General features: G+C 52.3%; 58 protein-coding genes, 1 tRNA gene and 1 pseudogene (2 of these 60 only partly in view). 33 read left to right on the top strand and 27 right to left on the bottom strand.

Annotated features, from left to right (window positions below; genetic code table 11):
* The 3 genes from DU000_RS03570 to lexA all read right to left on the bottom strand — a co-directional run.
* Positions 1-673, bottom strand: partial view of a threonine ammonia-lyase gene (locus DU000_RS03570; protein WP_114401941.1) — the 5' portion only. It extends 533 nt beyond the left edge of the window; 673 of the gene's 1,206 nt are visible here — the first part of the coding sequence; its start codon is at positions 671-673; its stop codon lies beyond the left edge, outside the window.
* 256 nt (positions 674-929) lie between these two features.
* On the bottom strand, positions 930-1,916 hold the full coding sequence (locus DU000_RS03565; RefSeq protein ID WP_147266959.1) for a hypothetical protein: 987 nt from the start codon (positions 1,914-1,916) through the stop codon (positions 930-932).
* Positions 1,917-1,926: 10 nt separating this feature from the next.
* A complete protein-coding gene (gene lexA / locus DU000_RS03560) occupies positions 1,927-2,703 on the bottom strand; it encodes a transcriptional repressor LexA (RefSeq protein WP_114401939.1) in 777 nt (258 codons plus the stop codon).
* Positions 2,704-2,862: 159 nt separating this feature from the next.
* Here lexA and DU000_RS03555 point away from each other — a divergent pair, with 159 nt between their 5' ends.
* Positions 2,863-3,741 carry an alpha/beta fold hydrolase gene (locus DU000_RS03555; protein WP_114401938.1) on the top strand — a complete coding sequence of 293 codons (879 nt, stop codon included), beginning with the start codon at positions 2,863-2,865 and terminating at the stop codon, positions 3,739-3,741.
* Between the two features lie 69 nt (positions 3,742-3,810).
* The gene (locus tag DU000_RS03550) at positions 3,811-4,680 is read left to right on the top strand and encodes a 3',5'-nucleoside bisphosphate phosphatase (protein WP_240001778.1); all 870 of its coding nucleotides are present in this window, start codon (positions 3,811-3,813) and stop codon (positions 4,678-4,680) included.
* 1 nt (position 4,681) lies between these two features.
* Here DU000_RS03550 and DU000_RS03545 read toward each other — a convergent pair whose 3' ends face one another.
* Entirely contained in the window at positions 4,682-5,083 is a 402-nt protein-coding gene (locus DU000_RS03545; protein WP_114401936.1) for a GlcG/HbpS family heme-binding protein, read from the bottom strand.
* A 165-nt stretch (positions 5,084-5,248) separates the two neighbouring features.
* Here DU000_RS03545 and DU000_RS03540 point away from each other — a divergent pair, with 165 nt between their 5' ends.
* Together DU000_RS03540 and DU000_RS03535 are read left to right on the top strand one after the other, a co-directional pair.
* Entirely contained in the window at positions 5,249-6,208 is a 960-nt protein-coding gene (locus DU000_RS03540; RefSeq protein ID WP_114401935.1) for a carbonic anhydrase, read from the top strand.
* A gap of 151 nt (positions 6,209-6,359) precedes the next feature.
* Positions 6,360-6,770: a flagellar basal body-associated FliL family protein gene (locus DU000_RS03535; RefSeq protein WP_158529619.1), complete on the top strand. Its 411-nt coding sequence runs from the start codon at positions 6,360-6,362 to the stop codon at positions 6,768-6,770.
* A 29-nt stretch (positions 6,771-6,799) separates the two neighbouring features.
* Here the strand turns inward: DU000_RS03535 and DU000_RS03530 are convergent, their stop codons facing one another.
* Entirely contained in the window at positions 6,800-7,540 is a 741-nt protein-coding gene (locus tag DU000_RS03530; RefSeq protein WP_114401933.1) for a hypothetical protein, read from the bottom strand.
* 129 nt (positions 7,541-7,669) lie between these two features.
* Between DU000_RS03530 and DU000_RS03525 the strand changes: the two genes are divergently transcribed.
* The 10 genes from DU000_RS03525 to DU000_RS03480 all read left to right on the top strand — a co-directional run bounded on the left by DU000_RS03525 (position 7,670) and on the right by DU000_RS03480 (position 16,923).
* Positions 7,670-10,069: a Tex family protein gene (locus tag DU000_RS03525; protein WP_240001777.1), complete on the top strand. Its 2,400-nt coding sequence runs from the start codon at positions 7,670-7,672 to the stop codon at positions 10,067-10,069.
* Between the two features lie 387 nt (positions 10,070-10,456).
* A complete protein-coding gene (locus DU000_RS03520; RefSeq protein ID WP_114401932.1) occupies positions 10,457-11,563 on the top strand; it encodes an AAA family ATPase in 1,107 nt (368 codons plus the stop codon).
* A gap of 2 nt (positions 11,564-11,565) precedes the next feature.
* On the top strand, positions 11,566-12,318 hold the full coding sequence (locus DU000_RS03515) for a hypothetical protein (RefSeq protein ID WP_114401931.1): 753 nt from the start codon (positions 11,566-11,568) through the stop codon (positions 12,316-12,318).
* A gap of 371 nt (positions 12,319-12,689) precedes the next feature.
* Positions 12,690-13,076, top strand: coding sequence for a hypothetical protein (locus DU000_RS03510; protein ID WP_114401930.1), 387 nt, complete (start codon positions 12,690-12,692; stop codon positions 13,074-13,076).
* A gap of 289 nt (positions 13,077-13,365) precedes the next feature.
* Positions 13,366-13,734, top strand: coding sequence for a hypothetical protein (locus DU000_RS12565; protein ID WP_147266958.1), 369 nt, complete (start codon positions 13,366-13,368; stop codon positions 13,732-13,734).
* Positions 13,735-13,960: 226 nt separating this feature from the next.
* On the top strand, positions 13,961-14,326 hold the full coding sequence (locus tag DU000_RS03500) for a hypothetical protein (protein WP_147266957.1): 366 nt from the start codon (positions 13,961-13,963) through the stop codon (positions 14,324-14,326).
* A 205-nt stretch (positions 14,327-14,531) separates the two neighbouring features.
* Positions 14,532-15,236, top strand: a complete 705-nt coding sequence (locus DU000_RS03495) for a tetratricopeptide repeat protein (RefSeq protein ID WP_114401927.1) — start codon at positions 14,532-14,534, stop codon at positions 15,234-15,236.
* Between the two features lie 11 nt (positions 15,237-15,247).
* The gene (locus DU000_RS03490; protein ID WP_114401926.1) at positions 15,248-15,763 is read left to right on the top strand and encodes a hypothetical protein; all 516 of its coding nucleotides are present in this window, start codon (positions 15,248-15,250) and stop codon (positions 15,761-15,763) included.
* Between the two features lie 9 nt (positions 15,764-15,772).
* A complete protein-coding gene (locus DU000_RS03485) occupies positions 15,773-16,399 on the top strand; it encodes a LysE family translocator (RefSeq protein WP_114401925.1) in 627 nt (208 codons plus the stop codon).
* 47 nt (positions 16,400-16,446) lie between these two features.
* Positions 16,447-16,923 (top strand): DM13 domain-containing protein, encoded by a 477-nt coding sequence (locus DU000_RS03480; RefSeq protein WP_114401924.1) that lies wholly within the window; start codon positions 16,447-16,449, stop codon positions 16,921-16,923.
* Between the two features lie 70 nt (positions 16,924-16,993).
* Here the strand turns inward: DU000_RS03480 and DU000_RS03475 are convergent, their stop codons facing one another.
* Entirely contained in the window at positions 16,994-17,839 is an 846-nt protein-coding gene (locus DU000_RS03475) for an outer membrane protein assembly factor BamD (protein ID WP_114402098.1), read from the bottom strand.
* Positions 17,840-17,904: 65 nt separating this feature from the next.
* Between DU000_RS03475 and DU000_RS03470 the strand changes: the two genes are divergently transcribed.
* The 4 genes from DU000_RS03470 (at position 17,905) to phhA (ending at position 21,205) form a co-directional block, all read left to right on the top strand.
* Positions 17,905-19,014 carry an RluA family pseudouridine synthase gene (locus tag DU000_RS03470; RefSeq protein WP_240001776.1) on the top strand — a complete coding sequence of 370 codons (1,110 nt, stop codon included), beginning with the start codon at positions 17,905-17,907 and terminating at the stop codon, positions 19,012-19,014.
* Positions 19,008-19,889, top strand: a complete 882-nt coding sequence (gene pgeF, locus DU000_RS03465) for a peptidoglycan editing factor PgeF (RefSeq protein WP_205074004.1) — start codon at positions 19,008-19,010, stop codon at positions 19,887-19,889. The genes DU000_RS03470 and pgeF overlap by 7 nt, the downstream gene beginning before the upstream one ends.
* Before the next feature lie 87 nt (positions 19,890-19,976).
* On the top strand, positions 19,977-20,216 hold the full coding sequence (locus DU000_RS03460; RefSeq protein ID WP_147266956.1) for a hypothetical protein: 240 nt from the start codon (positions 19,977-19,979) through the stop codon (positions 20,214-20,216).
* Between the two features lie 56 nt (positions 20,217-20,272).
* Positions 20,273-21,205, top strand: a complete 933-nt coding sequence (phhA, locus tag DU000_RS03455) for a phenylalanine 4-monooxygenase (protein ID WP_114401922.1) — start codon at positions 20,273-20,275, stop codon at positions 21,203-21,205.
* On the opposite strand, the gene DU000_RS03450 is transcribed toward phhA, so the two are convergent.
* Together DU000_RS03450 and DU000_RS03445 are read right to left on the bottom strand one after the other, a co-directional pair.
* Positions 21,172-21,450, bottom strand: a complete 279-nt coding sequence (locus DU000_RS03450) for a hypothetical protein (RefSeq protein ID WP_114401921.1) — start codon at positions 21,448-21,450, stop codon at positions 21,172-21,174. The two genes, phhA and DU000_RS03450, sit on opposite strands and share 34 nt — an antisense overlap.
* A gap of 8 nt (positions 21,451-21,458) precedes the next feature.
* Positions 21,459-22,649: an ABC transporter ATP-binding protein gene (locus DU000_RS03445; RefSeq protein ID WP_114401920.1), complete on the bottom strand. Its 1,191-nt coding sequence runs from the start codon at positions 22,647-22,649 to the stop codon at positions 21,459-21,461.
* A 181-nt stretch (positions 22,650-22,830) separates the two neighbouring features.
* On the opposite strand from DU000_RS03445, the gene DU000_RS03440 reads away from it, so the two are divergent.
* The 3 genes from DU000_RS03440 to DU000_RS03430 all read left to right on the top strand — a co-directional run bounded on the left by DU000_RS03440 (position 22,831) and on the right by DU000_RS03430 (position 25,626).
* A complete protein-coding gene (locus DU000_RS03440) occupies positions 22,831-24,480 on the top strand; it encodes an ABC transporter permease (protein WP_114401919.1) in 1,650 nt (549 codons plus the stop codon).
* A gap of 18 nt (positions 24,481-24,498) precedes the next feature.
* Positions 24,499-25,203, top strand: a complete 705-nt coding sequence (locus tag DU000_RS03435; RefSeq protein ID WP_114401918.1) for a fumarylacetoacetate hydrolase family protein — start codon at positions 24,499-24,501, stop codon at positions 25,201-25,203.
* Positions 25,204-25,287: 84 nt separating this feature from the next.
* A complete protein-coding gene (locus DU000_RS03430) occupies positions 25,288-25,626 on the top strand; it encodes a P-II family nitrogen regulator (RefSeq protein WP_114401917.1) in 339 nt (112 codons plus the stop codon).
* A 70-nt stretch (positions 25,627-25,696) separates the two neighbouring features.
* On the opposite strand, the gene DU000_RS03425 is transcribed toward DU000_RS03430, so the two are convergent.
* Complete coding sequence (locus tag DU000_RS03425) at positions 25,697-26,347, bottom strand: Smr/MutS family protein (protein WP_158529618.1); 651 nt, start codon at positions 26,345-26,347, stop codon at positions 25,697-25,699.
* Between the two features lies 1 nt (position 26,348).
* Complete coding sequence (gene trxB / locus DU000_RS03420) at positions 26,349-27,311, bottom strand: thioredoxin-disulfide reductase (RefSeq protein ID WP_114401915.1); 963 nt, start codon at positions 27,309-27,311, stop codon at positions 26,349-26,351.
* Positions 27,312-27,538: 227 nt separating this feature from the next.
* Between trxB and DU000_RS03415 the strand changes: the two genes are divergently transcribed.
* Genes DU000_RS03415 through lolA form a run of 3 tightly spaced genes read left to right on the top strand, consistent with a single transcriptional unit; the run spans position 27,539 to position 31,263 of the window.
* Positions 27,539-28,213: a Crp/Fnr family transcriptional regulator gene (locus DU000_RS03415; protein ID WP_114401914.1), complete on the top strand. Its 675-nt coding sequence runs from the start codon at positions 27,539-27,541 to the stop codon at positions 28,211-28,213.
* Positions 28,214-28,267: 54 nt separating this feature from the next.
* Positions 28,268-30,619 carry a DNA translocase FtsK gene (locus DU000_RS03410; RefSeq protein ID WP_114401913.1) on the top strand — a complete coding sequence of 784 codons (2,352 nt, stop codon included), beginning with the start codon at positions 28,268-28,270 and terminating at the stop codon, positions 30,617-30,619.
* On the top strand, positions 30,619-31,263 hold the full coding sequence (lolA, locus tag DU000_RS03405) for an outer membrane lipoprotein periplasmic chaperone LolA (protein WP_114401912.1): 645 nt from the start codon (positions 30,619-30,621) through the stop codon (positions 31,261-31,263). Before DU000_RS03410 ends, lolA begins: the two co-directional genes overlap by 1 nt.
* Before the next feature lie 21 nt (positions 31,264-31,284).
* On the opposite strand, the gene DU000_RS03400 is transcribed toward lolA, so the two are convergent.
* Positions 31,285-32,067 carry a 2OG-Fe dioxygenase family protein gene (locus tag DU000_RS03400; RefSeq protein WP_114401911.1) on the bottom strand — a complete coding sequence of 261 codons (783 nt, stop codon included), beginning with the start codon at positions 32,065-32,067 and terminating at the stop codon, positions 31,285-31,287.
* Positions 32,068-32,228: 161 nt separating this feature from the next.
* On the opposite strand from DU000_RS03400, the gene DU000_RS03395 reads away from it, so the two are divergent.
* Positions 32,229-35,798 (top strand): coiled-coil domain-containing protein, encoded by a 3,570-nt coding sequence (locus DU000_RS03395; RefSeq protein WP_114401910.1) that lies wholly within the window; start codon positions 32,229-32,231, stop codon positions 35,796-35,798.
* Positions 35,799-35,850: 52 nt separating this feature from the next.
* Here DU000_RS03395 and chrA read toward each other — a convergent pair whose 3' ends face one another.
* Entirely contained in the window at positions 35,851-37,221 is a 1,371-nt protein-coding gene (gene chrA / locus DU000_RS03390; protein ID WP_205074003.1) for a chromate efflux transporter, read from the bottom strand.
* Positions 37,222-37,462: 241 nt separating this feature from the next.
* Here chrA and DU000_RS03385 point away from each other — a divergent pair, with 241 nt between their 5' ends.
* The 3 genes from DU000_RS03385 to DU000_RS03375 are packed head-to-tail and all read left to right on the top strand — an operon-like array spanning position 37,463 to position 40,046.
* Positions 37,463-38,254, top strand: a complete 792-nt coding sequence (locus tag DU000_RS03385; protein WP_114401909.1) for a (Fe-S)-binding protein — start codon at positions 37,463-37,465, stop codon at positions 38,252-38,254.
* A 2-nt stretch (positions 38,255-38,256) separates the two neighbouring features.
* A complete protein-coding gene (locus tag DU000_RS03380; RefSeq protein ID WP_114401908.1) occupies positions 38,257-39,672 on the top strand; it encodes a LutB/LldF family L-lactate oxidation iron-sulfur protein in 1,416 nt (471 codons plus the stop codon).
* 14 nt (positions 39,673-39,686) lie between these two features.
* On the top strand, positions 39,687-40,046 hold the full coding sequence (locus DU000_RS03375; RefSeq protein WP_158529617.1) for a tautomerase family protein: 360 nt from the start codon (positions 39,687-39,689) through the stop codon (positions 40,044-40,046).
* A gap of 71 nt (positions 40,047-40,117) precedes the next feature.
* On the opposite strand, the gene DU000_RS03370 is transcribed toward DU000_RS03375, so the two are convergent.
* The 7 genes from DU000_RS03370 to DU000_RS03340 all read right to left on the bottom strand — a co-directional run bounded on the left by DU000_RS03370 (position 40,118) and on the right by DU000_RS03340 (position 45,732).
* A complete protein-coding gene (locus DU000_RS03370; RefSeq protein WP_114401906.1) occupies positions 40,118-40,747 on the bottom strand; it encodes an AbiU2 domain-containing protein in 630 nt (209 codons plus the stop codon).
* Between the two features lies 1 nt (position 40,748).
* On the bottom strand, positions 40,749-41,807 hold the full coding sequence (locus DU000_RS03365; protein WP_114401905.1) for a quinone-dependent dihydroorotate dehydrogenase: 1,059 nt from the start codon (positions 41,805-41,807) through the stop codon (positions 40,749-40,751).
* 82 nt (positions 41,808-41,889) lie between these two features.
* Positions 41,890-42,627 (bottom strand): arginyltransferase, encoded by a 738-nt coding sequence (locus tag DU000_RS03360; protein ID WP_114401904.1) that lies wholly within the window; start codon positions 42,625-42,627, stop codon positions 41,890-41,892.
* Entirely contained in the window at positions 42,624-43,361 is a 738-nt protein-coding gene (gene aat / locus DU000_RS03355) for a leucyl/phenylalanyl-tRNA--protein transferase (RefSeq protein ID WP_114401903.1), read from the bottom strand. Before aat ends, DU000_RS03360 begins: the two co-directional genes overlap by 4 nt.
* Before the next feature lie 23 nt (positions 43,362-43,384).
* Positions 43,385-43,969: an NUDIX hydrolase gene (locus DU000_RS03350; protein WP_114401902.1), complete on the bottom strand. Its 585-nt coding sequence runs from the start codon at positions 43,967-43,969 to the stop codon at positions 43,385-43,387.
* Between the two features lie 259 nt (positions 43,970-44,228).
* On the bottom strand, positions 44,229-44,753 hold the full coding sequence (locus DU000_RS03345) for a YbhB/YbcL family Raf kinase inhibitor-like protein (RefSeq protein ID WP_240001790.1): 525 nt from the start codon (positions 44,751-44,753) through the stop codon (positions 44,229-44,231).
* A 166-nt stretch (positions 44,754-44,919) separates the two neighbouring features.
* Positions 44,920-45,732 carry an AraC family transcriptional regulator gene (locus DU000_RS03340; protein WP_158529616.1) on the bottom strand — a complete coding sequence of 271 codons (813 nt, stop codon included), beginning with the start codon at positions 45,730-45,732 and terminating at the stop codon, positions 44,920-44,922.
* Positions 45,733-45,822: 90 nt separating this feature from the next.
* On the opposite strand from DU000_RS03340, the gene DU000_RS03335 reads away from it, so the two are divergent.
* From DU000_RS03335 to DU000_RS12930, 5 genes are all read left to right on the top strand, one after another.
* Entirely contained in the window at positions 45,823-47,136 is a 1,314-nt protein-coding gene (locus DU000_RS03335; RefSeq protein WP_114401899.1) for a replication-associated recombination protein A, read from the top strand.
* A 27-nt stretch (positions 47,137-47,163) separates the two neighbouring features.
* Positions 47,164-49,320, top strand: a complete 2,157-nt coding sequence (locus DU000_RS03330) for a hypothetical protein (RefSeq protein WP_114401898.1) — start codon at positions 47,164-47,166, stop codon at positions 49,318-49,320.
* 139 nt (positions 49,321-49,459) lie between these two features.
* Positions 49,460-50,752 (top strand): serine--tRNA ligase, encoded by a 1,293-nt coding sequence (serS, locus tag DU000_RS03325; protein WP_114402094.1) that lies wholly within the window; start codon positions 49,460-49,462, stop codon positions 50,750-50,752.
* A gap of 143 nt (positions 50,753-50,895) precedes the next feature.
* Positions 50,896-50,972: transfer RNA gene (locus DU000_RS03320), tRNA-Met, on the top strand.
* Positions 50,973-51,180: 208 nt separating this feature from the next.
* Positions 51,181-51,399 (top strand): hypothetical protein, encoded by a 219-nt coding sequence (locus tag DU000_RS12930; protein ID WP_240001775.1) that lies wholly within the window; start codon positions 51,181-51,183, stop codon positions 51,397-51,399.
* Between the two features lie 39 nt (positions 51,400-51,438).
* On the opposite strand, the pseudogene DU000_RS12925 reads toward DU000_RS12930, so the two are convergent.
* From DU000_RS12925 to DU000_RS03275, 8 genes and pseudogenes are all read right to left on the bottom strand, one after another.
* Positions 51,439-52,506, bottom strand: a pseudogene (locus DU000_RS12925) (recombinase family protein); the annotation flags it as partial.
* A 285-nt stretch (positions 52,507-52,791) separates the two neighbouring features.
* Entirely contained in the window at positions 52,792-53,481 is a 690-nt protein-coding gene (locus DU000_RS12920) for a DUF1566 domain-containing protein (RefSeq protein WP_240001774.1), read from the bottom strand.
* Positions 53,478-53,741: a hypothetical protein gene (locus DU000_RS03305; protein WP_114401897.1), complete on the bottom strand. Its 264-nt coding sequence runs from the start codon at positions 53,739-53,741 to the stop codon at positions 53,478-53,480. Before DU000_RS03305 ends, DU000_RS12920 begins: the two co-directional genes overlap by 4 nt.
* Positions 53,738-54,013, bottom strand: a complete 276-nt coding sequence (locus tag DU000_RS03300; protein WP_114401896.1) for a hypothetical protein — start codon at positions 54,011-54,013, stop codon at positions 53,738-53,740. The genes DU000_RS03305 and DU000_RS03300 overlap by 4 nt, the downstream gene beginning before the upstream one ends.
* A complete protein-coding gene (locus DU000_RS03295) occupies positions 54,010-54,429 on the bottom strand; it encodes a hypothetical protein (protein WP_114401895.1) in 420 nt (139 codons plus the stop codon). The genes DU000_RS03300 and DU000_RS03295 overlap by 4 nt, the downstream gene beginning before the upstream one ends.
* Positions 54,430-54,529: 100 nt before the next feature.
* A complete protein-coding gene (locus DU000_RS03290; RefSeq protein WP_114401894.1) occupies positions 54,530-55,234 on the bottom strand; it encodes a hypothetical protein in 705 nt (234 codons plus the stop codon).
* Positions 55,231-55,539, bottom strand: coding sequence for a hypothetical protein (locus DU000_RS03285; protein WP_147266955.1), 309 nt, complete (start codon positions 55,537-55,539; stop codon positions 55,231-55,233). The genes DU000_RS03290 and DU000_RS03285 overlap by 4 nt, the downstream gene beginning before the upstream one ends.
* A gap of 147 nt (positions 55,540-55,686) precedes the next feature.
* Positions 55,687-56,084 carry the 3' portion of a hypothetical protein gene (locus tag DU000_RS03275; RefSeq protein ID WP_114401891.1) on the bottom strand. The gene runs 70 nt beyond the window's last position, so only the last 398 of its 468 coding nucleotides appear in the window; the start codon falls outside the window, past its right edge; it ends in the stop codon at positions 55,687-55,689.

The raw sequence follows: 56,084 nt of genomic DNA, 5'->3' as shown, positions 1-56,084 counted from the left end.
CAATCGTGGTGCGCCCACCTGGGTGCTGTGTCCCTTTAATGGCATTCACCATGTGCGGAAATTGCTCGGTTTGCACGCCATAGACTTGAATACCTGGTTTGATTTGTTTGGCCGCGCATGCTGAGCCTGCGATCAGTCCGCCGCCACCAATCGCAATGACCAAAGCATCGAGACTCGGGACGTCTTCGAGCATTTCCAACCCAACCGTACCCTGGCCACAAATAATATCCAAATCGTCATAGGGGTGAACCCATGTGAGCCCACGTTCCTCTGCCAAGGTGATGGCTTTACGACGCGCTTCATCAAAGGTATCCCCAGCCAGCACTATTTCCGCCCCAAAATGTTCTGTGCGCTGCACTTTAACGGCGGGGGTGTAGCTGGGCATCACGATGACCGCATGAATTCCTAATCGCTGTGCATGGTATGCCACCCCTTGCGCGTGGTTGCCAGCAGAGACGGCAATCACGCCAGCGTCGCGCTGGACCGGGCTTAACCGCGACAATTTCGTGTAGGCACCCCGTTCTTTGAACGAGGCCGTGAATTGCAAATTTTCGAATTTAAGAAAGAGCTGGCAACCGGTCAGCTCAGACAGTGTTTGCGAGTAAACGAACGGCGTGCGCAGAATCTGCCCTTGTAATTGACGACTGGCATATTTGAAACTACTGAGTTCCATTCTCTCTCCTTTGCATGCCCAGATAACGCAGATTGCTTGCCTGATAGCGTTAAAGCGTAACCGATTCGTCAGCAATGAATCCACTAAATTTCAAGGCAGAGCCCATAAGAATCCCTATGCGATTGGGATTTATTTCAATCGCACAGTGAAATCTTATAAAGCAAAAAGCATAGCTAAGTTAGCTGGGGTCATACGTTTTTGGCATCGCTGCCAATCTCGCCTGACTGGGAGTGAGATTGCGTACTGACCCTTAGCGTCAAGCTGCAACGCGCCAAGTGCGACTTAGATGAGGAATGCGACCCAAAGGTAAAGCGCGTGTAGGGGCAATGGGTAGCGGTTGGTGGTGTCGAATACGTGTTTGTTGAGGCAGGCATAACCTCGTTTGTCGCTGATTTTGATTGATACGGCGTTGGCTGCTCATAGCATTGAATGGGCCTAGAGCTAGCGCAGCAGCGCTGGTCGGCGTGCAGGCGGGCAGCGGAATCAAGATGGGGGCAAGCTGAACGAGGCTCCGTCTTTTAATGCATTGCCAAATCAATACAGGCCCTTCATCAGCGTCAGTGAGCGTGAGGGTTGTACGAATTGCTGCTGGCGAAGCGTGGGAAGCGGCCTGTTGCGGACGGACACAAAAAAAGAGAGTCTGTGGTTGCGCTTGGTCCAGCCAATATTTCATCTGCGCCAGGGTGTCTGCACCATGAGAAGGCGGCAGAACACAAATGACGACGGTTCTTTGGGTGGGATGCGCGTCATTTTTCTGAATCCCTAACCGCCAACTTTTGTGTTGTGCCGGCTGGCTGCTGCTGATCAGATGCAGACAGGAAAGCCAAGTTTGCGTCCCACCTGGGAGGGCTGAGGCCTCAACCTGCCCAATTCGCTCAACCTGCTCAATCCAACTCGGTGGTGCCACCAGATAAATGGCGGTTAATGCATGCTGCTGGTGATAGGTTTCCAGGATTGGCGCCAGAAATGACAAAAGACAAGCGGGATGTTGGTAAACCGAGTCGCTCAAAATTTCATTGACGACCCCAAGCGGCCAGCCGAACGGCCCTTGCCCCGGCAACTGGGCGTGCAGATGTTGGTAGGCTTGATTGGCGCGAGCTTGCTGTGCGAGCGCTGCCACCCCGGCATCTTGCAGGGGCTTGCTGGTGACGGCGCGTGGGGTGGTGCGCAGGGTGGTACTTAAGGCTGGGGAGAGCCGTGTTGCGAGGCTAGTGTGGCGCAGGGGGAGGGGGGCGACGCACATGGTGGCTCCTTTATTGCAACCCATCAGGGCGGATCAAGCCGACAGCTATCCCTTCGATTGCAAAGTTGCCTTCTCGCAAGTCAACCATGATGGGCTCGTAGTCAGGATTCTCGGCAATCAATTCAACCACATGACCTTGCTGATGTAGGCGTTTCACCGTGACTTCTTCGCCAACCCGGGCAACCACAATTTGCCCATTACGGGCATCCGCAGCGCGCTGCACTGCTAGCAAGTCACCGTCCAGAATACCGATATCACGCATACTCATTCCCCTGACTTTCAGCAGGTAATCCGCTTTGCCATTGAACATGGCCGGGTCAACTTGATAGGTGCGTTCTACGTGTTCTTGCGCCAGGATCGGGCTGCCAGCGGCAACCCGACCGACCAGCGGTAAATTCAGCATGGCCCCAAATTTATCCGCCAAGGCTTGGGCTTGCTCTTGCAGTTCAGCGACTAATTTCGCTTGGTAAGCCGCCGCGTATTTGGTTTCGACTTGTTGACTGATTTCTTCGCGCAGGCTGCTTTGCCATTGCGCTGCGTGCGGCACATCACTGTCACCCAGCGCCTTGAGGCCGGCTGGGGTCACTTTAATCGCACGCGATGCGCCAGGGGTGAGCTCTAGCAAGGCTTTGCGCGCCAGTGCTTGCAAGTGCATTTCAGCCGCGTTGGCCGAGCGAAAACCAAAATGTGCGGCAATCTCTGCGCGTGTCGGGGGCACGCCTTGTTGCTGTTGTTGTTGCAGGATAAAACTCAGAATTTCTGCTTGCCGGGAGGTAATGCCACGCATGATGACTCCTGATAAATGATGCAAACACTGTTTTTAACAACATGTATTTTTATACAGTAATTTTATTTTGGCAAGTCTTTTTTGTCGTCGGTTGGTTTCTTGGGAATCTGGCTCAGGGCGTGACCAGCAGAGATCGCCCGGTTCTTCTACAATCACACGATGCTTACGAGTACTTCAACCTTTCTATCCATCCGTGGGTTGCGCTACCACGTTCGCCAGTGGGGGCGTGTTGGCGCGCCGCAAGTGTTTATGCTGCATGGCTGGATGGATATGTCGGCCACCTTTCAGTTCGTTGTCGAGGCGCTGCGCCAAGATTGGCACGTGCTAGCGCCTGACTGGCGCGGGTTTGGTCAAACCGACTGCGCCCCAGCCTATTGGTTTCCTGATTATTTGGCTGATCTTGATGCCTTGCTGGCGCATTACCAGCCAGATACCCCTGTGCGCCTGGTTGGGCACAGCATGGGCGGAAATGTGGCCATGTTCTATGCAGGTATTCGCCCGGAGCGAGTGGCGCGGGTGGCAACGTTAGAAGGAATTGGATTGCCCAGCATTAGCCCACAACGTGCGCCCGCCCGCTATGCGCGATGGCTCACCCAACAACGCGAGCCGCTACCAAAGATGGGGCAATATGCTTCGCTGGCGATGGCGGCGGCGCGGCTACAACAGCAAAATCCGCGTTTGACGGCTGCGCAGGCCAACTTTTTGGCGACCGAATGGGCGCAATCGATTCAGGTTGCACAGACACCCATGTGGTCGTGGCAAGCTGACCCTAAGCATAAATGGGTGAATCCGATTCTGTTTCGTTTAGATGAAATGCTCGCTTGCTGGCAGCAAATCAGCGCGCCGGTGCTTTGGGTCACGGGTGAGAACTCAGATTTTCTGGCCGATGTCAAACGCAGCGGCGATTATGATTTACGCTGGCAAGCATTGAGCAATGTCACCCAGGTAATGCTGGAAAATGCTGGTCACCTGTTGCAGCGCGATCAGCCAGCGCAACTGGCCAAGCATATCGAGTCGTTTTTTGAGCCAACCCGTTAAGGAATGGTGGATCACAGCCGATGGACTGTTATAGCCGTGTTTCTCGAGTTCCAGAGCAGGAGTGCAATTGTGAGCAAAGCCCGTATTGAATGGCAGCATCTTGAGGAGTTAGGGGTCGATTTGCATTGCCATTCCAATGTGTCTGATGGCGTGCTAGCGCCAGCAGATGTCGTCAGCCGTGCCGCAGCGCGTGGCGTTCACACCCTTGCGCTCACCGATCATGATGAGCTAGCCGGGCTCGCCGCCGCCCAGTCTCAGGCAGAGTCATTGGGTCTTAACTTTATTGCTGGGGTCGAAATTTCCGTTACCTGGGCACATGAAACGATTCATATCGTGGGGTTGCAGGTGGACCCTGACTCGCCCGAATTACAAGCTGGCTTGGCGCATACGCGTGGTGGGCGACAACGCCGTGCAGAGGAAATGGCGCTGGATTTGGCGCGGGTTGGCATCGACGACGCCTATGCCGGGGCACTTAAATATGTGGGCAACCCAGACCTGATCAGCCGGGCGCATTTTGGGCGGTATTTAGTTGAAATCGGCATTGCCGAGAGCACCCAAGCAGTCTTTGAGCGTTACTTGACCCCCGGCAAACCAGGCTATATTCCACACACTTGGGCCAGTTTACGTGACGCAGTGCAGTGGATTCAGGCCGCAGGAGGGCTGGCTGTGATTGCCCACCCTGCGCGTTATCGGCTATCGCCCACCTTACGCTGGGCTTTATATGAAGAATTTAAAGCCTTGGGCGGGGTTGGGTTAGAAGTCGTGACGGGCAGTCATCATCCTGGCGAGTATCCCATCTACGCCCAACACGCCCGCGACTTTGGGTTTTTCGCCTCACGTGGGTCCGATTTTCACGGGCCAACCGAAGGCTGCGCCGAGTTCGGGAGCCTCGCTGCAGGGCCAGCTGGGCTCACTCCCATTTGGCATGCTTTTCACTAGCTCACGCTGCGCCGAGGGCGGCTAGGCCAGCCTGCGCAATCGCAACATCCTGGTCTGGTTTCACGCCCGAAACGCCAATCGCGCCGATACAGAGCCCGTCTTGAATGATCGGCAAGCCGCCTGTCAACATGCCTTGCAGGGCGGGCACTGACAGAAACGCTGTGCGCCCCTGATTAATCATCTCCTCATAAACCTGGCTGGCTTTGCCGCTGAGTGCGGCAGTTTTGGCTTTTTCTGGGGCGATATGGGCCGAGATCGCCGGTGCCCGATCCATACGCTGCAGCGCCAACAAGTGCCCGCCTGGGTCACAAATAGCGACAGTAACAGCCCATTGCTGCGATTGCGCATAGGCGAGGGCGGCATTAATGACAGTAGTTTGTTGCGCGTGATTAAGGGTCGTCATGATCTTTCCTGTGTAAAAAGCAAATGCAGTCTGAGCCATTTCTGTCACTTTGCCAAGAGCAAGAGTACTGACTACAGGACACGCTGACCAGGGGGTAACGATTAAGAAGCGCCTCGCGATTGCCGATATAGCCATTGACGAAGATTTTTATAGGGTGAGAGTGCCATGCGGATAATGTGGTGGCTGGCTGTGTCCTGGTGTTGCGGGCTGGTGACGATAGTCTGGGCTGCGCCAGAGAGCCGCGCTGGGGCGAATGAGCAAAATCGGTTGATAGAAAATCGACCGGATGTGATGGAGCGTATTCGCCAAGCGGTTGAAAACATGGGGAAACAGAAAAGCCCGCCTGCGCCCGGCAAAACCAGCAACCAGGCGGCAAAGCGCCCCGACAATACCAAGAACGCAGCCACCAACCCAGTGCCGGCCACCAAACCAGCTTGGGGCTACGCCGCCCACAACGGCCCAGCACTGTGGGCGAGCTTGCACAAGGATTATCGGCTGTGCCAGGAAGGCCAGCGCCAGAGTCCAATTGCGATCCAGGATAGCGAATCGCTGTCCTTACCCGGCATGGAAGCGTTGGCATTTGAGTATTATTTTGCCGGTGGCCTGGTGACGCAACATGAAACCGGGCTGCGGGTCATTCTGCCTAGCAGCGACGGTGAGGCCCCGCAATTCCATGCGCGTGGGCAGCGCTATCGCTTGCAAGAGATTCAGTTCCATGCGCCGGGCGAATTTGAAATCAACGGCAACGTTTCCCCATTACAGATGTATCTGGTCCATCAAAACGCGATGGGGGAGTCGGCTATGGTGGTTGTGCCCTTCATTGTCGGCGCCGATCACCCGGTGATCGAGGTGATTTGGGCACACTTGCCCCTCGCCACAACCGATCAAGTGAGCTTACCGCCGGGCGCATTGGCATTGCAAGACTTGTTGCCAAGTGACCGCCGTTACTATCAGTTTTTAGGGTCGCTCACGCAACCGCCCTGTCGCGAAGGGGTGCTGTGGCATGTGTTCAAGCAGCCGTTGTCGATAAGTCAGTCGCAACTGTCGGTCTTGATGCGATTAATCCCGAACAATGCCCGCCCCTTACAGCCGCTCAATGGCCGGGTGATTAAAATGACGCCCTAATTTTGACGGTTCATCAGCCCGCACGGTGATCACAATGGCAACTGGTCCGGTAAAAAAACAAGAACCCTCGCTCAGCTCGACAAAGCCAGCGGCGGCCCGTGCTGCAGCCAACTCGACGCCCGCCCAAAGCAAAACCCCAGCGTGGATTTACTTGTTACTTGCAGTCGTATTGCTATCCCCTGCATTAATCGGCGGGTTTTGGTGGGTCCGCGAAAATCCTGTGTCGATACCAGAGCTAAAGCCTAACCTGCCTCCCGCGCCCGGATTTTTGGATGTAGGGCTATTGAAGCGAGAGATTATTACCGGCGATATCGTTCAGGTGAATATCGTTATTCGCACAGAGACCAAGGCTGACGCCGAGTTGCTGAAACACCATTTGAACGATTTGAGGCGTGCTGCAATTGATATCGTTGGCCGGCAATATGGTAAAGAGATTGCAGAATATGAAGGTAAGCGGGATTTAAGTAGAACCCTGAAAATCGGTTTTCAGGAAGTGATCGACCGCGATCGAGCCGATCTTATCAAGGGCGTTGTATTTACAGACTTTTTGATTATTCAATAACGCAGCCCACACGCATACTGGCAGTCAAACTAGCGCGCAGCGGATTGTCCTTTTTTTGCGCGCTTGGCCGCCATTTCATCCGCATGGCGCTTGGCTTCTTCAAGTTTCTTGGCATAGGCTTCACGATTTGCGGCACGTTCCAAAAAGGCTTTTTCAGCGGCTTGCTGGGCTTGTTCTTTTGCAGTCACTCTGGCCTTAATCTCGGCTTGCTTAACTTGCCCGCGCTGCGCGGCGAGGTTGGCTTCAATCTCACGCACCGCCTCGGCAGCTTCTTGCGCTTGCAACCGTTCGCGGTAAGCTTGTGCTTGTCGTTGTCGCTCTGCGGCTTCGGCGGCAGCCCGTTCTAAGCTTTCTGCCTGCTTAGCCGCAATGCGTGCTGCATCTTCCTGAAAGCGGGCTTCACGCAACACGCGCCTCGCCTCGGTATCCACCGCAAATAAGGCCCGCTCTGCATTCACTTCATCCTGCCGCAAGTCATTCAGGCAGTTATTGGCATAAAACTTTTCGTAGCATTCTGCACGCCGCTGGGCGGCGGCTTGCTCTACCCGCAAGCGCTCAGCGGCAACGGCTTGGCGGGCGGTGCTAGCCACGCTTGTATCGGCCAAACTGGCTAGGGGATATTGCGTGGCGATATCCGTGCGCACCACCCCAAGCTGGCTACAACCGGCCAGTAAAACAACGCCAGCCAGGCACCACAGCCTGCGGCCCCCGTAAAACGGGATGAGCGCCACAAGCGGTTTGCGAATTAAATAATCAGTTGAGAAAGGCATGCAAGTATTGTAACTGAGTGAATAGCCGCCGCATGCCCTGCCAAACCAGAGAAAACTCAGCTCAACGATACTGACTGGGGGCGAGTTATGGCACAATCCGCCGCCTTGAGTTTAAGTCAAAGAAAATCAATGATGAATTCTGTTGCTACTGCTACGCCAACCTCGCTAACGCCAATTGAACCCACCTTGCTGACGGAAGCCGAAACCCAACAAAAGATCGCCCTGGCCTTGGCCGGGGAACTGAACGTGCGCTTGGCCCAAGTGGTGGCCACGATTGAATTACTGAATGAAGGCGCAACGGTTCCGTTTATTGCCCGCTACCGTAAAGAAGCCACGGGTGGCTTGGACGATACGCAGTTGCGTAACCTGGATGAGCGCTTGATTTACCTGCGTGAGCTGGAAGAGCGCCGTACCGCCATCTTGAAATCGATTGGCGAACAGCAAAAACTCACAACGGCCCTGCAAAACGAGATTCTGGCGGCCGATACCAAACAACGGCTGGAGGATTTGTATTTACCGTACAAACCCAAACGTCGCACTCGGGCCCAAATTGCGCGTGAAGCCGGGCTGGAACCCTTGGCACTGGCGCTCTGGCAAGACCCCACCCAAGACCCGCAAGCCTTGGCGGCCAACTATTTCAATGCTGAAGCGAATATCAACGATGCCAAAGCTGCTTTGGATGGTGCCCGCGATATTCTGGCCGAATTGTTTTCTGAAAATGCTGAACTGCTGGGTAAGCTGCGCGGCTATTTGTGGAGTAACGGCTGGGTATCCGCCCAGGCCGTGGACGGCAAACAGGAAGAGGGCGAGAAGTTCCGTGACTACTTTGAGTTTGCCGAAACCATTAAAACCATTCCTTCCCATCGTGCCTTGGCCTTGTTCCGGGGCCGTAATTTGGGGGTGTTGACCTTCAAGCTAGACTTGGAAGAAGCCTTAGCAATCCAAGTGCCGCATCCTTGTGTCGGCATCATCGGCGAGCACATGAATATCGCCCAGCGTAACCGCCCGGCGGATAAGTTTTTGCAAGACTGCTGCGTGTGGGCCTGGCGCGTCAAAATTCATCCCTCACTCGAAACCGAATTGCTCACGCAGTTGCGCGAAGCGGCGGAAAACGAGGCCATCAAAGTCTTTGGCCGCAATTTAAAAGACTTGCTCCTGGCTGCGCCCGCTGGTCCCAAAGCTGTGCTGGGCCTAGACCCCGGCATTCGTACGGGGGTGAAGTTGGCCGTGGTGGATCGCACCGGCAAGCTACTGGATACGGGCGTCATTTATCCGCATGAGCCACGGAATGATTGGGAAGGCTCGCAAATGAAACTGGCCGCGCTGATTGCCAAACATCAGGTGGATTTGGTGGCAATTGGCAACGGCACTGCCTCGCGTGAAACCGATAAATTAGTGGGCGAGTTGCTCAAGCGCTTCCCCGATATGCGGGTGCAAAAAGTCGTGGTGAGCGAAGCGGGCGCATCCGTGTATTCCGCATCTGAGCAGGCTGCCAAAGAGTTTCCTGAACTGGATGTGAGCTTACGTGGCGCGGTCTCCATTGCCCGCCGCCTGCAAGACCCACTGGCCGAGCTGGTGAAAATTGATCCCAAGTCGATTGGCGTCGGCCAATACCAGCACGATGTAAATCAGCGTGAGCTAGCGCGGCAATTGGATGCGGTGGTGGAAGATTGCGTGAACGCGGTCGGCGTAGATGTGAATACGGCATCAGCGTCGCTGTTGGCGCGGGTCTCTGGCTTGAACGGTATTTTGGCCAAAAACATTGTGGACTATCGTGACCAGAATGGCGCGTTTGATAGCCGCGCCGCGTTGAAATCGGTCCCGCGCTTGGGCGACAAAACCTTTGAACAAGCCGCTGGTTTCTTGCGCGTAAACAATGGCACGAATCCGCTGGATTGTTCGTCTGTCCACCCAGAAGCCTACCCTGTGGTCGAGCGCATTCTGGCCAAGCTGCAAAAAGGTATTCGCGACATCATGGGCCAAAGCACCGTGCTGCATAGCTTGTCACCCAATGAATTTACCGATGAAAAATTTGGTTTGCCCACGGTCAAAGATATTTTGAATGAGCTGGAAAAACCCGGCCGCGATCCGCGCCCCGAGTTTAAAACCGCGCAGTTCAAAGAAGGGGTCGAAGAAATCAAAGACCTGAAAGTGGGCATGATTCTCGAAGGCGTCGTGACCAACGTGGCCAACTTTGGCGCGTTTGTCGATATCGGGGTTCACCAAGATGGCTTGGTGCATATCTCCGCCTTGTCCACCAAGTTTGTGAAAGACGCGCACGAAGTCGTGAAAGCCGGTGAGCTGGTGAAAGTGAAAGTGCTGGAAGTGGATGTCAAACGCCAGCGCATTGCCCTCACCATGCGCTTGGATGACGTGCCCGGTGCAGAGCGCTCAATGAGTGGTGCTGGCGGTGCGGGTAGTGGTCGCGATAGCCGCTCAGGCTCACGCAGTAGCAGTGGCGGGCGAGACCGCGAGCAAGGTGGTGGCATGGGGGCAATGGCCGCTGCCTTTGCCAAATTAAAAAAATAAAAACCGCAGATCGCGAATTTCTGATTATTTAAATGCCGATGATTCATCGGCATTTTTATGTCGGCTACACCTGTATCTTTTTTGTTGACGATGAGTGCTGCCGAAGTCTTACAGGCACTAGCCTAGTGATTAAATATCATGCTACAGTCATTCGATGCTGTTCGAGTGGGGTAACCGGGGCAGTCGCCTAGGTGTCCTGTTTCTTGTCATGAGTTCCATTTGTTCAAGCGCAGCCAATAAAATCAAAAGGTTATAATTTTCAATTGTTTCGCACACCGATTAGCCAACTAAATATGCACTTGTAAAGGTACATCTTGCGCGTTAGTAGTCTAGAGGTTCGTTTGTAGATACTTCGGGTTTGAGCGGCGGTCCAATAAGGAATTCTATATGTACATTAAGAGCTTTGAAGTCATCGGCCTGTTCGGACGAGACACCCCTCTCAGAGTTGAGTTCAATCGCGACTTGAACATTGTCACCGGCAGAAATGGCGCAGGAAAGACAAGTGTACTAAAGCTTGCGTGGTACATCATGAGTGGCAACATCCTTCAGGCACTAAAAGAAGTGAACTTCAAAAAGGCCACACTCGAGACTTCTGATTACAGCTGTACAGTCTATCGATTGTCTTCAATGACGTGCCGCATCGATTGGAGAGACTCACAAGGAATGTCGACTTTCGAGGATTTGGAGGATGATGAAGGCGATGTTGTTTCTAACGCCGAGGATCAGGCAAACCATAAGCTGATCGCTATCGGCTCATCAGTCTTTCTTCCGACCTTTCGCCGCATTGAAGGCGGCTTCACATTGAGTGATCGGAGCAACGTGCTGTTACGTGCGAAGAATGACATTGAGGAGTCACTTGTGGCTCTCTCCAAGCGGCTTACTAATGCGAATCATGTATTTGTCGCAGCATTGAGTACTGTCGATGTCGTTAATCTTCTGGTTCAGCAATACACCGATCTTTCAGAGGAGTACAACAAGCTCCAGCAAAGAACGTCGCAGGATGTGATTATGAAGATCAAGACCTATAAGCGCGAGGCTGGAGATGCCGACAAGCTTGATAATGCAAATCAGCTGTTAGATGACATTCGAACAGAGATCGAAGGGATGGAAGCTTCTCGAGAGGAAATCATGCGTCCTCAGGAAGTCATCAAAGATTTGGTAATGCGATTGTTCCGTCATTCAGGTATCAAGCTTAGTCGCAATCTTAGTTTTGGTGATGCTGCCAATGCCGTCAACTCTGACGCACTCTCGGCTGGTGAAAAGCAAATGTTGAGTTTCATCGCTTACAACGCCTTTTACCGGGACGCCGTGTTTCTCATAGATGAACCTGAGCTTAGTCTTCATGTCGATTGGCAACGCCAGCTGTTTTCGATCTTGATGAGCCAGCACACGAGCAACCAGTTCGTCATTGCCACGCATTCACCCTTTATCTATAGCAAGTATCCAGACAAGGAACTTTTGATTGATCCGTCTCGCGGCGACGAGGATGTGTAGTCGTGCCATCCGCACAAACTGCAAAGGCTCAGCCCACGGTAGATGAGCTCATCGCTGTTCTTAAGCGTACAGCGTTACCCACAGTCGTTTGTGAAGGTGACGACGATCTAATTGTCTACCGCCGCCTTGAAGATCAATTGAGACACCTCGGGGTGTCTGTACTTTCCGCGGGGGGGCGTGAGAATGTGCTTCAGATTTTTAATCGACGTAGCGAAATCCCAAGCTCAGTGCGGCTCGCCTTTATCGCTGATCGTGATACGTGGATCAATACTGCAGTGCCTGCTGCCTATGTCTCGCCGCTGCTGTGCCTAACTTCTGGGTATTCGATTGAGAACGACGTCATTGCTGACGGAAAACTAGAGAGCCTCTTGGTCGGTGCCGAGGTGTCAACCTACAAAGAACAACTGGAACTCTTTCTAGAGTGGTATGCTTTGGCCCTTAGTCGGCACCTAACTAACCCTTCAGACCCAATCGCATATCATCCTAAGTATGTTCTGAATTCGAAAGAACGACCCTCGCTCATGGCGCTTCGATTTGGAGAAACATACCCAACCATCATGAGGGAGACTCTCTCTACCAAGTACGGAACGCTTGTTAGAGGAAAATCCCTGTTGTTGCTTTTGTTGCACAACCTCAACACCCGCGACGGTCTGCCGAGGTATACAGACAAGGCTCTGCTAGAGATCGTTGCTGCTAATCCTGGCGAACTATTGACTAAGATCACCAATGCAGTTGCATCAGTTTTTGCGCCTTGAGACATTGCAGAGGCGCGATACCTAACCCTTCCGTCATGAAGACCGCACATCGCCCCTTCAGCAATAAGAACCTAACGTAACCAACACTAAGGAGTTGCTTAGTCGCTCAGGCTGCTCAGCTGAGTTTGAGCTTAGCTGCCCGTTGCGGGAAGTTTTGTTTTAACACTCGGTAGTTATCATCCCGCAAATCTTTAATGCCGAGTGCATCGTAGGCTTGCACAATCACGACCAGCGCATCTTCTGTGCTGGGGAATCTAATTCTGCGCTAGACTCCACGCCCATCGGCCGTTACCTTTTAATTGAGCGGACCTGTTCAAAAGGCCGTATAGTCTATTTATTTCAACCTCAGACAGATAGAACAGGGTGTAACCATGGATAAGCGAGTGAGGATATTCTTTATTGTTTGTCTTATTGCGTTTATAAGTTCTTTCATCATCCAGACAGTATTTCAGAAAATTGTTGCAGGTAATATGTCGACTTGGGGTGGAAATCCGGGCTGGCAAAGGGAAATTGCGTTTTGGAATGTTGGCTGTGCAATTGTATCTATCGCTGCGCTGCGCCTAAAGACAACAAAAGATTCGATCTTGATCGTTTTAGGTTTCACCGTTCTTTTCTTGCTTCTAGGCACAAACCATGCGTTTGCTCTATTTGTTGATTCTGTTAATAAATTTCATTGGCCGCCCTTTATTGCAAATGCCGTTGGTGCGTTCTTTGGGTTGAAGACACTTATCCTATTTCAACTCAAAAAGTTGAAATGATGAAAAAATCTCTACTGCTCCAAAAACCCTGTAACTCGGCTGCTGAGCGGGACGGCCACAAGCATATGCTTATGCTGCCTTATGTTTCGCTTCGGCCATATCTGACTTCCCCCTTAGTCAACCCCGTGCAATTCTTATGCCCCTAAACACTTGGCTTATTTTCGTCGCGGCTGTCTTTGTACTCACGGTCACCCCAGGGCCGTCGGTTCTCATGGCCGTTTCCACATCCGTTAACCGGGGGTTCCCCCAAGCGCTACTTCTCTTACGTATGATTGTAGGTGTGCGCTATATGAGCTTATTATTTTTCACAGCCGTTAGCATGTCTGCCGTAGCTGCACCCATTCCGTTAGAGGCGCAATCACTAATATCAAAAGTACATGTTGCGGCAAGGAAAAAAGATATAGACACATTGAAAAAACTTATGGCCACTGAGTTTGTCTGGAGTTTTGGTGGTGATGGTGACGCAGAGCAGGCCATTCAAGCATGGAAAGCTGATACGTCTATTTTAAAAAAACTCTATCGTGTTACTGGCCAAGATTGTGTCAAAAAGAATAACCAGTTCATTGAGTGTCCTAAAAATGCTGGTACAAATTATCGTGCTGGTTTTAAGCAGACCAGTGAAGGCTGGCGTATGATTTATTTTGTGGCAGGTGATTAAGTATGCCTAACCCATCATTCAACGGGACGCGATAGGGCTGAACTTTTCTTGCATTACATAGCACTAGGAAACAGCAGACTTCTCATCAACTATTTTCATGCTGAAAGCTTCTCTCGTGGTGACCTGGAAAATTGGACGCGTTTACTCTCTGGGCTGAAGGAAAGACAATAAGCTGTGCCTTTTTCCCTATCCGGACATCTTCGGTGTCGGTTGATTTGAGGAAAATATGCATCGTATCAGAATAGGTTTTTACATTTCACCAGCAATAACTGTAAGTTTGGCAACGGTAATGTATGGTGACTACTGGCTTTTTGGGATTGCCTTATTCTTGGCATACCTGTTTGCCTTTCTGATTGGCTTGCCTATGTTTGTTTTATTCAAGAAGTTTAGATGGCTGGCATTATGGCAAGTCGCTTGCGGCGCCGCTATATCTGGACTACTTGCTTCGTTATTGCTGTTTGGTACTGGCACCGAATACGCTAGGCAATATGGATTTAACAATATGCTTTTGGTTATCACTTATGCAGTAATTACCGCTGTAATTTTTTGGTTTATTGGCGTGCGGGGCAATACCGCGTTAACTAATCATTAGGCCTTGCATCTGAGTCGCGATTGATTTTTGAATGCTGCGTTGTTTTAACCATGAGTCTGTGACTTCTATTCTCTGCCTCTATGTTCGAGTGATTGCCACTGCGCAGCGACACCCTATTTATGCTTCCTTCACCCTATGGTAAGGTGACGCAGTGGGGCCGTTCGTCAACTTTGCTGCCTTATTCAACTATAGCTCGAGGAATTTTATGAGTCATTCTGTTGCTGTGCTTCTCACTATTTTCCTTCTTTTCTTTTCGCCCTTGCTGCGTGCAGATCGACAAATTCCAATTGATCAGATACCTATGTATGGGGGTATGGATAGGAGCATGATTCCTGAGTTAAAAGCCGGCGATGAAAAGTTTATTGCTGACACGACTAAACACTATGGAACCCGAGAGAAGGCAAGTGCTGCATTTGTTAATAATGGCTTTGCTTACTACCAGCGCGACGATCTAGTGAATGCAATGCGCCGCTTCAATCAGGCATGGCTGCTTAATCCACAAAACCCAGAGGTATATGCTGGCTTTGGCGCTGTATTGCATGACCAAGGAAAGAATTGCGAAGGCATGCAAATGATGGAAAAGGCAATCGAATTGAATCCGCCCACTTTTCAAGGCATCTACCCTGATGCGGCAAGACTTATCACCCTATGTGCCATTAGTGATAAAAATCTAACCTCGGAAGCCAAGCTCAAATTGTTTGAACGATCTGAGTCGCTTTATAAGAAGGCAGAGGAGATAGAACCTAATAAGCGATATGTCTATGGGTCTTGGGCAACGGCCTATTACTGGCGCGGACAGTATTCGGATGCGTGGGCAATGGTCGTAAAGGAACGTGCTGCCGGCGGTAAGCCCAATGAGAGGTTCTTAGGACTGCTCCGCGAGAAAATGCCAGAGCCTGTGCCGCGATAACGATCCGAACCATGGCGCCCAACCCCGCTTCTTGCGATCGCGCAACGCTGAGTGATAGATACATTTATCTACGCCCCGTAATTGCAAGTCTGACCGCCCCAATTGCTGCGCTGCTGCCTCTGCTTGCGCTAGCGGTCTACGAATTTAACTCACCGGTGGCCATCATCAATGGTGAAGCGGATGATGCCCCGACACGAGGGTTAGCTTCACTGTTGGTAGCCTTCCCAGTCATTTACGTCATTTTGGCATTGGTCGCATTTTTTGGTGGCTGGGTGTTTATTCGTATTGGCCTCATTTCACTTCGCTGGTTTTTAGTTGGAGCGGCAGTGCTATCGGTGTTGCTGGCGGTTCCTTTCGGTATTATTTTTGGTAACCCAGGTCAGTATGGGCTGCAAGGCGTTGCCGTTGCGCTTGCTTCTTGCTCTAGGCTATTTCTATTCATGGCATTACCTGGAGCTATATGTTGGTGGTACGTTGCAAAATGCCATTTAGCTTTTCGTTCAAGTTTCCATCCTAGTCAACCCTGAGCAGCCCTTATGCCCCTAAACACTTGGCTTATTTTCGTCGCGGCTGTCTTTGTGCTCACGGTCACCCCAGGGCCGTCGGTTCTCATGGCTGTTTCTACATCCGTTAACCGGGGGTTCCGCCAAGCGGTGCTAGCTGCGCTGGGCAGCACTAGCGCTATTGTGTGTCTGATGGTGTTGTCTGCTGTTGGCTTAGGGGCTGTTTTGTCCACATCCGAGTTGCTATTTTCTGTGCTCAAGTGGGCGGGGGCTGGGTATCTCGCCTACCTTGGCCTGACGTCGCTTCTTTCTGCTGGTGGTGGCTTGTCATTCTCTGAAAAGTCGGTGTCTGCCCAGCCGCGCAGCTTCGTGCGTGGGTTTCTGGTGGGCGCAAGCAATCCCAAGGCACTGGTCTTTTTCACGGCGCTGTTTCCGCAGTTTCTTGATCCCGCGCGTCCCCAGATTCCGCAATTCTTGGTGTTGTGTTCTACGTTCATAACGTTTGAGCTTTTTTGGCTGATCACCTATGCCGCCCTGGGCAGTCGTGCCAAGCAGTGGCTGCAACAGCCTGGCCGCGCGGTATTATTCAATCGTGCTACGGGGGGCGTCTTTTTGCTGGCTGCAGGCGTGCTTGCGACGGCAAAGCGCAGCCCTAACTAAGCCTTCACCGCTGCTTAACTGTTCCCACTTCTTACGTCTGCGAAACCATGAATACACGAACACTTATTACCCGTATTGCAACGCATCTCGCAGCGGGCGCAGTTGGCTTTGCCGCAGGCATTTACACGCTGCCTATTCTTACCGCGCCAGCTTCGCCAACGGTTGACGAAATCAGCGCCGTTGCCGGTCAGGCTCTGTTCACAGCCCATTTCAAACGTGATTTGAAAGACAGCGACGCGCTGCATTGGGGGGAGGGGCCGGTGACCGTCGGCGCGACATTCATCTCGCTAGCGGGAAAGCTGGCACCAGGGCCAGACTATAAGCTCTATCTTTCGCCGGAGTTTGTTGAAACAGAGGCAGACTTCCTGCGCTTGAAAACGCAGATGGTGCGTGTCGGTGATGTAAAAACATTTGAGAATTTTATTGTCACCATACCCGCCGGCATTGATCCAACCAAGTATTCGGCTGTTATTGTGTGGTGTGAGACCTTTGGCGAGTTCATTACGTCAGCCAAATACAGGTAGTGTGGGTGTAGCCTAGCCGCTCACCTCGCCCTTCATGTCTGTGCCCGGCTGGCTCAGCAGCATTGCGCCTTTAATTGAGCTTTAGCTTGGCGGCGCTGGCGGGGAAATTACGTTGCAGCACACGGAAATTATCATCTCGCAGCTCTTTCATTTTGAGCGCATCATAAGCTTGCACAATAATCACGAGCGCCTGCTCTTGGGCGGGGGCTTCAGGGTATTGTTTGATGGTCGTTTGTGCGCGGGCTAATGCGGCCACATAGGCGCGGCGTTTCATGTAATAGGCGGCAACATTAACCTCGTATTGCGCCAAGGCATTAACCAGATATTGCATGCGCTCTAATGCATCCGGGGCGTATTTGCTTTCTGGAAAGCGCGTAACAAGCTCTTTGAAGGCATCAAAGGCATCGCGCGTGGCCTTGGGGTCGCGGTCAATCCGGTCTTGGCCAAAAATGCGGGAAATCAGGCCCACGTCGTCATAAAAATTGATCAAGCCGCGCAGGTAATAAGCGTAGTCAATAAAAGGGTGGCTGGGGTAAAGACGGATAAAGCGATCAACGGCGGCCAGTGCCTGTACGGCATCATTTTGTTTGAAATAGGCGTAGGCAATTTCGAGCTGGGCTTGTTGTGCGTAGCGCCCAAAGGGGTAACGGCCTTCCATTTTTTCGAGTAGCTTGACGGCTTTTTCAAAGTTACCGCCATCAATTTCTTCGCGGGCGGCACTGTAGAGTTTCTGCGCTGACCAGCCTTTGGTTTCGTCGGCTTCTCCTTGGTCTAAAATCCCGCAGCCGGTCAGGCTGGCAGTAGCCAACAACAGACAAGCGACCCCAGCGGGCCAGCGAGTTAGGGCGCGAATAAAGCTGGAAGTCAGTTTGCAGGCAAGGCGTGGGAGGGAGAGAAAAAACAGAGCAAGACGCATACGGGGGTCACCATTAACGCTAAAATCAAAGCCGAAACGCATTATAGCGACCAAAGTGAGCCTAAGTGACGCAATCAGAGAGATTCCCATCAGATACCTGGCACGAAGAAGAGGTGCAGAGCCACGATGCGGAGTCGGCGCTGGCCGAAGGCTTGGGCGAGCCTTTAACGGCAGTGATTCCGATGGCCGCGACCGGAGAGCGCCTGGATAAAGTGGTCGCGCAGCTGTTCCCCCAGTTTTCACGGGCGCGCTTACTCAGCTGGCTACAAACTGGCTTGGTCGAGATCGATGGTCAGGCGCTGAGCGATTACAGCAGTAAGATCAAAGCCAAAGGCGGCAGCCGTTTGACAGTAACGCCAATGGCCGCGCCCGAGACAGCGGCCTATGTGCCTGCCCCTTTAGCGCCCGGCATGCTAAACGTGATCGCCGCCGATGCCGCCGTGATTGTGCTGGATAAACCAGCTGGGTTGGTGGTACACCCCGCAGCGGGAAATTGGCAGGGAACCTTGCTGAATGGGTTGCTGCATGCTTATCCGGAGTTGGCAGAGATTCCCCGCGCTGGCATTGTCCATCGCTTAGATAAAGAAACTAGCGGGGTCATGGTGGTGGCGCGGACCCTAACCGCGCAAACCGAGTTGGTGCGGCAATTACAGGCCCGAACAGTCAAACGCGAATACCGCGCTTTGGTGTGGGGGCATGTGCCCGCAGCGGGAAAGATCACCGCGCCGATGGGGCGTGACCCCCGCGATCGACTCAAAATGGCGGCCTTTCCCGCCACCGAAGCGGGCGCAGAGCCGGCTCCAGGCACGAAAACAGCGGTTACGCATTATCAGCCGCTGGCTTATGGGCTGCTGTGCGATACCCCTGTTACCTGGGTGGCTTGCCATTTGGAAACGGGTAGAACGCACCAGATTCGGGTACATATGCAGTCTCAGGGCTGGCCGCTGGTAGGCGATCCGCTCTATGGCAAACCATTAAAAACGGCGCAGTCTGCTACGGTGGTGAAGGTGCCCGCGGCCATGCCATTTGCCCGGCAAGCCTTGCACGCCTTACACTTACAGTTTATTCACCCCGGTGAGCCACATGCGGAGGGCACGCCGCCAAGCGCCTACACCGCCCCCTTGGCCAGCGATTTACTGACCTTACTCAGTCAGGCGGGAATTCAACCATGCTAGGAACCCGAAGCATCGCCGATTTCATTAGTCCGATTCTGACAGCCATGCCAGCAGATTGGGTCGTGCCGGACTGGCCGGCACCGGCGAATATTCGAAGCTTGATCACCACGCGCAATGGCGGCGTCAGCCAAGGGCCTTTCGCGGGCCAGCATGGCAGTGGGGGGATGAACCCTGGGTTACGCTGTGGTGATGCGGTCGAGTTTGTGCAAGCAAATCGAGCCTTACTCCGTAAATATCTGCCAGCAGAGCCTTGCTGGCTAAAACAGGTGCATGGCACCACCTTGGTTGCCGCCCATGCGCCGCCCATCCGTGGGCATGCAGGCTACGAGGAACCGGAAGCAGATGGTAGCTATACCCATAAAAAAGGGCGTGTCTGTGTGGTCATGGCGGCCGATTGTTTACCCGTGTTACTCACTAATCTTGGTGGCCATGTTGTCGCTGCCGTGCATGCGGGGTGGCGAGGCTTAGCTGCCGGGGTGCTTGAAAATGCGGTTAAAACCCTGCAGGAGACGCTGGCGCGGTATGCGATTCCTGTTGAGCAGCGCACCCTAATGGCGTATTGCGGTCCGGCGATTGGCCCGACAGCATTTGAGGTTGGCGCAGAGGTGCGGCAGGCGTTTACCACCGTACACGCTGATGCCGCCGCCTATTTTGCAGCGCACCCGAGTGTGGCAGATAAATATTTTGCCGACATAGTGGGTTTAGCCAAGTTGCGTTTAGGCCATGCGGGGGTAACCCAATGCTATGGTGGTGGGCTTTGCACGGTCAATACCCCAGCCCGTTTTTATTCCTACCGCCGTGATCAGGTGACAGGCAGAATGGCTGCGCTAATCTGGATCGACGATTATGCCAATCTGCCTGCGGCAACAAGGTGATTGACAACGGCTGGACTAGGGCTGTGCGCCGTCCGATAACAGCCAATGCAGCGAAATGCAGTGAAAAACAGCGACAGAGTGAGCGAAATGATGCTGGACAATTGGAAAAAAAGTTTCATTAACTATTATTTAGCGATGCCGCAGCCGCAGCGCAGCCGTTTCTTCAAGCACATGCTGATTCAGTTTGTGCTGTCGATGGTGTTGCTGTGGATGACCATGAAATCTGCGAAGCAAGGTTGGTTTTTATTTTTTCTGGTTTGGACGGCGATTGACATGATTTTATTGCAGTGGATGCGCGAGGCCGACAAACAGCCGCCGCGTTCCTAATGTCGCAGCGCTAAGTCGCTTGAATACCTTGCGTTTCTTGCATTTAGGAGGTTTGCATGACAATGCCAGTTTCTTCGCAGCAGAAAACAATTCATGAGGCAGCTTTGGCAACTTCTTATGTGGTGCCGGATGTCACTTCACGCAAAAACCAAGGCTTGGCGCACGCCGAAGATTACACCTTGCCGCAGCCCTTAGACCGCTACAGTGACCAAGACCACCAGACTTGGGAGCAGCTTTATCAGCGGCAACATGCACTGTTACCAGGGCGTGCCTGCGATGCTTTTTTAGCTGGTATGGATTTGCTGCCGATGGGGGCAAACCGAATTCCGGTGTTTGAGGAATTGAACGAGGTCCTGCACCAAGCGACTAGATGGCGAATTGTCGCGGTACATGGGCTGATTCCCGATGAGGTTTTCTTTACCCATCTGTCGCAGCGCCGGTTTCCCGTGACTTGGTGGATCCGTGAACCAGATAAGTTGGATTACTTGCAAGAACCCGATGTCTTTCATGACTTGTTCGGTCATGTGCCGTTGTTAATGAATCCTGTCTTTGCCGATTATTTACAAGCCTACGGCCTGGGCGGGGTAAAAGCCCAGCACTTGGGGGCATTGCCAATGTTGGCGCGGCTCTATTGGTACACCGTTGAGTTTGGCTTGCTAAAGACCTCGGCTGGCCTACGCATTTATGGCGCTGGCATTGTCTCAAGCCGCACCGAATCGCTTTACAGTCTAGAAAGCCTGAGCCCGAACCGGGTGGGTTTTGATTTGTTGCGCGTAATGCGTACCCGTTACCGCATTGATACGTTTCAGAAAACGTATTTTGTGATTGATGATTTTCAGCAATTATTCGCTGCGACCGCGCCGGACTTCACGCCCTATTATGAGGACTTGAGCAAACGACCTGCCTTGGGGGCAGGGGAGTTGATCGCGAGTGATGAGGTTTTGCAGCGAGGTGATCAATCTGATTGGTCGGATACCGCGGATATTTGAGGCTTAGATTGCGGTGCTTGCGCATGGGTCTTGGCCTCATCCGTTGCCTGAGTTTGGGCACGCAGTTGGGCTTGATATTGACGCCGCTTTTGCCGAATTGGCGTCGCTAGCAAATAGAGCAGGATGCCAAGTGGCAAAACGCCATAAAAAATGAACGTGCCAAGCGCAGCTGCGATGGAATGCTCACTCAGCGCCATGAGCGTCACCACATACAGCCAGCCGATTGCAACGATACCTATGTACATTTTTTCCCCTAGTGTGAGAGGCCCGTGGCAGAAGGGGTTGGTAGGCTAATTCGGGGGAATGTCACGACGTGATCCGCGTCCAGTTTAATCCCAATTTTTTCACCGATTGCATGGTTATGATGACTCGGTACGTTGGCCAAGATTAATTGTCCTGAGCTGAGTTTCAGGGTGTAAACAAAGTCGGCACCGCGAAACACTTTTTTAACCACCTCTGCTTGGAGTGGGCTCGCATCATCGTGCGTAATGTCATCTGGCCGCAGTAACACATCCACTTCTTGCGCTTTTGAGCGGGCGGCAGACGTGCTTGCTGCTTCAGGTATCGTGCTGACATCGGCTGACTGAGCGGCACTTGCCTCAGCCATCACCAAGGCCCCAATTTCAATATCTACTTGCGCTGTTGTGTGCCCAGCTGCCTCGCTTGGCGCAGGTATGCGGCCAGGCACAAAGACCCCTTGCCCCACGAAATCGGCAACAAAGCGGGAATTGGGCTGGTGATACAGATGGTAAGGTGTATCCCATTGCAAAATTCGGCCTTCATGCATCACCCCGACTTGATCGGCGACCGCGAAGGCTTCCTGTTGATCGTGTGTGACTAAAATTGCCGTGGCATTGGCTTCTTTCAAAATATTGCGCACTTCCAGGCTCAAGCGTTCGCGCAGGGCGACATCAAGGTTTGAAAAGGGTTCATCCAATAGCAACAGCGTTGGCTGGGGGGCGAGAGCGCGTGCCAGTGCGACGCGCTGTTGTTGCCCGCCGGAGAGTTCGTGAGGAAATTTGTGGGCATGAGCGCTGAGCCCGACCAGGCTGAGCATGGCATCCACCCGCGCTTGCCGTGCGGGCTTGAGAAGCCGCTGCAGGCCAAAGGCCACGTTGTCGGCAATCGTCAAATGGGGAAAGAGCGCATATTCTTGAAATACCAGCCCAATTTGACGATGTTCCGGTGGGGTATGGTGGTGGGCGCTGGCGATCACGTTGCCACGCAGACGAATTTCACCTGCTTGCACCTTTTGGAAACCGGCAATCGCCCGCAATAAGGTTGTTTTGCCACAGCCTGACGGGCCAAGCAAGCAACCGATTTCACCCGCTTGCAGGTTTAAAGAGAGGCCTTGCAGTACGCGCAAAACCTGGCTTTGACTCTGACGGGCTGGCAGCGTAAATTCGATACGTAAATTTTCAGCGTGGAGCAGTGGGCTTGTCATAATCCGGTCGAGCAAGTGAGCTTGTCTGATCAAATATCAACGATTAATTCGCCAAGCGGGCGAGCAATTTGATGAGATCAGAATGTTCCATCAGTATAATTGAGAATTAAACTCATTTATATTTTGCCTGTACTGTAGCTGCTTGGCTGTGCCGCGCCTGCGTACACTTGACCCCACATTTATGGTTGCCTGGTTATCACGTCTCTTTCCTACCTTTGTTGCCTTATTGGTGGCGATCCCGGTGCTTGGGGTGCTCTCTAATGTGCTGGATCACTCGTTGGTGAGTGCGACGGCGCAGACGACTTGGCAACATCTGCTTGATACGATCTTGCCTGACTACACGCGGGTTACCGGCGCATTGGTGCTGTGGGTTGCGCTTGGGGTGATTGCGGGGGGCAGCATGGCGGCCTGGTTGGTGGCGCTCTGTGAATTTCCCGGGCGCAAATGGCTGGAGTGGGGTTTGATTTTACCCCTCGCGATGCCGGCTTATGTGAGCGCGTATGCCTACACTGATTTTTTACAGTTCACCGGTCCTGTGCAAACCGCTTTGCGTCACTATTTTGGGTGGGAATATGGCGACTATTGGTTCCCTGAAATTCGCTCACTCGGTGGCGCGGCACTGATGTTTATTGCGGTGCTCTATCCCTATGTTTACCTGCTGGCACGCAATAATTTTCTCGAACGTAGCCCGGCCATGCTGGAGGCTGCACGCAGCATGGGGTATCAGCCTTGGCAGGTTTTTTGGCGAGTCTCACTCCCCTTGGCCCGCCCGGCGATTGTGGCGGGGGCTACCTTGGCACTTATGGAGGTGTTGGCAGATTACGGCACGGTGGCCTATTTTGGGGTCACGACTTTTACCACGGGTATTTATCGGGCTTGGTTTAGCCTAGGGGATCGTGCGGCGGCGGCACAGCTTGCCTCGATGTTGTTGGGGATCATTTTCTTGTTGGTTGTGTTCGAGCAGCTGAGCCGTGGCCGTGCGCGGTTTTACACAACCGGACAGCGCTTGCATGGGCAAGCTGTGCGGCCATTAACCGGATGGTTGGGGTGGGGGGCGACCCTGTTTTGTTTTCTGCCAATCCTGTTGGGATTTTTATTACCCACATTTCTGCTGCTACGGTTAGCGTGGCAAGAGTGGCAACTTGGGCAGTTACTGGCCGATAGTCGATATCTGCACTGGTTATTCAATAGTGTGTTGTTGGCATCGCTAACCGCAATCTGCGCGGTGATGGCGGCTTTATGGTTGGCTTATGCGCAGCGCAGTCGCCCCAGTCGCTGGCAGTCTATGTGCAATCGCATCGTGAGTCTCGGTTACGCGGTGCCTGGGGCGATTATTGCGGTGGGGGTCCTGATTCCTCTGGCGAAGTTAGATAATTTCCTAGCAGATTGGCTGGCAGCGCAATGGGGCTGGCAGGTTGGGTTATTGTTTACGGGGACCATGATCGCGCTCATTTACGCTTACCTGGTCCGTTTTTTTGCCGTGGCTTATCAGGGCATCGATGCGGGCTTGCAAAAAATAACGCCGGCGATGGATGCCTCGGCACGCAGCCTGGGATACAGCCCGTTGGGGGTGCTGAGAAAGGTTCATATTCCTTTACTGTGGCGTTCGCTGCTGGCCGCTGGGCTGTTGGTGTTTGTTGATGTGATGAAAGAATTGCCCGCAACGCTGGTGCTGCGCCCCTTTAACTACGATACGCTGGCGGTGATTGCGCATCAATTTGCCACTGATGAACGTCTGGGTGAGGCGGCTTTGCCAGCGCTGACCATTGTCTTGGTTGGCTTATTGCCAGTCATGCTGCTATCCCGTACTATGCTAAAGAATAATTCATAACTGTTCAGGAAAACGATTATGCCTGATGCAATCCAAGCCCCCGTCGTTACCCGTATTCCCGTTGTTGACAGTGCTTTAACTTTCCCCGTGCATCGTATCTATTGCGTTGGCCGCAACTATGCCGAGCATGCCAAAGAAATGGGGTTTGACGCGCGTGAACTCCCGTTCTTTTTCACTAAACCAGCCGATGCTGCGCTCTACGTTGCGCCTGACACACTGGGTAGCATGCCGTATCCGAGCCAAACCAGTAATTTGCATCATGAAATCGAGCTGGTAGCGGCGATAGGCGTTGGTGGCCGCCGAATCCCTGCTGCGCAAGCGTATCAGCACATTTATGGCTTTGCCGTAGGGCTTGATATGACGCGGCGTGACTTGCAGTTTGCCCTGCGAGATAAAGGCCGGCCCTGGGATGTCGCGAAAGGCTTTGATTATTCCGCCCCCATTGGGCCGATTACGCCGCTCGAAAAAGCAGGAGAGATGCAGCAGGGACGAATCTGGTTGAATGTAAATGGCCAGTCTCGTCAACAAAGCGATGTCTCCAAATTGATTTGGAGTATTGCGGAGACGATTGAGCATTTGTCCGGTTTTTTTGCGCTGCAACCCGGAGATTTAATCTTTACCGGCACGCCAGAAGGGGTGGCTGCGGTGGCGCCTGGGGATGTGCTTGAAGGCGGGATTGATGGGCTAGGTAGCTTAAAGCTACAAATTACCCCTGCCGTTTAGTGGTGCAAGCGGCGAGCGCGCGGAGAAGTCAGCGCGGCGAGGCGTGTTACGCCATGTCTTTTTACTTTCACGAAGAGATCTGCCATGAAAAAAATAACTGCGATTATCAAACCCTTCAAAGTGGATGAAGTACGGGAGTCTTTGGCCAGCGTGGGTATTACCGGCATGACCGTCACCGACGTGAAGGGTTTTGGCCGCCAGAAAGGGCATACCGAGCTATACCGTGGTGCGGAATATGTCGTTGATTTTTTGCCCAAAGTAAAACTGGAAATGATTGTGGCAGAAAGTATGGTTCAAGATGCGGTTGATGCAATCGTGAATGCGGCGCGTACCGGTAAAATCGGAGATGGTAAAATCTTTGTGGAGTCGATTGAGCAGATCATCCGTATTCGCACGGGTGAGATGGGGGAAGCCGCGGTATAAGCAGGCCCTGGCGTATTAGCGCCAATGTCGCGGCGCTTAACACAGACGCTGAGGCTGCTAGGTGGTGCTATTAATCGAGGCTCAGCAACACAATCACCGCACCTGCGCCACCATCGGCAGGGCGAGCTTGGCAAAAAGCCAATACTTCGGTTTTCTGGCGGAGCCAGCTAATCACTTTGCGTTTGAGGACTGGCTCTTTGTTAATCGAGCCATGTCCTTTTCCATGAATAATCCGCAAACAGCGTTTTTCACGGCGGCGGCAATCCCGGATAAACGCCGCGAGGGCATCGCGCGCCTGATCCGTGCGCAAGCCGTGTAAATCCAATTGCGCTTGAATCACCCATTGTCCACGGCGCAACTTTCGGACTACGTCCTGACCAACATGAGGTTGATGAAAGGACAGATTTTCATCGGTTTCTAACAGACTGCTACTGTCCAGTTCATCGGAAAGCGTGGCTTTGAGTATTTCGCGTTCGGTTTGTTGCCGCTGATGGGCAACAGGTGCGGGATAGGGTGGCGGCGAGGCATGCCGTGGCGCTGTTTTTAAGGGTTGGGCATCTTTCACGGCCGCTAAAAATAGCCCTTGTTCCGCTTCTTTCTGCGCTTGTGCGGCGGCGGCTTCTGCAGCCGCCTTAACTCGCCTGGCGGCTTCGTCACTCAGTGCTGTGCGCAGTGCTGCAAGTTGCGCCCAGCCCGGTTCTTTGCGGCCGCGGCTGGCCATGTCATTCTTGTGATTCGAGGTAGCGTTGTGCGTCCAGTGCGGCCATGCAGCCAGTGCCAGCACTGGTGATCGCTTGTCGATAGACATGATCTTGCACATCGCCAGCCGCAAAAACCCCGGGAATACTGGTTTGGGTTGCCATACCTTTCAACCCGCTTTGGGTTACCAGATAGCCATTTTCCATCTGTAGCTGACCCGCAAAAATGTCGGTATTGGGCTTGTGACCAATCGCAATAAATACTCCCTTCACGCTGAGCTCTTCGGTCGCGCCGGTTTGCGTGTGTTTGATCCTCACGCCGGTCACGCCGGACTGATCTCCCAGCACTTCATCCAGGGTATGGTGCCACTTGATCTCAATCTTACCGGCAGCCACTTTTTCATTGACTTTGTCGATTAAGATGGCTTCCGCACGGAATTTGTCGCGCCGGTGGATCAGCGTTACTTTGCTGGCAATATTGGATAGATAGAGGGCTTCCTCAACGGCCGTGTTGCCGCCCCCGATAACGCAAACTTCCTGGTTGCGATAAAAGAAACCATCGCAGGTGGCACAGGCTGAGACGCCTTTGCCCATGAACGCTTCTTCTGAGGGTAACCCTAAGTATTGGGCTGATGCGCCGGTCGCAATAATCAGGGCATCACAGGTATAAGTACCGCTGTCGCCAATCAGGGTGAAGGGTTTTTCGGTCAGGCGGACAGTATGAATGTGATCAAAAATAATCGTGGTATTAAAGCGCTCAGCGTGCTCTAAGAAACGCTGCATCAACTCGGGTCCTTGCACGCCGTTGACATCAGCCGGCCAATTGTCGACTTCCGTTGTTGTCATGAGTTGTCCGCCCTGGGCTAAGCCAGTGATCAAGACTGGTTTCAGATTAGCGCGGGCAGCGTAAACAGCGGCGGTGTAGCCTGCTGGGCCAGAGCCGAGAATCAATACGTTGGCATGTTGGGTGGGCGTTTGGCCGGTCATGAAACATCCTTCCTATAGGCAATGCAGGCTTGATAAGACAAGTGAATATGTCTCTTTTTTGATCGAAAAAGTAAAAAAACACCAAAAGAAGCAATCTTGGGTTAGGTCGAGTAACCCCGAGTAAACTAACTCAAATTATACTGCTGTGGTTCTAAGTGCGCAGGCTGCCTCACTATTCGTAGCCGTAAATTATTAAAAACGAAACACAGATAAATTTGGGGTTAAGCATGGGAATTCAAGAAAACAAAGCCTTACTCAAGCGTGTCCCGCTATTTTCCGTGTTGACGGATCCGCAATTGGATGAATTATCATCGGTTGTCGTTAAACGTGCTTTTCCGAAAAACCGAGCGATTGTCACCGAAGGCGAGGCAACGCAGTGGCTCTACATTCTGCTCAATGGCAAGGCCAAAGTTCAAGTGTCGGATGAAGAGGGGCGCGAAGTCATTTTGGCGATTTTATCGGCGGGTGAGTTTTTCGGCGAGATGGGGTTGTTGGATGAGTCGCCTCGCTCTGCCAGTGTGATCACTATTGAATCTTGCGAATTTTTAGCGATTGCGAAAGAAGACTTCAACCGTTGTTTGCGCCATAATTTTGAGATGTCTATGTTAATCATGCGCGGCCTGGTGAAGCGCCTGCGTGAAGCTGACAAAAAAATTGAGACGTTGGCGCTATTGGATGTTTATGGCCGTGTTGCCCGGGCGTTGATTGAAATGAGTACCTTGGTGAACGGCGAGCGGATCATTAAAAAACTTCTTCCTCGCCAGGAAATTGCCAAAATGATTGGGGCCTCACGTGAAATGGTCAGTCGGGTGATGAAAGAATTCGAAATGGAAGGATTAGTCCTTGAAAATCCAGATGGCAGTGTGACGATCCGCGATAATATTATTGCTGCCCGCTTCTGATACAGTCATTACGTTGTCGGGCAGTCATTCCTGACCATTACCTTTTAAATCTGAATGCGGCAACAAATTTCCCCCGGCCTAGCAGGCCAAGCGACCGAAAAAGTCATTGATATTTCTCAGCGCATGCGGCGCTGGCTAAGCGAAGCAGCCTGGATACTCTCGTTATTTTTGGCGGCGTACATATTTCTTAGCTTGATAACCTATCACTACGCTGACCCGGGTTGGTCACACGCAGCGGATAGTCTTTCGGTTCATAACCGTGCTGGCTACGTAGGGGCTTGGTTAGCCGATCTACTCCTCTACTTGTTTGGCTGTTCCGCTTATTGGTGGGTGGTGTTGTTTTTCAGTATTGCCTGGCGTAACGCAACCCGTCTTTACCGACAGCTCGAATCCAGCCCTTCGCTAGATGATGCCACGCTAGGTCTGTCTGGCTCAGCCCGTTTTTTAGGAATACAGCGTGGCGTTGGTTTTTGCTTACTGCTGATTGCCTCGATTGCCCTCGAAGCGGAGCGTTTACACAGCCTGACAATGACCTTGCCCTACGCGCCCGGCGGTGTTTTGGGGGAACTATTGGGCCAGCCGATGATGGCAGGGTTTGGTTTTACCTTTGGGACATTAGCCCTCTTTTTACTTGGCTTATTGGGGGCGCGATTATTTACCGGGGTGTCATGGCTGGCTTTCGCTGAGCGGATTGGCTTTGCTTTGGAGTGGTTTGTTCTGCTCTGCCAGCGTCGCCTTGAGTCGCACTCTGACCGAAAAATTGGTGAGCAGGCCGCAGAGCGTCGGGAGCGCGAGGTTCAAGAAGACCGGCACCGTATCGAAGAGCACGCCCCCATTCACATTGCGCCTACCCCTGAGATCGAGCCATCGGTTCGGGTGGAAAAAGAAAAACAGGCCCCGCTCTTTAGTGAGATGCCCGATTCGACTTTGCCAGCCGTTAATTTATTAGATGCTGCCGCTGTCCAGACTGAAACCGTCAGTGCCGATACCTTGGAATTTACTTCACGGTTAATTGAGAAAAAACTCTCTGATTTCGGCGTTCAAGTGAAGGTGATTGCCGCTTACCCTGGGCCGGTGATTACGCGCTATGAAATTGAGCCTGCAACGGGTATCAAAGGCAGCATGATCGTGAATCTCGCCAAAGATTTAGCCCGCTCCTTATCGTTAACCTCGATTCGGGTGGTGGAAACCATCCCAGGTAAAAATTTAATGGGCCTGGAACTGCCCAACCCCAAACGGCAAATGGTCAAGCTGTCGGAGATTATTGGGTCCAAGGCCTACAATGACAGCGCCTCTCTGCTCACGATGGCATTGGGTAAAGACATTGCGGGTCAGCCTGTGGTGGCCGATTTAGCCAAAATGCCGCATTTACTGGTTGCCGGGACAACCGGTTCGGGTAAATCAGTGGGGATCAATGCCATGATCCTATCGTTGCTGTACAAAGCCGATCCCACCCAAGTCAGGCTGATTTTGATTGACCCCAAGATGCTCGAAATGAGTGTCTATGAAGATATTCCGCACTTATTGGCACCGGTAGTCACGGATATGGCCAAAGCAGGGCATGCCTTAAATTGGTGTGTGGCTGAAATGGAGCGCCGTTACAAGCTGATGAGTAAGTTAGGGGTACGCAACCTCGCAGGCTACAACACCAAGCTTGCTGATGCAGAAAAACGGGGAGAAGCGGTGCCGAATCCGTTCAGCTTAACCCCAGATATGCCAGAGCCACTTCAACGATTACCGCAGATTGTGGTGGTGATTGATGAGCTGGCCGATTTAATGATGGTGATTGGCAAAAAAATTGAAGAATTGATCGCCCGGCTTGCACAAAAGGCACGGGCGGCAGGAATCCATCTGATCTTGGCGACTCAGCGCCCCAGTGTCGACGTGATCACCGGACTGATTAAGGCAAACATTCCTACCCGGATGGCTTTTCAGGTCTCCAGCAAAATTGATAGTCGGACGATCCTAGATCAGATGGGGGCTGAGACTTTGCTGGGGCAGGGCGATTTACTGTATTTGCCAGCGGGTACGGGCCTGCCTCAGCGCGTGCATGGTGCTTTTGTCAGTGACGAAGAAGTCCACCGGGTGGTCGAGCATTTAAAATCACAAGCTGAACCGGACTATATCGAGGGTATTTTAGAGGGCCCTCAGGAGGACACGGCGCTCGGTGGCAACGGGGCTGGCGCGGCCGATGCGGAGAGCGATCCGATGTATGACCAAGCGGTACAAGTTGTTTTGCAGCACAAACGTGCCTCCATTTCTCTGGTGCAGCGGCATTTGCGGATCGGTTATAACCGTGCTGCACGGATTTTAGAACAAATGGAAAAAGCCGGGCTGGTATCCGCGATGGCAACCAATGGGAATCGCGAGATTATTGCCCCCAACCAAACCAGCGAGATAGGATAATGAATCGGCGAACTTTTTTTTCTGGGCTAGTAGGTTTCTGGGTATCGCTGCTAGCAGTGCAAACAGGATTGGCTGCTACCCCGTCTGCACTGGAGCAGTTGCGCCAGTTCACGAGTCAAGTTAAGGCCGCGCGAGGTGAGTTTACACAAACGCAAACCAATCGCGCCGGCAAGCGCGAAGTTTGGCGGGGTGAGTTTACTTTCGCCCGCCCAGGTAAATTCCGTTGGCGCTATAGCCAGCCCTATGAACAATTACTGGTAGCCGATGGCGAGCGTTTCTACCTGTTTGATAAAGATTTGAACCAAGTGACAGTGCGTAAACTGACTGAGGCTATTGGGCAAAGCCCGGCCGCGATTTTGTTTGGTCAGAGTGATCTCGATAAGCACTACACCATAAGCGAAGACGCTGCGCAGGAAGGCTTAGCATGGCTAAGTGCCCAACCCAAAGCCAAAGATACCCAGTTCGAGCGGATTCGGATCGGCTGGCGCAATGGCTTGCCTGAGGCCATGGAGTTACATGATACGCTGGGTAAGGTAACCACTTTACAGTTCGTTCGGGTTGAGCGCGCCGCCAGCATTGATAGCAGTGTCTTTCGTTTTCAGCCTGCCAAAGATGCCCCCGGGGCCGATGTTCTACAACCCTAAGTCGTAGGGCATCATTGGCTGTCATCCTGCATTGGGTTCTTGAAAGCCCCCTGCGCGGTAAGTTAACACCAAGGTATCACGGTAAGCCGGCAGGGTTGATTGTGCTGGCGTAATGGGCGAGGTCTCATGCACGACCCGGGTGTCATCCAATAGCATCAAGGTCCCTGGGTGGCTCAAGGTCGTGGCTTGCAAACACTGGCCCGCTTGGTCATAAATCCGTGTTAAGCCCCCCTCGACGTTATCGCGGGCCAGCAATAGGAGGGCGACAAAATCGACGCCATCGCGGTGTGCGCCTTCTGGCGTGGGTTTTCCCATGCCTGTGCTGGCATCAATACGGAATTGGTGCGCCTCAATAAACCAGCGCTCAACCTCCTGACCTTGTGCTGCTCGCACTTGTTCAAACAAGTGACCCAGCCATTCAATCAAGGCACTCAGCAGACTGGGAGGGTGCCACAAGTGTGCTTCGAGTGGCTCAAACCAGCGCCGGATTCCACCATGCAGCGCGTTGTAGGTCGTCGGTTGCCAGTGTGGTCGATAAGGCATGAGTTGTAAGCGGGTTGGCGTGGTCTGGCCAACTTCCTGGATCAAGGAGTCATGTCGCCGCGCTCGGTAGCTGCCCCCGTCTTTAAGGTAGCGATCTTGGGGCAATCTCTGCCAGGTGTCTTGTAACGAGGCGAACTGCGGCGCGGTCGTCAGTGCAGAGGGCAGGGCCCCCAATGCACAGCCTGAGGCAGACAAGGTTGTTCGCAAATGATCGATATCTGGGGGCGTAAAAGAAAAATCCGTCGTGAGAAAATCAGGCATATCCACTCATCTTCAATTGACCACAACACATAAGCCATGGGCGAGGCTGGCAGGGCATTCTGGGGAGAATTGGCAGGCATTTGCCCGCTTTATTGTGGTTTCGATTCCCGACAAACCGCTCATACTAAGGCCGTTATTATCCGACCATTGCAGGAGGCAGCATGCTTGCCGAACAGCATCTTACCCCACCGCACAACGCAGAATCCTCGATTGCTGGTTTATTCGATCATGAGCCACAAAAGCAAGGTTTACGGGTTGCGTACTCAAGTGGCAACGGGGCCGACTTTGCAGTGGCTGAAAAACCTTCCCTGAACGCCAACGAACAGTTAGCCGCCTTACGTCTCGCCTTTGCCCGGGTTGAGTCTGAGGCGAAAGCGGCCGCCGCCGCCGAAAATCGGGCACAAGTTGAAGCCGCCGCCCGTGCCGCTGCAGAAGCAAGAGCACAGGCTGAGTCGAAAGCGACCGTTGAGGCCTATCAGGCGGTTAAAGTAGCCGAGGAGGCGCTGGCGGCGACACAGGCCCGCATCGCCGCCGAGCAAGCCGCACGGCAGGCCAAACAACAGCGGATTGAAGCTGAAAAACGGGTGCGCGACCTCTTGCAGAAACTCACGCTAGCGGAGCAAACGGCAGCGACGCAGCAAGAGGCGCGGGCGCGTGAAGAAGCGGCAGCATTGGCGGCTGCTGAAGAACGAGCACGGGCTGACAGCATGGCGGCGCTTGCGGCGCAAGAGAAACAACAGCTTGAGCAAGAGCAGGCGCAGCTGTCACAAGCCAAGGCCGCGGCGACTACGCAAGCCATTGAGACCATACAACAGCGGGTTGAGGCTGAAAAAACACTGCAATCAGAAGCACAGCAACGCTTGCAGTTAGAGTCTGAAGCGGCCCAGCAGGTGCAACGACGTCTTCAGGCTGAACAACAGTTGCGCCAAACTGCCGCACAGCGTCTACAACATGAGCAAGCCTTGCAAGCCGAAGTGCTTAAGCGTGTTGAAGCAGAAGCTCGGGCAGCTGCCATTGCTGCCGATAAGCTGCAGCAGGAAGCAGCAGCGACTACAGCGGCGCAAGCTCGGGCCGAGCAAGATCAGGCTGCGCTACAGCAAGCCCAACAGCGGATTGCTGACGAAAAGCGGGCGGAAGAATACGCGCAGCGGCGGGTTCTGTTGGAACAAGAAGCGGCTGCCTTGGCCGTGGCCCAGCGTCAGGCAGAGCAACAAGCGTTGCAGGATGCAGAGGACGCCGCAAAGTCAAATGCAAAAGCTGCCGCCTTGGCCCAGCAAAAGGCGGAACAAGCGCGCTGGCTGGCATTGACAGCGCAAGAGCGCTTGGCCAGTGAGCAAGCGGCAGAAAAAGCGTTGCAAAATAAACTGCTTGCAGAAGCAGCACTGCAGCAAGCTGCCCTGGCCCGTGCAGAGTCTGACCAGGCACTGGCACAAGCCATGACGCAGAAAGCGACGCTAGAGAGCCAAACCGCTGCTGCCCAGCAAGAAAGATTACTGGCTTTGAAGCGGGCTGAACAATCGATTCAAACGCTCGCACGGAAAGCACAAGAACAATTGGAGACCCAGCAACGGGCGACGCTTGCTGCCGAGGCGCGTGCGCGCGAGGCAGTTGAGCTGGCACGCCTGGGCCGTCGTCGCGCCCAGGCGCAACAGCGCTTATTGCAGAGCATTCAACAGCGGCGCCAGCAACAAGCAGCGCGGGCAAATGCTGAGCAGCTCGCCTTGGAAAGTGAGCAGTGCCGGATTGCGGAAGAAAGACGCCTTGCCGAAGCAGCAAGCGAAAAACGCCTGCTCGATGAACAATTGGTTCAGGCGTTACGGAGAAAATTAGCCGAACAGCAAGCGCTCAAGGCAGCAAAACGACGGCAGATCGAGGCAGAGCAGCTCGAAATGGCGCACCTGGCTGAACAAAAATCGCTACAAATACACGCGACCGAGCAAGCGGAACAGCGGGCGCTTGCGGCTACTGCGCTGCTACAGACACAGCAAGAGCAGGCGGCTGCTTTAGCGCAGGCTATTGCGGCATTGAATCAGGCACGCGAAAGCCATCAGCAACAGATTCAAGCCTGTATCGCCGAGAAAAGGAGCTTAACCGAGGCTGAGCAACAGCAGGCTTCATTGAAAGCATTCGAAGCTAAAGAGCTGCGCCGAGTCTCCCGTTTGCAGCAGCTTGCCAATGCAGCGCAGGAGCAAGCGCGCGCTGCCGCGCAGCGTCAGCGTGAGTTGGCGGCAGAAAATGCCAAGCAGGCGTTGGAACAAGCCAGACGGGATCAGGCTTTGGTGCAGGCAGAAGAAGTCGCACAGCTTGCGGCACGACGCTTGCTCGATGCTACTGCCCTGAAAATTCAAGAAACGCAAGCTGCTGCAAGAGCCAGTGCCGAAGAGGCTCAGGAGCAGGAACGACTGGTACAGATTGCGCAACAAATTGTTCAGGATAAGCAATTTGCGACGGCTGCATTAAAAGCCCGGGTCGCACAACAAACACAACTGGCTGACGCGATTCAGCGTAAGCGGGCGCAAGAGGAGGCGCTACAGGGCGCGATTGCGGCACAGTTAGCCGCTGCCGAGCTGGCGCAAGAGCTAGGCGCACAGACCTTGGCACAAGCCCAATCTTTAGCTCGCTTAGAAGATGAAAAAGTGCGCCAGCAAGAAAGCTTGCGTGCCGCACAAGTCCAGCGCATTGCCCATGAAGAAGCAGAGCTAGCTGCCTGTTTGGCTCAACAAATGGCAGAGGAAAAGACGATTCAAGCGGCAGCAGAACGTCGCCTGGCTCAAGAGCAAGCACTGGAAATGGCGAATGCGCGATTGCAGCAAGTCACCATTGAAAAAGAAGCTGCGCAAGCCCGCCAGCGCGCTGAAGCCCATGCCCTGAACTTGGCGCGTCAACTGGCGGAGCAAGCGAGCCGTGAGGCGCAAGCCATTGAACAAAAAAATCAGGAACAAGCGACCTTGTTACGTTTGCAAACGCAACGTGCGCAGCATGAACAACAATTGGCGTTAACCTTACAAGCCAGTCGTGAGGCTGAAGAACAAGCAAGTGAGGATCAGCGTTTACGGCTGCAGGCCGCTCAAGAAACCGAGAAATTGGCGCGGCAAAAAGCCGAACAAGAAAACCGGGCGCGGATGCAAACGGAGGAGGCGACTCGACTAATGGCCTTGGCCCAAGCCAAAGCCGCCGAAAACCTTCAGCTACAGGAACAGCAACGTTTATTGGCGACTGAAAAATTGACTCTGGAAGAAAGTCTGGCCAGTGATTTAGCGGCACGCCAGCAGCATTTATTGGCAGAACAGCAAGCGTTGAAGGCGAAGTCCGTGGCCGAAGCAGCAGCCAATGCGGCCTTGCACCAGGCGACACAATTGGCGCAAGAGCAAGCTCAGCAGGCGGCGTCGCTAGAGCAAGCGTTAAGCATGGAAAATCGTGAGAAACAAGCGCGCCTGCTGGCTGAAAAAGCTGCGACTGAAGCCGCCAAAGCCCGCGCAGATGCCGAGCTAATGGCAAAGCAAATGACCCAGCAAGCGCAACGTCGTCTAGACGCCCAGCATAAAGAAGCTATGTTGTTGGCTTCAAGTTTGCTGGAATCGCTGCAGCACATCAGTCGCGAACACGCCGCATGGATTGATCGTGCCGAGGCATTGTTGAATACTCAGCCTGAGCAACATGGAGCATCTTTTCCGCGCCAGCCAAAGCGGGTAAGCAGCTTAGAGGGGCTCGACACCGCACCAGCGCTGTAGTTGTCTGCATCGGATAGCGGTTATTTTGACGGGATAACAACCGTGCGAGTGCTCATCCCACCAAAGAGAAGAGCCAGCCCGCTGCTCCGCATAGCAGAATGACTGGCAGCACATTGATTTGATACCTGAAAAGTGCCAGCGCCGCACCCGCCATGATGAGCAGGCTGACCCAAGAGGGCGGATGCGCCAAACCTGTGGGCCAGATCACGTGGTAGGCAAAAAAGCAGGCGAGGTTGACAATGACGCCAACTACGGCGGCGGTGATCGCCGTTAAGGGCGCGGTATAAGCCAATTTACGGTGCGTTGATTCAATCAAGGGCCCACCCGCAAAGATGAAGATAAACGACGGTAAAAACGTAAACCAGGTAACGACACACGCCGCTAATACCCCAGCCCAGAGCGGGGAGGTGTGTAAATTAGCCGCGAGTGCTGGATGTTGATAACCACCAACAAACCCCACGAATGTCACCACCATAATCAATGGCCCAGGCGTGGTTTCACCCAAGGCTAGCCCATCTATCATTTGCGGCGCAGTAAGCCAACCGTAATGGCCCACCGCACCCTGGTAAACATAAGGTAGAACAGCATAAGCCCCGCCAAAAGTCAGCAATGCAGCTTTACTAAAGAACCATGCCATTTGCGGCAAGGTACTTTGCCAAGTGTGCGCATAGGTCAGGGTGGTTAGTGGCACGGCCCACAGCAAGAGCCCGATAGCCAACATGCTGAGCAGGCGAACCCAGCGGAATTGGGCGTGAGCGGGGGTGGGGGTATGGTCATCAATTACTGCTGGGCTGTCCCCATGCTTGCCATTTCCGTGTGCTGTTGCCATTGAAAACTGCGTCGGTGCGAAGTGTCCTCCCAGCCAGCCAGCCAGCGCACTGACGGCAATGATCAGCGGGAAGGGGGTATTGAATATGAAAATAGCAATAAAACTGGCAGTCGCTATCGACCAGAGCCATTTATTCTTTAAGGTGCGGCCACCGATTCGATAGGCGGCATGCAGAACGATGGCCGTGACAGCGGGTTTGATACCATTAAAGATCCCGGTAAGCCAATCAGTATGGCCATATGCCATGTAAAGCCAAGAGAGGGCAATTAAGATCAGCAGCGAGGGCAAAATAAAGAGTAGCCCCGCGACCACTCCCCCCGCAGTGCGATGCATGAGCCAGCCAATATAAGTCGCCAGTTGCTGTGCTTCAGGGCCGGGTAACACCATGCAGTAGTTGAGTGCATGCAGAAAACGCCCCTCACTAATCCAGCGCCGCCGCTCGACGAGTTCGCGGTGCATGATCGCAATCTGCCCGGCCGGGCCACCAAAACTAACAAAGCCAAGTTTTAACCAAAAAGAGAAAGCTTCCCAGAAGGGAATCTTAAGGCGGTCGGCATCATGAGAAGTAGGAGGGCGGTCATTACTGTTTGTCATGCTAATCATGGGCGGCTGGGTAGAGTCTTTTTCGGGCTGGGGGCAATCGCTGCAGGCCACTTATCGTAGCCCACCTTGGCTTGATGAAGTCTAATTCTTGTGGATTTATTGATCGCTACGCTGGATCTGGCTGGCGTTGCCCGACGCGGATGCAGCCCCCTTGCCAACGATCAATGATCTTTACATTCAGGGTATTTCATGGGCATAATTAAGTGAATGCTTAAAAGTTAGCGAGGACAGGATGACCCATATCCCCAGCGTTACCCCGGAAAAACGTCGAGTTGGACTGTTTGTCACTTGCTTGATTGATGCCATGCGGCCTTCGATTGGTTTTTCGGTGATTGAGCTACTCGAATCGGCGGGGTGTGAGGTAGTGGTGCCTGCCAATCAAACCTGTTGCGGGCAACCTGGTTTTAATTCGGGCGACCATGCCGCAGGCGTCACCTTGGCCCGTAAATTTTTAGACGAGTTTGAATCGTTTGATTATGTGGTGGTGCCGTCAGGTTCCTGTGGCGGCATGCTCAAAACGCATTCGCCTGAATTGTTTCCCACTGAGCCAGCGATTGCCGAGCGCCTGCGTGCACTCGCTGCACGCACGTATGAGCTGACTGATTTTCTAGCCACCGTCATGCAAGTCAACACGGTACCGGCGTGCGCGAACCCTCAACCCAAAACCACCGTGACTTATCATGACTCCTGTAGCGGCTTGCGCGAACTGGGGGTGCAAGCGCAACCCCGCGGTTTGTTGGCTTTGGTTCCCGAATTAACACTAACCGAAATGAAAGACTGCCGCGCCTGCTGCGGCTTTGGCGGTACTTTCTCCGTGAAATACGGCAATATTTCCAGCGCGATTGTGGATGAGAAGATTGCCAATATTCAAGCCACGGGTGCGCAAGCGGTCGTGCTGGGTGATGTGGGGTGCATGCTCAATATTGAGGGGCGTTTGCGTAGAGTCGGTGACAACAAAACGCAAGTGCTGCATATTGCCGAAGTCTTAGCAGGGCAAGCACAACTTTCAAGCATAAAGGCATAATCATGGAAATTCGCTCAGTCCACTTCCAAGCCTCTGCCGCGCAAAAGCTGGCGAATCCGCGCTTACAGGAAAACCTGAAAAAGCTCTCGACCAAGTTTGTGTCAGGCCGGGCCAATGCCATTACCGAACTAGATGACTTTGAGGGCACGCGTGATGCCGCGAAAGAACGTCGTAATCGCGGTTTGCAAAATCTCGATGTCTGGTTAGAAATCTTTGAAGACAATGCCCGTAAAAGTGGGGCTACGGTGCTGTACGCCGCCAGTGCAGCAGAAGCGGCAGAGCTTACCGTCAAAATCGCGCAGCACCATCAGGTGCGCAAGGTGATTAAATCGAAATCGATGGTGTCGGAAGAGCTGGCGCTGAATCGTCAGCTAGAAGCGGCAGGTATTCAATCGGTCGAGACCGATTTAGGTGAGTACATCCTGCAAATCAATAATAACGAACCGCCTTCACACATCATTGCCCCTGTTGTACATAAGGACAAAGAAGAGATTTCCGACCTCTTTGCCAAAGTCCATCAAAAGCCGCGCTTAACGAATATTGAGGCGATGACCCGCGAAGCCCGTGAGGTCTTGCGTCCTCATTTTTTAAGTGCGGACATGGGCATCAGTGGCGGTAATTTTTTAATTGCCGAAACGGGATCGGTTTGCTTAGTGACGAACGAAGGCAACGACCGCATGTGTACCACCTTGCCCAAGGTGCATGTGGCGATTACCGGGATTGAAAAAGTCGTGCCCACGCTCAACGATGTGGCCACCCTCATGCGCTTGCTGCCGCGCTCGGCCACGGGGCAATCGATCTCCAATTATTTCACCTTACTCACTGGCACCAAGCAGCCGAATGAGAGCGATGGCCCGGAGCACATGTACTTCATTTTGGTGGATGCGGGGCGCAGTGAATTGCTGGGCGGCGACTTTCAAGAAATGTTGCGCTGTATTCGTTGCGGGGCTTGTATGAACCACTGCCCGGTGTATCAAAAAATTGGCGGGCATGCTTATGGCTGGGTTTATCCTGGTCCAATGGGTTCGGTGCTCACCCCCAGTTATGCCGGGCTGGCGAATGCGCTGGACTTACCTCAAGCCGCGACGCTGTGTGGCGAATGCCATGTGGTTTGCCCGGTCAAAATTCCCTTGCCCGATCTGCTGCGGAAACTCCGTGAAAAACAAGTGGAGCAGGGCCTGAGGCCGTGGACAGAGCGCATCGCGCTGCGCGTCTGGCGTTGGGCGGCCTTACATCCTAAGATCTATCGCTGGGGTAGCCGTATCGCAGTGCGAGCACTCAAAGTCTGGGCGAAATGGCAGGGGGGCAAGATTCGGCAGCTACCGGGCGCAGCAGGGTGGACGGATTATCGCGATTTGCGCGTGCCGGAGGGGAAGACCTTTAGAGAGATGTATGCTCAAAAAAAGCAAACCAAATAATTGCGAGGATGATGATGGCGTTAGTTAGGGTGGATTTTCATGAATCTCGACCTCCCGACTTTCAGGAAAAAATCGGTGAGATCATCACGCAAGTGATGCGTGAGGTATTAAAGGTCCCTGACGCTGAAAACTATGTCATTGCAGAGGCGCATTCGCATACTGCTGTTTGCCATCAGCCTGGTGTATTGGATGACGCACAACGAGCGCAGATTGTGTTTATTCAAATTACTTTAAATCAGGGGCGTACTACGGATCTCAAGCAAGCGTTTTATGCAGAATTGAAACAACGCATGCAAGAGCAGCTTGGGGTTTCTACTTCAGCCATTTATATCAATTTAGTTGAAGTGGATCGGGCAAACTGGGCGTTTGCCTGATTTATGTCAGCTATTGGGCTTCGCACGGTGGCCGAATTATCGGGATTTACGTATGCTGGAGGGGAAGGCGTTTAGATGGACGTATGCGGTGTATCGTGGAAGCGGTTCTGATAGCCAATTTTGTATGTTTTTATAAAATCTAGCGCATCTGTTTTTGTTTCGCAGATAAAGCTGTTATAGGGCTCTTCTAGTATCAATTTAGAAATGATGTTCATAAATTCTGTTAGGTATTCAAAATAGTCATTATCATTATTTTTGCCGAATTCGGCAAAGTATGGGTCTTGTAAAATTTCCTCTAGATCATTGTGTGAGCTATATTTATTTCGTGCACTTTTGAAACTACTCGTGAAATCCAAATCATTCATTTTCTTCTCTATATTGAGCAGCTGTGACTTGGTTTGATTGTCCCAAGTGTATTTATTAATGATCAGCGGAATAGATAAATTTGAAAATATCTTGTCTTTATATTTAGTGGTGGCTGGATCGTGCAGTTTAGAAATTTGTGTAATTAATTGCCAATGCAGCGCAGTTTTAATTGCGTGAAAGAAATGCTCATTTCTTGGTTGCTTAAAAAAATCTATGTATTCGTTATTGTCAAATAATTCAATCAACAATGTCCACGTTTGTATGGCTGAGGTACATAAATCTCGTAAAGCGACCGCGGTATTAATATCCAGTCTTGGGTTAGAAGTCTCTTGCATGCTATTTAAGTAGATTGATGCTTTCACTAATTAGCCCCGGCCCACGATAAATCAATCCCGAATACAGCTGCACCAAGCTTGCACCAGCTTCGATTTTTTCTTTCGCATCGGCCCCGCTCAAAATTCCGCCCACGCCAATAATCGGTAGGGTATCCCCCACGGCTTGCTTGAGTGCGCGAACGACTTGCGTAGACAGCGCTTTCACCGGGGCGCCGCTGAGGCCGCCGGTTTCGTCGCCATGCTGCATGCCTTTAACTGCATCTCGGCTGAGGGTGGTGTTGGTGGCGATGACGCCGTCGATTTTGTGGCGGAGCAAGGTATCCGCAATTACCCTGATTTGCTCGGCATCTAAATCGGGCGCGATTTTGAGCGTGAGCGGCACATAAAAGCCATGTTGTTGTGCGAGTTTGTATTGCGTGGTTTTGAGCGTGGCGAGTAGGTTATCCAGCTCATCACCGCCTTGCAGTTGCCGCAGGTTTTTGGTGTTGGGCGAGGAAATGTTGACAGTGACGTAGCTGGCATAGGGATACACACGCTCCAGGCAATGCACATAGTCATCCACAGCCCGCTCAATCGGGGTATCGGCATTTTTACCGATGTTCAGCCCAAGAATGCGAGGCTGCGTTTTCCGCTCGGCATAAAACTGCGAGGCTTGCACATTTTTCACAAACTGTTCGACCCCGCTATTGTTAAAGCCCATGCGGTTGATAATGCCTTGCGCTTGCGGGAGTCGGAACATCCGTGGCTTGGGATTACCGGGCTGTGGTCGGGGCGTAACGGTGCCGACTTCAATAAAACCAAAGCCGAGGGCGGCGAGGGCGTCAATATAGCTGGCGTCCTTATCCAACCCCGCCGCTAAACCAACCGCATTTGGAAACTTCAGCCCCATGACGGTTTTTGCGTGAGTGGGATTAGCCTTTGGTGCGCTGAGTAAACCGCATTGATGCAAGCGCTTTAGATTGTTTAAGGTGAAATGATGCGCGGTTTCGGCATCCATTGAAAACAGCAACGGGCGAGCGAGGGGGTAGAGTGGCGAGAGGACGGGGAGGGTAGACAGCATGATCAAGGATTCGTGTAGGTAAGCAGAACCCGAATGATAGCGGATCGTAGCAGGAGCAATGCCTAAACAACTTGCTTTCTGCTTATGCGTTGTCGGATTGTAGGGGGATCCATTGGCCTTCTTGATACGCTTCTAGCGGCTGAAAATTGGCTTTGTAGGCCATCTTTTGACTCTGTGCAATCCAGTAGCCCAAATACACATAGGGCAGTTGTAAAGCGCTTGCTGCGGCGATTTGCCAGAGGATGTTGTAAGTGCCGTAACTGGCTTTAGGGTTGCTGGTATCAAAGAAGGTATAGACCGCCGACAGGCCATCTTCCAACACATCCACCAGCGATACCATCCGCAGTGTGCCATCGGGTTCGCGGAATTCAATCAAGCGGGTATCAATCCGGCTATTCAGCAAAAACTGGCTGTACTGCTCGCGGTCGTCTTCATCCATGCCACCGCCTGCATGGCGGGTTTGTTGGTAGTGCTGGTAGAGCGCGAAATGTTCTTCATCAAAGTGCAGCGTTTTCTCAAAGACTTGCAAGCGCTGTAAGCGTTGCCAAATGCGGCGTTGCGTGCGATTGGGCTGAAAGCGCTCAGAATGAATCCGCACCGGCAAGCAGGCGCGACAGCCATCGCAATGCGGGCGATAGGTGTATAGCCCGCTGCGGCGAAAGCCATTGCGCACCAGTTCGGTATAAACAAAGGTGTCGATTAAATGCGTGGGGGTGGCAACCTGCGAGCGTGCTTGTTGGTCGGGCAAATAGCTGCACGGGTAGGGAGCCGTGGCATAAAAATGAATCTGCGCGAGCTTGAAGGCTTTGGGGTGCGTCATGGTGTGAATACAGTAAGCATTGCTTTTAGATTACTGTGTTTTGCCGCGTTTTGCCAGTCCATTTCCGGTTGTACCGTGCTGCTGGCCAAATACGCTTTAAACGCAGCCCGACAGATGGGCGCAGCGCCGAGCGAAGCCAAATGCCGTGTTTGCTGCTGGCAGTCGATCAACGCGCAGTCTTGGGTGCGCAAGAATGCCACCAAGGCGGCGAGGGCGATTTTAGAGCCATCGGTCACCCGCGTGAACATGGATTCCCCGTAAAACATGCGGCCAATCGCCACCCCATATAAGCCTGACACCAGTTTGCCTTCGTGCCAAGTTTCAACCGAATGGGCGTGCCCAGCGTGATGCAAAGCGGAGTAGGCTGCCACCATCTCGGGCACGATCCAGGTGCCGGACTGCCCGGCGCGATGTTGTTCAGAACAGGCTTGAATCACCTCAGCAAACGCCGTGTCGCAGCGAATTTCCCAAGCGGGGTCGAGGCTGACTTTTTCCAGAGTTTTGCGTAGGCTGCGATGGCAGCGAAAATCGGCACAGCGTAAAACCATGCGCGGTTCGGTGCTCCACCACAAAATCGGCTCACCTTCGCTATACCAAGGAAAAATGCCGTGTTGGTAGGCGTTTAGCAAGCGCGGTACGGATAAATCGGCTCCGGCGGCGAGCAGGCCACTGGGTTCTTTGAGTGCGCGCTCAATCGGTGGGAAAGGCGTGTGGGTATCGAGCCAGGGCAGCATATCGTGCGTGGTCGAGCTTGAGATTAGTAAGGCGACTGCTTGTGTGGCGCATGAATGCTAGCAACGTAGCACATCGGCTGGTCTACTCCGGTGTTCTGTTGGTTGCGGCGGCTGGCAAAGTAGTGTTCCAAAGTCAGCCGTACCGAACTAAAGGCCAAGTCCGCCCAAGGAATATCGCTCTCCTTGAATAGGCGCTGTTCAAGGGTTTCGGGGCCGGGTTGGCAATCGGGCGAGTCGAGCTGAGCTAGATAGAACAAATGCGTTTGCCCGGCATGGGGAATATCAATCAGGCTAAACAAGGGGCCGAGTTTGACGGTTGCCCCGGCTTCTTCCTGCGTTTCGCGCACGGCCCCGGCTGCGGTGGTTTCGTCGAGTTCCATGAAACCGGCGGGTAGGGTCCAGTAGCCGTAGCGTGGCTCAATCGCACGCTTACAGAGCAGGACTTCATCGTTCCAGATTGGAATGGTGCCCACCACCATACGAGGGTTTTCGTAGTGAATGGTGTGGCAGGCGGGGCAAACCGCACGCAACCGGTTTTCGCCATCGGGGATACGATGCTCAACCGCATGACCACACGCAGCACAATAAACAATGGTTGAAACACGCATAGCAGTATTCAGAGGGAGACACGCACCGTTGGCGTAATTATTTATTTTAGCGGAGACTGTGGGGTACCAGCGACATGAAGATGATTTTATCTCAGCGTCACCAAACTACAGTGATCGTCAGACTAATCATCAGCCTGCCGGGCACGCGTTCGGCAGCGCAGCCTGAAGTGCCGATGAGCTTACTAGAATAAAAACAGGGAACCAGTTGGTTCCCTGTTTTTTACTTGCTCGGTGATGCGTGCAATTGGATAAGCGTAATTTATTTCTTACGCCCATACTTTGCCGTGAAGCTGGCCTTGGCTAAGCGATTGGCATTGATCATGTAGCCAATGAGTGCGGCGGTGGCGTCGGCAGGCACTTCGATCTTTTCAGTTTTCAATGCATGCACTGTAAAAATGTAGCGATGCGGTTTGTCGCCCACGGGTGGGCAGGCGCCACCGAATCCTGCGCTACCAAAGTCAGTGCGGCCTTGCACGGTGCCTGCGGGCAGGGCGCCGCTGTTTGCACTCCCGGCATTCTCGGCTAGGCTCGTGGTGTTGGCGGGTAGGTTGTACACCACCCAGTGCCACCAGCCGGAACCAGTTGGGGCATCCGGGTCGTACACGGTCACCGCATAGCTTTTTGTCCCAGCGGGGCCGGGTGTCCAAGTTAGCGCGGGGGAAATGTTTTGGCCGGTGCAACCAAACCCGTTAAACACTTGTGCGTCGCTGAGGGTGCTATTGGGTTTAATAGTGGGGCTGCTGAGTTTAAATTCGCCGGCGTGAGCCATGGAACCAAACAGCATGGCGCCCGTGAATAACGTCGCGCTGAAAATACTTGTGAGGGGGCTGGTTCGCTTCATTGACATCTCCTTGGTTGAGGGAAAATCAGTATTTATCTTGAGCTGAAATAATCGCATCAATCGTGCAAAACTGCATAACGATTTTCTTTCAATCTTTATCCATTCTCAATCAGCTTGCCCGCACACTAGAGGGCGCGGCACCCCAGCGCTTTTGAAAAGCAGCGCTAAATTGACTGTGTGATTCCCAGCCGCAAGCTTGTGCTACTTCGCCAATCGGCATGAGGGTGGTTTGCAGTAAATGCAGCGCATGCTCTAGGCGAATTTCACGTACGATGGTGGCGAGAGTGAGTGGATGGTTCTGTAAGCGTCGGCGCAGACTGGATTCACTCAGGTTCAGTGATTTGGCCAAATTGGCTGCTTGCCAATCCTGGTGTGGCGCGCTTTGCACTAAATGCCGGATGGCATCCAGCCAATCGGTTTGCGTCGTGTGGGGAAAGTGATAACCGGCTTCCGCAATCAATAAAAGAATTTCTAGCTGGCGATGACGGAAAACTTCAGGGCTAATTTTGGTACTTGTTTTGGTACTTTTGGCGTGCGCGCTGGTGTGGTCTGTTTGCTTAGGGAGTAGCCGCTGTGTGGCTTCAAGTAGGGCGCTGGCATGATCCAGTTTTTGCAGAAGGGCGATCGGTTGTGTCGTCAAGTGCATGCTACTACGCGCCGCATCTTGCAAACAAGTTGCGTCAAAGCCAACAAAAACTGCTTGGTACGAGTGATCTCGATCCGGCTGATTGGTAATATCCCAGACCGTATGTTGGGCGAGTAGAATAGCTTGCTTGGGTTGCAGCGTCACCGTATCGCCGCTGGGTAGATGAATCATCTTGGTGCCGGACAGCACAATGCACAATGCAGGTTGGCGAATGGGCACGGTTTTTAAGCGATAGGTTTGGCTTGCAAATATCGTTGCAGCTTGCAGGTGGTTCATTGATGGTGGCTCACGTTTCATTAGCAGCGCTTGTTTATAAATTCACTTTAACCGAAAAACATCCCTAGTACGCGAATTTGAACGGTCAGTATGGCAGATCTCTTTGAGCAACCTTTATCGCAACGGCAAGCGGTTCCGCTGGCAGAACGGCTGCGCCCCACCACGATTGAGGATGTGGTCGGGCAGTCGCATTTGCTGGGGGCGGGCAAACCATTGCGGATTGCTTTTCAAAGTGGCCAGCCGCATTCCATGATTTTTTGGGGGCCGCCCGGCGTTGGCAAGACCACGCTGGCCCGCTTAATGGCCGATGCCTTTGGTTTGCCGTTTATTGCCCTCTCTGCGGTGCTCTCTGGCGTGAAAGAAATTCGGGAAGCGGTGGTGCAGGCCGAACAAACGCGCTTACTGAATGGCAAGCCGACCTTGCTGTTTGTCGATGAAGTGCATCGTTTTAATAAAAGCCAGCAAGACGCTTTTTTACCGCATGTTGAAGCGGGGTTGTTTGTGTTTATTGGTGCCACCACCGAAAACCCCTCCTTTGAGGTGAACAACGCTCTGCTGTCGCGGGCGGCGGTGTATGTGCTTAAAGCGCTGGATCAAACCGAGCTGCGCCAGCTACTCGCGCGGGCCAATCAGTTAGCTTATCCGGATTTAGCGGTGGCTGATGCCGCCATGGAGACGTTGCTGGCCAGTGCCGATGGGGATGGCCGCAAACTCCTGAATAATTTTGAACTGGTTGCGCGGGCCGCACAGCAAGCCGGATTAACTACGATTGAGGGTGAGCTGATTGCACAAGTACTCACGCAAAGCTTGCGCCGCTTTGATAAAGGTGGCGATGCGTTTTACGATCAAATCTCCGCCTTGCATAAATCGGTGCGCGGTTCCAATCCCGATGCAGCATTGTATTGGCTGGTAAGGATGCTGGATGGTGGGGCGGACCCGCGCTATCTCGCCCGGCGCATTATCCGCATGGCCTCAGAAGATATTGGCCTGGCCGATCCCCGCGCCCTACGGATTGCGCTAGATGCGGCGGAAACGTATGAGCGCCTTGGTTCACCCGAAGGGGAGTTGACGCTGGCGCAAGCCGTGCTGTATTTAGCGTGCGCGGCGAAATCCAATGCCAGCTACCTGGCTTACAAAGCGGCCAAAGCCTTTGTCGCCAACGATGCCAGCCGCCCCGTGCCAGAACATCTGCGCAATGCCCCCACCAAGCTCATGAAAGACTTGGGCTATGGTAAAACTTACCGCTATGCACACGATGAACCCAATGCCTATGCCGCCGGGGAAACGTATTTGCCGGAAGGAATCGACGAACCAGGTTGGTATCAGCCTACGCCGAGAGGGTTGGAGGCAAAAATTGCTGAGAAGCTTGCTGTATTGAAACAGTGGGATGAAGATGCTGGCTAAGTTGGATCAAATCAAACGGGCATTGGAATGAAGCTTATCGTTAATCTAGAGAATTGTTACGGCATCAGCGAATTAGTGCATGAGTTTGATTTCAGCAACACTAATAGCTATGCAATCTACGCACCGAATGGCTTTATGAAAACATCTTTTTCAAAGACGTTCGATGACTTGGCAAAGGGTAGAGATACCAAAGATTTGATATTTCCAGATAGAGCATCAAGCAGAGTCATAAAAGATGATGCGGGTAGTGACATTGCCGCTGATTCAGTATTTGTCGTTGAACCCTACAATGCTGACTTTTCATCGGAGAAAGCATCACTGCTTCTTGTTAATGGTGCAGTTAAGCAAAAGTATGATGATGCTCTCAAGGAGATTGCAGATAAACAGGCCGGTTTGTTTGCGAAGCTGAAACAGTTGTCAGGCTTGACTGGTAGAACCGTTACTCCTGAAACTGAAATATTGAAATGCTTTGGAAATAAGTCGCTTGCTGAACTTGTAGAGTCATTGGAAGAACAAGTAAAGGCCGCCCCCCCTTCGCAGCTTTCCACTGTGGTCTATGCAGAAGTTTTCAATGACAAGGCAGTTGGGCTTCTGGATTCTGGGTCAATCAAAGATCAGCTAGAAGAATATATCCAAAAATACAACGAACTGGTTTCCAAGTCTGACGTCCTCAGTAAGCAATTCAATCACTACAGCGCATCGACTGTTAACAAGCAACTCAAAGACAATGGATTTTTTGAGGCAAAACATTCAGTAAATCTCAGAACCAAAGATGGGATGAAAGAGATTTCGACTGCTGATGAGCTTGCTGAAAAAATTGAAGAGGAACGAAAGAAGATTCTGACCGACAAGGATCTTGCTACCAAATTTGATGCCATAGATAAGAAAATCCAAAACATTGAGCTACGGAAGTTCAGAGATTATCTCTTTGATAATCAGCACATCCTTCCCTATTTGAAAGACTTCAAGAAGCTTCAAAAGGACCTTTGGATTGCTTATCTGGTTGATCAGAAGGATCTCTATAGCCAATTCCTAGATGCCTACAGAACTAGCAAGGTCACTATTGAAGAGGCTGTTGAACAAGCCAAGAGTGAAAGAACAGAATGGGAAGCAGTTGTTGATGCTTTCAACAAGCGGTTCTCTGTTCCGTTCAAGATGAGCGTGGCAAACCAAGATGATGTGATCTTGAAAGGGTCACAACCAACAATTACATTCAAATTCAAAGATGGCGATGGAGAGGGTGATGTTGCTAGAGACTCTTTGCTGAAAGTGCTTAGTCAAGGTGAAAGAAGGGCTCTCTATATATTGAACATCTTGTTTGAGATTGAGACAAGAAGGAAGCAAGGTGCAACAACTATCTTGGTAATTGATGATATTGCGGACTCGTTTGACTATAAAAACAAGTATGCAATCATTGAATATCTCAAGGACATTTCTGCTACCGGGCAATTCCTGTGTCTCTTTCTTTCCCATAATTTCGATTTCTACAGAAGTATAAGTGGACGGCTTGGGTTAAGGCGTGATTACAAACTGCATGCAGCCAAGACAGGTAGAAAGCTTAAGCTGATTCAAGAAAAATATCAGAAGAATCCTTTTGGTCACTGGAAAGATAATCTCACAACGCCCTCTTTTTGTATTTCGGCAATCCCATTTGTTCGCAACTTGGCTGAATACTGCGGTTTGAAGGCGGAATGTCTCAAGCTCACATCATTGCTTCATGTCAAAGGTGATACTGACACCATGACTCTTGATGAACTCTGCACGATCTACAAGAAAATTCTAGCTGATAAGCAGCAATTGTCATTGAATCCAAAAACGAAGCTTGTAATAGATTTGATCAATGAAGAGGCGGAATCAGTTTTTAATGCTCAAGAAGAGGCTGTAGAACTTGAAGGGAAAATTGTTCTTTCGATTGCTATCAGATTGGTTGCTGAACGGCATATGATTAAAACCATTAACAATGCCGCTTTTGTAGGCCCCATTGAGGAGAACCAAACAATTAAGCTCCTACAGGAATACAAAAGGTTGGGCCTTGGTAGACCAGAAGATGTGTTGGTACTTGAACAGGTGAACTTGATGACACCAGAAAATATTCATTTAAATTCATTTATGTATGAGCCCATCCTAGACTTGGGAATAGGTCACCTGAAAAGCCTATATTCAAATGTAAAACAACTTCCATGAAGGGCAGTATCTTTATGTGCTTATGTATTGAGGCACAGGTAAGTGGAATCGTAAGCTAAAATGGCGGAAAAGCTGGCGTGGCTGCGTAGCCTGGATGACGAAGCCCGCTCTCAATAATTTATTCACTGTTAAAACACTCATGCTTGATATTCAACTTCTTCGTAAAGATTTAGATGCCGTGGTGGCGCGTTTGGCGAGCCGTGGCTTCACTTTCCCCCAAGAGCAGTTCGTTGCACTGGAAGCCGAGCGCAAACAAATTCAAACCCGTACGGAAGAGCTGCAAGCCAAGCGGAATAGCTTGTCCAAACAGATCGGTATCGCCAAAAGCAAAGGCGAAGATGCGGCACTCATCATGGCGGAAGTGGGTGGGATTGGCGATGAATTAAAAACCTCGGCAGCGCGTTTGGATGAAGTGCAATCGGCGATGACGGCGCTATTGCAAAGTATCCCCAACTTGCCGCACGAGTCTGTGCCCGTGGGTAAGGATGAGCACGATAACGTGGAAGTACGCAAATGGGGTACGCCCAAGGCGTTTGACTTTGCGGTGCGCGACCACGTGGACATTGGCGCGGCTTTGGGCCTAGATTTTGAAACTGGGGCCAAACTCTCTGGCGCACGTTTTACCGTTTTGCGGGGGCAAATTGCTCGCCTGCATCGGGCACTCGCGCAGTTTATGCTGGATACGCAAACGCAGGAGCATGGCTACACCGAGTGCTATACGCCTTACATTGTGAATGCTGATTCTCTCCGTGGTACGGGCCAGCTCCCGAAATTTTCGGAAGATTTATTTGCCGCTAAAAAGGGTGGGGCAGATGCCGAAGCCGATGCGCTGTATTTGATTCCCACAGCGGAAGTACCACTGACTAATTTTGTCCGTGATGAGATCGTGGCGAATGATGCGTTGCCCATCAAGCTCACCGCCCATTCACCCTGCTTCCGTTCCGAAGCGGGCAGCTATGGCAAGGATACGCGCGGCATGATCCGCCAGCACCAGTTTGATAAGGTGGAAATGGTGCAGATTGTTGAGCCTAGCCAGTCTTACGAGGCGCTTGAAGCGATGGTCGGTCATGCAGAAGCGATTTTGCAAAAATTGGGTTTGCCGTACCGGGTGGTGTCGCTCTGCACCGGCGATATGGGCTTTGGTGCCGCTAAAACCTATGACCTTGAGGTATGGTTGCCAGCGCAAAATACCTATCGCGAAATTTCTTCGGTATCGAATTGTGAAGCCTTTCAAGCCCGTCGCATGCAAGCGCGCTTCAGAAATGCGGATGCCAAGCCAGAGCTGCTGCATACGCTGAATGGTTCGGGCTTAGCCGTTGGCCGGACATTGGTGGCCGTGTTAGAAAACTACCAGCAGGCCGATGGCAGTGTCGTGGTGCCGGAGGTGTTACGTGCCTATCTTGGCGGGCTAGATGTACTAAAGGCGGCGTGATTGATTATCAGGAGTGGGGTGGATTTGTTTGCTGCGCAGGGAGTTTGCTTGGCGAACCTGGGACTGCCTTTGCTGTGATGTTGCTAGTTCAGTCTTTGCATTTGCAATAGAACGAAAATCATGTCATAATGCTTTTCTACTGACGCGGGGTGGAGCAGCTCGGTAGCTCGTCGGGCTCATAACCCGAAGGTCGTAGGTTCAAATCCTGCCCCCGCAACCATGATTAGAGATGACGGCTCAGCAATCGCTGGGCCGTTTTCTATTTCAGCGCACACACCGCCTTCTGCTGGCACCAATACTACTTTACCAAGCAGTTCAGCCAATAGCGTTCTCGCGTGGTTGGTGTCTTTAGCCAGCGCGTTTTGCAGGTCTAGCACCATTTCTTTATAGCGGGCCACCATCGCGGCCATTTCAATGCTGGGCTTACCTTGGGCTGGCGCTTCTTTCAAAGCAGCCTTTTCGGCCTCTGCCGCTTTCAGTTTCTCGGCAAGGGCGGGCGATACCCCGACTGCGGCAATCGCATCGACCAGTCGGCCAATCTCTTTGTCAATTTCTGCAAGACGTTTTTTGGCAGCATGATGGCTTGCGCTCGCGCTACTTTGCTCACTCTCGATCAATTGCTTGACGGCGTTTTGCATCTCAACTAAAGCTGCTGGCGATAGAAGCTCTTCCCGCACTAGGCTGAGTAGCCGCTGGTCAGTTTTTTCCCTGCTCACTAGCAATTTGCTATCGCAGACAGCATCCCCACGGTCTTTATGGTTTGCGCAACCGTATTTGTGGGCGTTTACAGCGATCATCGGGCCGCCGCACTGGTGGCACGTCAGCAGCCCCCCGAATAGTGTCCTGGCGGGCCTTCCAGCGCCTTTGCTGCCACCTTTGAGGCTCGGCTTGTCGATGCGGTTACGCACTTTCTGCCACAGGGCATCATCAATGATGCGTAGCTCTGGCCGTTCCATTATCTGCCACTCTTCCTTTGGCCGGTCTATTCGTACTCGCTTGCCCGTGTCCGGGTGTTTTTCCCAGCGTGAGCGATTCCAAATATAGTGGCCGACATACGTGGCATTGTTCAGAATGCCGCTGCCCTTGGCTGGGCAGCCGTATAGTGCAGATACAGCCCAAGTAGAATTTCTAGGGCTAGGGATGCGGTTTAGATTAAGTTCGGCGGCAATCTTCTGGCAGCTCTTGCCAGCAGCATATTGCTCAAATATCCAGCGGACGTGTTTGGCCTGCTCTTCGTTGATTGTCAGCTTGAAGCCTTTGCCATCGGGCACCGATTCATAGCCATATACGCTTCCCCCCGCGTGATAGCCTCGATGCACTTGGCCAGATAGGCCGCGGTGGGTTTTCTTCTTTAAATCGCGCAGATACTGCTCATTCATTAGGCCGCGAAAGCCGCGCTGCATTTCTCGATCATCACGCAAACTGTCGTAGCCGTCGCTGGTACTCACGATACGCACCCCGGAAAACTCTAGCCTACGGACAATGGTTTCTTGATCAACCAAATTGCGGCTCAGCCTATCCAGGCTCTCTATAATGATTGTTTTAACTTCGCCGCGCGCGCATGCAGCCAGCAGCTTTGCCCCCTGCGGGCGGCGTTCTACTGTCATGAAGCCGCTCAGTTCTTCATCCGAATACACCCCGCAAACGCGCAGGCCATGCCTTTCGGCATACTGCATGGCAAGACGCATTTGGTCTTGCGTGCTGGTTTCGTCTTGATTATCGGACGAGTATCGAGTGTAGATTGCCGCTGTCATTCTTTACTTGTGCGCTCGGGTCGTTTGCGGGTTTGGGCGTCGGTAATTCTATAACTTGCTTTGCAAGTATTTGGATTAGACCGAGAATTGCCGGGTTAACTGGGTGTCGAGTCATGTTGTTCCTCAATAAATTTCAAACCATTTGCTTGGCTTATTCTGAATGTGGTACGGATTTACCCGAAAGCTAACGTATGGGAAGTCAGTGCCAACCTGCAAATGGCGAACACCGAACCGCCAGTTCATCCATAAGTTGCTCATGCTTGCTCCCTGTCGATGAATACAAAATTACTCAATGACTAATAATCTGCGGACGGCTCTGGCGTGGCCGTAGCTGTTCTTGCGGCAGCAATTCTGGCCGCCACTGCGGAAACCCTGAACCCACGCATAACTGCTATCCTTTGCGAGCGTTTCGCATGACCAGTACCAGCTTCCTTTAAACTCATCTTTGCGGTTGGCGAAAAGAAGTGACTGTTCGCGCTGGGTTGGCAAATTCCCGCCAATACTCTTGGCCCAATCCATGGCGGATTGCCACTGAATATCGGTGTGCTCGCCCGGTAGCAGAAAGAGGTGATAATCTGGCTCTTCGTTCCCTAAAATAATCCCTGCGTAAACTTCGCCTTCCCGCAGGTTTTCTTTAAGAAACTGGGCTTTATTGGATTTCATTTCGCTGGCCTCGTAGACTGCTTCGCTGGCTAAAGCCGAGCGTAGAGCAGCTTTATTCTCGTATGTCTTTATTACAGAGCACCACTGTACGACCACGCCCGCGTACATGATGAAGCACGCCGCGAATATTGGGTCAAGCCAATGCAGGAACCGTTCGCCGAAAATTATCTGCTCAATCATCGCTTCCAGCGCGTTAAACCCGATGTAAAAAATGGCGACGAGCACGCAGGCAAAGACAGGGTTTCGGTCTGTAGAGTTTGCAATTACAAACGCAGAGCGGCGCACTTTCTGAATTAAAAAGTTAATAATCACGATTGCTCCTTTGCTTTGGCTAGTACAGAAACAATAAAGTTTTTTTCTTGGTTTATTTCTTCAGTTGCCCACTGCGAATTTGATGGGCTTCTCGCATCTCTCTCCATAATAGGCAGCGCCCATTTGCTAGAAGTTGTTAGCGCATCAACCAACTCCGCATTAAGCTTACGAAGTCTATCAACTTCAGACAATGCGGCTTGAGAAAATAATCTTGCCTTTATTGGAAAGGACTTCATTATCTTTTCTAGTTCTTCACTCATGCTTGCTCCTCTGGCGGCTTTCCATGTTCAAATAAATACTGGCAAATAGATTGATGTGCTTTTATTGAGTTCTTTGCACCTTCTGCTTGATGCAATATGTACCCTTGCCGCTCACTCTTTTCTACATTCCATTCCCAAACCAATGTTTCAGAGTAAATATTATTTCCAGCCAGTACCGCTGATGATTGCCGGTTAATCGTGCTAACAAAGAAACATTTATCCCCATAAAAAATATGAGATTGAGCTAACGGCTCGTTTATGCTTTCCGTCATGCTTGCTCCTTTGCTTTCAAAGCCACGCGCCCCTCTTGCGCGACGCAGTACAGTTGCAAGAATTCATCTACTGTCGGCAAATCTTGCTTGTAGAAAGCCTTCCCGGCTTGTGATAGATGCTGTTTGAACTGCTGCAGCATGAATGCCAGGGCTTTCTCGCGAGATCGTTCGAGGGCTTCTGCGGCTTGGTTGAGCATGCCCTGGTAGTCGATCAGCATTCCTTGCTTGTCTGCTGCCAGCATTTCTGTATTTCTAGTGCCCCACTTACTGCTCAAGAGATCAAAAAATATCTTCGCACTCTCGTGCATGTCACCGTCAAATACCATTTTGCCGGTATTGAAATCCAAAAACCCCACCCTTCCGAGCTCGTGGTGCTCGAAGTAAATGCGATGTGTTTTGTAAGATAAATCTTGCATGCGCTATCTCCTTAATTTTTGGTGGCTTGCTTTGTTAGAACCGGCACGCTCTTTACATTTGCTGCGTAGTGCAGACGGACTTGCAGCCATAGGTGAGGGTTCATGGCGTCACCCGCTTAAATTCGACTACCCAAACCCACGGATTTGCATCCCATGATTCGGGGCCGTTAATGGATTCCCACAGCGAACAAAAAGATGCAGAAGCAGTGCCACACGGCGTAAGTCCTGCAGCCTCTTGCTCGGTATCGTTGCAGTAACGTCGCCAAGCGTCACCGATTACTGTGCGCTCAACGCCCTCCGAAATTGCATCCGCTTCGCTAATATCCTGCAACCGCTCAACGCGCACGCCTGTAATTTCAAGAGTGATGCGGCTGGCCCAACGGGGCATGTGGATTGATGGACGCATCTTCGGCTTATGCGGACCGTTCGGCCCGCTTAGCCATACATCATCAGCGCCGTAAACTACGCGAGATTCTTCTGGACTATATGAAAAACTTTTCATACTTGGAGAGCGAGGGCAAAAGCAATGCGTTTCCCGCACCCAAAGGCGGTCGCCTGGCCGTCCGTAAGGGCTGAACTGAGAAGCGATGATGTTATGCGGATGTATATTGCCAATGCCGCCGCTGTGGCTTCCCAGCACGCCCTTAACTGGTTTAGTGAAACGAACACTCCACGTCACTATTCCACCGCTCTCTCGTTTGATTTTCAAGTCACTTATCGGCGCTACTCGCCGCGTCTGCGTCTTGCGACCGCCAAGAATTGCGCGAACCATTTCGGAATAAAATAAGATAGGGCGCTCTTTCATATCGCCCCCCCTTCGCTCATGAAGATTTCCGCATGCCCCGCAGCGTGCTCATAATCGCCGTGTTTGATCTTCTCGACAACGATCATTCTGTTTCGCTCAGTTAGTTTGTCGGCAATGTTGTAAATACCGAAGCAGGGCTTCCACAGCGATGCTCTGTGTAGTTCAAAGTCGCGCCCATTAACCAAGATGCCCGACACAATCAGCACTAAAAACGGGCTGATTGATACAATTGCCCCGGTGATTTTTTTCGGCGAAACTTGGCATTGGCAATTGCGGCCTTGGTTGCAGCGTTGATTGCATTTCATTTTCTTGGCTCCATGTCAGTGACTCATTAACACTCTGCTCACAAACCCCAAACAAACTTTTGATACTCGCGCGCGCTTGGCGCTCGTTAAAACCACTGCTCAATAACAGGTTGTACTTGCTGCGTATTGCTTCTTTGCTAACGATGTTCATGCTCTCAATGCCTCAATTTCATATTTAATTTGTACGGTCCTAACTAAATCTTTTGCTTCACCGGCCCGCATGTCTCCGGCTATCTCACGCAGCTCATGCAGGCAATGTCTGGCTGCGTTTATGTGGCTCTGTTGCAGCGGCGTGCTGGTGCGCAAGCAGTTTGCCAAGCGCTTGATAGGCCCGGTGTCAATCTCAACGCCATGGCGGTTTGCGTAAACATCAAACACATCGTAAAAGCCCTCAATGGCAGCGGCCATCTCGTAATATTCGCTATCACCAAACACCCGCATGATCGGCACGCCCTTGTCTGTGGCTTCCACTTCGCCGGTGGTCTCGATGTGGTTGAGCAAGTCGAGCATCGGCTGAAAAGCTGCATGCAGCTTGTACGGCTGGG

It is taken from the genome of Parvibium lacunae (assembly GCF_003335215.1).
GTDB classification, from domain to species: domain Bacteria; phylum Pseudomonadota; class Gammaproteobacteria; order Burkholderiales; family Burkholderiaceae_D; genus Parvibium; species Parvibium lacunae.
Note: the sequence above shows the minus strand (reverse complement) of the source record. Positions and strands in the feature narration are given on the sequence as shown.

Coding starts and splice junctions, on each gene's coding strand:
- DU000_RS03295 (WP_114401895.1), bottom strand. CDS start 54,429: ATGCAAGATTTATCTTACAAAACACATCGCATTTACTTCGAGCACCAC.
- DU000_RS03485 (WP_114401925.1), top strand. CDS start 15,773: ATGCCCCTAAACACTTGGCTTATTTTCGTCGCGGCTGTCTTTGTGCTC.
- DU000_RS03540 (WP_114401935.1), top strand. CDS start 5,249: ATGCGGATAATGTGGTGGCTGGCTGTGTCCTGGTGTTGCGGGCTGGTG.
- DU000_RS03495 (WP_114401927.1), top strand. CDS start 14,532: ATGAGTCATTCTGTTGCTGTGCTTCTCACTATTTTCCTTCTTTTCTTT.
- DU000_RS03480 (WP_114401924.1), top strand. CDS start 16,447: ATGAATACACGAACACTTATTACCCGTATTGCAACGCATCTCGCAGCG.
- DU000_RS03350 (WP_114401902.1), bottom strand. CDS start 43,969: ATGCGTGTTTCAACCATTGTTTATTGTGCTGCGTGTGGTCATGCGGTT.
- DU000_RS03290 (WP_114401894.1), bottom strand. CDS start 55,234: ATGAAAGAGCGCCCTATCTTATTTTATTCCGAAATGGTTCGCGCAATT.
- lexA (WP_114401939.1), bottom strand. CDS start 2,703: ATGCGTGGCATTACCTCCCGGCAAGCAGAAATTCTGAGTTTTATCCTG.
- DU000_RS03445 (WP_114401920.1), bottom strand. CDS start 22,649: ATGACAAGCCCACTGCTCCACGCTGAAAATTTACGTATCGAATTTACG.
- serS (WP_114402094.1), top strand. CDS start 49,460: ATGCTTGATATTCAACTTCTTCGTAAAGATTTAGATGCCGTGGTGGCG.
- DU000_RS03525 (WP_240001777.1), top strand. CDS start 7,670: ATGATGAATTCTGTTGCTACTGCTACGCCAACCTCGCTAACGCCAATT.
- DU000_RS03545 (WP_114401936.1), bottom strand. CDS start 5,083: ATGACGACCCTTAATCACGCGCAACAAACTACTGTCATTAATGCCGCC.
- DU000_RS03555 (WP_114401938.1), top strand. CDS start 2,863: ATGCTTACGAGTACTTCAACCTTTCTATCCATCCGTGGGTTGCGCTAC.
- DU000_RS03520 (WP_114401932.1), top strand. CDS start 10,457: ATGTACATTAAGAGCTTTGAAGTCATCGGCCTGTTCGGACGAGACACC.
- phhA (WP_114401922.1), top strand. CDS start 20,273: ATGACAATGCCAGTTTCTTCGCAGCAGAAAACAATTCATGAGGCAGCT.
- DU000_RS03475 (WP_114402098.1), bottom strand. CDS start 17,839: ATGCGTCTTGCTCTGTTTTTTCTCTCCCTCCCACGCCTTGCCTGCAAA.
- DU000_RS03370 (WP_114401906.1), bottom strand. CDS start 40,747: ATGCAAGAGACTTCTAACCCAAGACTGGATATTAATACCGCGGTCGCT.
- DU000_RS03450 (WP_114401921.1), bottom strand. CDS start 21,450: ATGTACATAGGTATCGTTGCAATCGGCTGGCTGTATGTGGTGACGCTC.
- DU000_RS03305 (WP_114401897.1), bottom strand. CDS start 53,741: ATGAGTGAAGAACTAGAAAAGATAATGAAGTCCTTTCCAATAAAGGCA.
- DU000_RS03375 (WP_158529617.1), top strand. CDS start 39,687: ATGGCGTTAGTTAGGGTGGATTTTCATGAATCTCGACCTCCCGACTTT.
- DU000_RS03335 (WP_114401899.1), top strand. CDS start 45,823: ATGGCAGATCTCTTTGAGCAACCTTTATCGCAACGGCAAGCGGTTCCG.
- DU000_RS03285 (WP_147266955.1), bottom strand. CDS start 55,539: ATGAAATGCAATCAACGCTGCAACCAAGGCCGCAATTGCCAATGCCAA.
- DU000_RS03530 (WP_114401933.1), bottom strand. CDS start 7,540: ATGCCTTTCTCAACTGATTATTTAATTCGCAAACCGCTTGTGGCGCTC.
- lolA (WP_114401912.1), top strand. CDS start 30,619: ATGAATCGGCGAACTTTTTTTTCTGGGCTAGTAGGTTTCTGGGTATCG.
- DU000_RS03330 (WP_114401898.1), top strand. CDS start 47,164: ATGAAGCTTATCGTTAATCTAGAGAATTGTTACGGCATCAGCGAATTA.
- DU000_RS03415 (WP_114401914.1), top strand. CDS start 27,539: ATGGGAATTCAAGAAAACAAAGCCTTACTCAAGCGTGTCCCGCTATTT.
- DU000_RS03440 (WP_114401919.1), top strand. CDS start 22,831: ATGGTTGCCTGGTTATCACGTCTCTTTCCTACCTTTGTTGCCTTATTG.
- DU000_RS03345 (WP_240001790.1), bottom strand. CDS start 44,753: ATGCTGTTTGGTTCCATGGCTCACGCCGGCGAATTTAAACTCAGCAGC.
- DU000_RS03340 (WP_158529616.1), bottom strand. CDS start 45,732: ATGAACCACCTGCAAGCTGCAACGATATTTGCAAGCCAAACCTATCGC.
- DU000_RS03565 (WP_147266959.1), bottom strand. CDS start 1,916: ATGTGCGTCGCCCCCCTCCCCCTGCGCCACACTAGCCTCGCAACACGG.
- DU000_RS03300 (WP_114401896.1), bottom strand. CDS start 54,013: ATGACGGAAAGCATAAACGAGCCGTTAGCTCAATCTCATATTTTTTAT.
- DU000_RS03360 (WP_114401904.1), bottom strand. CDS start 42,627: ATGACGCACCCCAAAGCCTTCAAGCTCGCGCAGATTCATTTTTATGCC.
- DU000_RS03510 (WP_114401930.1), top strand. CDS start 12,690: ATGGATAAGCGAGTGAGGATATTCTTTATTGTTTGTCTTATTGCGTTT.
- DU000_RS03430 (WP_114401917.1), top strand. CDS start 25,288: ATGAAAAAAATAACTGCGATTATCAAACCCTTCAAAGTGGATGAAGTA.
- aat (WP_114401903.1), bottom strand. CDS start 43,361: ATGCTGCCCTGGCTCGATACCCACACGCCTTTCCCACCGATTGAGCGC.
- DU000_RS03400 (WP_114401911.1), bottom strand. CDS start 32,067: ATGCCTGATTTTCTCACGACGGATTTTTCTTTTACGCCCCCAGATATC.
- DU000_RS03385 (WP_114401909.1), top strand. CDS start 37,463: ATGACCCATATCCCCAGCGTTACCCCGGAAAAACGTCGAGTTGGACTG.
- trxB (WP_114401915.1), bottom strand. CDS start 27,311: ATGACCGGCCAAACGCCCACCCAACATGCCAACGTATTGATTCTCGGC.
- DU000_RS03500 (WP_147266957.1), top strand. CDS start 13,961: ATGCATCGTATCAGAATAGGTTTTTACATTTCACCAGCAATAACTGTA.
- DU000_RS03365 (WP_114401905.1), bottom strand. CDS start 41,807: ATGCTGTCTACCCTCCCCGTCCTCTCGCCACTCTACCCCCTCGCTCGC.
- DU000_RS03435 (WP_114401918.1), top strand. CDS start 24,499: ATGCCTGATGCAATCCAAGCCCCCGTCGTTACCCGTATTCCCGTTGTT.
- DU000_RS03425 (WP_158529618.1), bottom strand. CDS start 26,347: ATGGCCAGCCGCGGCCGCAAAGAACCGGGCTGGGCGCAACTTGCAGCA.
- DU000_RS03460 (WP_147266956.1), top strand. CDS start 19,977: ATGATGCTGGACAATTGGAAAAAAAGTTTCATTAACTATTATTTAGCG.
- DU000_RS03395 (WP_114401910.1), top strand. CDS start 32,229: ATGCTTGCCGAACAGCATCTTACCCCACCGCACAACGCAGAATCCTCG.
- DU000_RS03410 (WP_114401913.1), top strand. CDS start 28,268: ATGCGGCAACAAATTTCCCCCGGCCTAGCAGGCCAAGCGACCGAAAAA.
- DU000_RS03490 (WP_114401926.1), top strand. CDS start 15,248: ATGGCGCCCAACCCCGCTTCTTGCGATCGCGCAACGCTGAGTGATAGA.
- chrA (WP_205074003.1), bottom strand. CDS start 37,221: ATGACAAACAGTAATGACCGCCCTCCTACTTCTCATGATGCCGACCGC.
- DU000_RS03380 (WP_114401908.1), top strand. CDS start 38,257: ATGGAAATTCGCTCAGTCCACTTCCAAGCCTCTGCCGCGCAAAAGCTG.
- pgeF (WP_205074004.1), top strand. CDS start 19,008: ATGCTAGGAACCCGAAGCATCGCCGATTTCATTAGTCCGATTCTGACA.
- DU000_RS12565 (WP_147266958.1), top strand. CDS start 13,366: ATGAGCTTATTATTTTTCACAGCCGTTAGCATGTCTGCCGTAGCTGCA.